Annotated in this window: 52 protein-coding genes (1 of these 52 running past the window's edge); 4 read left to right on the top strand and 48 right to left on the bottom strand. The window is 45.0% G+C overall.

The window, feature by feature from the left end:
* The 21 genes from MH144_RS20455 to MH144_RS20355 form a co-directional block, all read right to left on the bottom strand.
* Nucleotides 1-127: the 5' end (the start) of a VanZ family protein gene (locus tag MH144_RS20455; RefSeq protein WP_239303709.1), read on the bottom strand. 419 nt of this gene lie to the left of the window's left edge; only the first 127 of its 546 coding nucleotides appear in the window; the start codon lies at nucleotides 125-127; its stop codon lies beyond the left edge, outside the window.
* Between the two features lie 43 nt (nucleotides 128-170).
* A complete protein-coding gene (locus MH144_RS20450; protein ID WP_239303707.1) occupies nucleotides 171-1,259 on the bottom strand; it encodes an acyltransferase family protein in 1,089 nt (362 codons plus the stop codon).
* A gap of 16 nt (nucleotides 1,260-1,275) precedes the next feature.
* Nucleotides 1,276-2,202, bottom strand: coding sequence for an LCP family glycopolymer transferase (locus tag MH144_RS20445; protein ID WP_239303705.1), 927 nt, complete (start codon nucleotides 2,200-2,202; stop codon nucleotides 1,276-1,278).
* A 113-nt stretch (nucleotides 2,203-2,315) separates the two neighbouring features.
* Nucleotides 2,316-3,653 carry a UDP-glucose dehydrogenase family protein gene (locus tag MH144_RS20440; protein WP_239303703.1) on the bottom strand — a complete coding sequence of 446 codons (1,338 nt, stop codon included), beginning with the start codon at nucleotides 3,651-3,653 and terminating at the stop codon, nucleotides 2,316-2,318.
* A gap of 47 nt (nucleotides 3,654-3,700) precedes the next feature.
* Complete coding sequence (locus tag MH144_RS20435) at nucleotides 3,701-4,822, bottom strand: hypothetical protein (protein ID WP_239303701.1); 1,122 nt, start codon at nucleotides 4,820-4,822, stop codon at nucleotides 3,701-3,703.
* A 1-nt stretch (nucleotide 4,823) separates the two neighbouring features.
* Nucleotides 4,824-6,200 carry a sugar phosphate nucleotidyltransferase gene (locus MH144_RS20430; protein ID WP_239303699.1) on the bottom strand — a complete coding sequence of 459 codons (1,377 nt, stop codon included), beginning with the start codon at nucleotides 6,198-6,200 and terminating at the stop codon, nucleotides 4,824-4,826.
* Between the two features lie 35 nt (nucleotides 6,201-6,235).
* Entirely contained in the window at nucleotides 6,236-7,525 is a 1,290-nt protein-coding gene (locus tag MH144_RS20425) for a glycosyltransferase family 4 protein (protein WP_239303697.1), read from the bottom strand.
* 1 nt (nucleotide 7,526) lies between these two features.
* Nucleotides 7,527-8,135: a putative colanic acid biosynthesis acetyltransferase gene (locus MH144_RS20420; RefSeq protein ID WP_239303695.1), complete on the bottom strand. Its 609-nt coding sequence runs from the start codon at nucleotides 8,133-8,135 to the stop codon at nucleotides 7,527-7,529.
* A gap of 10 nt (nucleotides 8,136-8,145) precedes the next feature.
* Nucleotides 8,146-9,267 carry a glycosyltransferase family 4 protein gene (locus tag MH144_RS20415; RefSeq protein ID WP_239303693.1) on the bottom strand — a complete coding sequence of 374 codons (1,122 nt, stop codon included), beginning with the start codon at nucleotides 9,265-9,267 and terminating at the stop codon, nucleotides 8,146-8,148.
* Nucleotides 9,268-9,280: 13 nt separating this feature from the next.
* Nucleotides 9,281-10,474, bottom strand: a complete 1,194-nt coding sequence (locus MH144_RS20410; protein ID WP_239303691.1) for an O-antigen ligase family protein — start codon at nucleotides 10,472-10,474, stop codon at nucleotides 9,281-9,283.
* Between the two features lie 50 nt (nucleotides 10,475-10,524).
* Nucleotides 10,525-11,460: a glycosyltransferase family 8 protein gene (locus MH144_RS20405; protein WP_239303690.1), complete on the bottom strand. Its 936-nt coding sequence runs from the start codon at nucleotides 11,458-11,460 to the stop codon at nucleotides 10,525-10,527.
* A gap of 43 nt (nucleotides 11,461-11,503) precedes the next feature.
* On the bottom strand, nucleotides 11,504-12,928 hold the full coding sequence (locus MH144_RS20400; RefSeq protein ID WP_239303689.1) for an oligosaccharide flippase family protein: 1,425 nt from the start codon (nucleotides 12,926-12,928) through the stop codon (nucleotides 11,504-11,506).
* Between the two features lie 6 nt (nucleotides 12,929-12,934).
* The gene (gene gmd / locus MH144_RS20395) at nucleotides 12,935-13,915 is read right to left on the bottom strand and encodes a GDP-mannose 4,6-dehydratase (RefSeq protein ID WP_221807157.1); all 981 of its coding nucleotides are present in this window, start codon (nucleotides 13,913-13,915) and stop codon (nucleotides 12,935-12,937) included.
* 29 nt (nucleotides 13,916-13,944) lie between these two features.
* Nucleotides 13,945-14,883, bottom strand: a complete 939-nt coding sequence (locus MH144_RS20390; RefSeq protein WP_239303687.1) for a GDP-L-fucose synthase family protein — start codon at nucleotides 14,881-14,883, stop codon at nucleotides 13,945-13,947.
* Between the two features lie 11 nt (nucleotides 14,884-14,894).
* Nucleotides 14,895-15,863 (bottom strand): UDP-glucuronic acid decarboxylase family protein, encoded by a 969-nt coding sequence (locus tag MH144_RS20385; RefSeq protein ID WP_239303685.1) that lies wholly within the window; start codon nucleotides 15,861-15,863, stop codon nucleotides 14,895-14,897.
* A 32-nt stretch (nucleotides 15,864-15,895) separates the two neighbouring features.
* Nucleotides 15,896-16,564, bottom strand: coding sequence for a sugar transferase (locus MH144_RS20380; protein ID WP_239303683.1), 669 nt, complete (start codon nucleotides 16,562-16,564; stop codon nucleotides 15,896-15,898).
* Nucleotides 16,561-17,469 (bottom strand): UTP--glucose-1-phosphate uridylyltransferase GalU, encoded by a 909-nt coding sequence (gene galU, locus MH144_RS20375; protein ID WP_239303681.1) that lies wholly within the window; start codon nucleotides 17,467-17,469, stop codon nucleotides 16,561-16,563. Before galU ends, MH144_RS20380 begins: the two co-directional genes overlap by 4 nt.
* A 245-nt stretch (nucleotides 17,470-17,714) precedes the next feature.
* On the bottom strand, nucleotides 17,715-18,395 hold the full coding sequence (locus MH144_RS20370; RefSeq protein ID WP_239303679.1) for a CpsD/CapB family tyrosine-protein kinase: 681 nt from the start codon (nucleotides 18,393-18,395) through the stop codon (nucleotides 17,715-17,717).
* On the bottom strand, nucleotides 18,376-19,128 hold the full coding sequence (locus MH144_RS20365) for a YveK family protein (protein ID WP_239303677.1): 753 nt from the start codon (nucleotides 19,126-19,128) through the stop codon (nucleotides 18,376-18,378). Before MH144_RS20365 ends, MH144_RS20370 begins: the two co-directional genes overlap by 20 nt.
* A 57-nt stretch (nucleotides 19,129-19,185) precedes the next feature.
* Nucleotides 19,186-19,950, bottom strand: coding sequence for a tyrosine-protein phosphatase (locus MH144_RS20360; protein WP_239303675.1), 765 nt, complete (start codon nucleotides 19,948-19,950; stop codon nucleotides 19,186-19,188).
* A gap of 153 nt (nucleotides 19,951-20,103) precedes the next feature.
* Nucleotides 20,104-20,538 carry a hypothetical protein gene (locus MH144_RS20355; RefSeq protein ID WP_239303673.1) on the bottom strand — a complete coding sequence of 145 codons (435 nt, stop codon included), beginning with the start codon at nucleotides 20,536-20,538 and terminating at the stop codon, nucleotides 20,104-20,106.
* Nucleotides 20,539-20,870: 332 nt separating this feature from the next.
* Here MH144_RS20355 and MH144_RS20350 point away from each other — a divergent pair, with 332 nt between their 5' ends.
* Entirely contained in the window at nucleotides 20,871-21,239 is a 369-nt protein-coding gene (locus MH144_RS20350; protein WP_239303671.1) for a helix-turn-helix domain-containing protein, read from the top strand.
* Nucleotides 21,240-21,342: 103 nt separating this feature from the next.
* On the opposite strand, the gene MH144_RS20345 is transcribed toward MH144_RS20350, so the two are convergent.
* The 4 genes from MH144_RS20345 to MH144_RS20330 form a co-directional block, all read right to left on the bottom strand.
* Nucleotides 21,343-21,495, bottom strand: a complete 153-nt coding sequence (locus tag MH144_RS20345; protein ID WP_153977277.1) for a hypothetical protein — start codon at nucleotides 21,493-21,495, stop codon at nucleotides 21,343-21,345.
* Nucleotides 21,496-21,723: 228 nt separating this feature from the next.
* Entirely contained in the window at nucleotides 21,724-26,322 is a 4,599-nt protein-coding gene (gene gltB, locus MH144_RS20340; protein ID WP_239303669.1) for a glutamate synthase large subunit, read from the bottom strand.
* Between the two features lie 672 nt (nucleotides 26,323-26,994).
* The gene (locus MH144_RS20335) at nucleotides 26,995-29,286 is read right to left on the bottom strand and encodes a YhgE/Pip family protein (RefSeq protein WP_239303667.1); all 2,292 of its coding nucleotides are present in this window, start codon (nucleotides 29,284-29,286) and stop codon (nucleotides 26,995-26,997) included.
* 217 nt (nucleotides 29,287-29,503) lie between these two features.
* A complete protein-coding gene (locus tag MH144_RS20330) occupies nucleotides 29,504-30,085 on the bottom strand; it encodes a TetR/AcrR family transcriptional regulator (RefSeq protein ID WP_239303665.1) in 582 nt (193 codons plus the stop codon).
* A gap of 352 nt (nucleotides 30,086-30,437) precedes the next feature.
* Here MH144_RS20330 and MH144_RS20325 point away from each other — a divergent pair, with 352 nt between their 5' ends.
* Complete coding sequence (locus tag MH144_RS20325; RefSeq protein ID WP_239304083.1) at nucleotides 30,438-31,658, top strand: MGDG synthase family glycosyltransferase; 1,221 nt, start codon at nucleotides 30,438-30,440, stop codon at nucleotides 31,656-31,658.
* A 301-nt stretch (nucleotides 31,659-31,959) separates the two neighbouring features.
* Here the strand turns inward: MH144_RS20325 and MH144_RS20320 are convergent, their stop codons facing one another.
* Both MH144_RS20320 and thpR read right to left on the bottom strand, forming a co-directional pair.
* Entirely contained in the window at nucleotides 31,960-32,820 is an 861-nt protein-coding gene (locus MH144_RS20320; RefSeq protein ID WP_239303663.1) for a cell wall hydrolase, read from the bottom strand.
* Between the two features lie 131 nt (nucleotides 32,821-32,951).
* Complete coding sequence (gene thpR, locus MH144_RS20315) at nucleotides 32,952-33,554, bottom strand: RNA 2',3'-cyclic phosphodiesterase (RefSeq protein WP_239303661.1); 603 nt, start codon at nucleotides 33,552-33,554, stop codon at nucleotides 32,952-32,954.
* 190 nt (nucleotides 33,555-33,744) lie between these two features.
* Here thpR and MH144_RS20310 point away from each other — a divergent pair, with 190 nt between their 5' ends.
* Nucleotides 33,745-34,701: a D-2-hydroxyacid dehydrogenase gene (locus MH144_RS20310; RefSeq protein WP_239303659.1), complete on the top strand. Its 957-nt coding sequence runs from the start codon at nucleotides 33,745-33,747 to the stop codon at nucleotides 34,699-34,701.
* A gap of 126 nt (nucleotides 34,702-34,827) precedes the next feature.
* Here the strand turns inward: MH144_RS20310 and MH144_RS20305 are convergent, their stop codons facing one another.
* The 4 genes from MH144_RS20305 to MH144_RS20290 form a co-directional block, all read right to left on the bottom strand.
* Nucleotides 34,828-35,805 (bottom strand): TRM11 family SAM-dependent methyltransferase, encoded by a 978-nt coding sequence (locus MH144_RS20305; protein ID WP_481857383.1) that lies wholly within the window; start codon nucleotides 35,803-35,805, stop codon nucleotides 34,828-34,830.
* 53 nt (nucleotides 35,806-35,858) lie between these two features.
* The gene (locus MH144_RS20300) at nucleotides 35,859-37,571 is read right to left on the bottom strand and encodes a methyl-accepting chemotaxis protein (RefSeq protein WP_239303655.1); all 1,713 of its coding nucleotides are present in this window, start codon (nucleotides 37,569-37,571) and stop codon (nucleotides 35,859-35,861) included.
* A gap of 333 nt (nucleotides 37,572-37,904) precedes the next feature.
* Complete coding sequence (locus MH144_RS20295; RefSeq protein ID WP_239303653.1) at nucleotides 37,905-38,945, bottom strand: MsnO8 family LLM class oxidoreductase; 1,041 nt, start codon at nucleotides 38,943-38,945, stop codon at nucleotides 37,905-37,907.
* A gap of 17 nt (nucleotides 38,946-38,962) precedes the next feature.
* On the bottom strand, nucleotides 38,963-40,378 hold the full coding sequence (locus tag MH144_RS20290; RefSeq protein ID WP_239303651.1) for a deoxyguanosinetriphosphate triphosphohydrolase family protein: 1,416 nt from the start codon (nucleotides 40,376-40,378) through the stop codon (nucleotides 38,963-38,965).
* A gap of 234 nt (nucleotides 40,379-40,612) precedes the next feature.
* Here MH144_RS20290 and MH144_RS20285 point away from each other — a divergent pair, with 234 nt between their 5' ends.
* Nucleotides 40,613-40,795, top strand: coding sequence for a hypothetical protein (locus MH144_RS20285; protein WP_239303649.1), 183 nt, complete (start codon nucleotides 40,613-40,615; stop codon nucleotides 40,793-40,795).
* A 256-nt stretch (nucleotides 40,796-41,051) separates the two neighbouring features.
* On the opposite strand, the gene htpG is transcribed toward MH144_RS20285, so the two are convergent.
* From htpG to MH144_RS20200, 17 genes are all read right to left on the bottom strand, one after another.
* On the bottom strand, nucleotides 41,052-42,932 hold the full coding sequence (htpG, locus tag MH144_RS20280; protein ID WP_239303647.1) for a molecular chaperone HtpG: 1,881 nt from the start codon (nucleotides 42,930-42,932) through the stop codon (nucleotides 41,052-41,054).
* 575 nt (nucleotides 42,933-43,507) lie between these two features.
* Nucleotides 43,508-44,404, bottom strand: coding sequence for a nickel transporter permease (gene nikC / locus MH144_RS20275; protein ID WP_239303645.1), 897 nt, complete (start codon nucleotides 44,402-44,404; stop codon nucleotides 43,508-43,510).
* A 254-nt stretch (nucleotides 44,405-44,658) separates the two neighbouring features.
* A complete protein-coding gene (locus MH144_RS20270) occupies nucleotides 44,659-45,663 on the bottom strand; it encodes an ABC transporter permease (RefSeq protein WP_239303643.1) in 1,005 nt (334 codons plus the stop codon).
* Between the two features lie 173 nt (nucleotides 45,664-45,836).
* Nucleotides 45,837-47,483, bottom strand: a complete 1,647-nt coding sequence (locus tag MH144_RS20265) for an ABC transporter substrate-binding protein (RefSeq protein ID WP_239304082.1) — start codon at nucleotides 47,481-47,483, stop codon at nucleotides 45,837-45,839.
* Between the two features lie 846 nt (nucleotides 47,484-48,329).
* Complete coding sequence (locus MH144_RS20260) at nucleotides 48,330-49,259, bottom strand: glycoside hydrolase family 25 protein (RefSeq protein WP_239303641.1); 930 nt, start codon at nucleotides 49,257-49,259, stop codon at nucleotides 48,330-48,332.
* Between the two features lie 228 nt (nucleotides 49,260-49,487).
* A complete protein-coding gene (locus MH144_RS20255; RefSeq protein ID WP_239303639.1) occupies nucleotides 49,488-49,754 on the bottom strand; it encodes a hypothetical protein in 267 nt (88 codons plus the stop codon).
* On the bottom strand, nucleotides 49,741-50,238 hold the full coding sequence (locus tag MH144_RS20250) for a phage holin family protein (RefSeq protein WP_239303637.1): 498 nt from the start codon (nucleotides 50,236-50,238) through the stop codon (nucleotides 49,741-49,743). The genes MH144_RS20255 and MH144_RS20250 overlap by 14 nt, the downstream gene beginning before the upstream one ends.
* Nucleotides 50,239-50,484: 246 nt before the next feature.
* A complete protein-coding gene (locus tag MH144_RS20245) occupies nucleotides 50,485-50,892 on the bottom strand; it encodes a hypothetical protein (RefSeq protein WP_239303635.1) in 408 nt (135 codons plus the stop codon).
* A complete protein-coding gene (locus MH144_RS20240; protein WP_239303633.1) occupies nucleotides 50,885-51,517 on the bottom strand; it encodes a hypothetical protein in 633 nt (210 codons plus the stop codon). The genes MH144_RS20245 and MH144_RS20240 overlap by 8 nt, the downstream gene beginning before the upstream one ends.
* Entirely contained in the window at nucleotides 51,518-52,399 is an 882-nt protein-coding gene (locus tag MH144_RS20235; RefSeq protein WP_239303631.1) for a tail fiber protein, read from the bottom strand. It lies immediately after the preceding gene.
* On the bottom strand, nucleotides 52,399-52,992 hold the full coding sequence (locus MH144_RS20230; protein WP_239303629.1) for a YmfQ family protein: 594 nt from the start codon (nucleotides 52,990-52,992) through the stop codon (nucleotides 52,399-52,401). The genes MH144_RS20235 and MH144_RS20230 overlap by 1 nt, the downstream gene beginning before the upstream one ends.
* Nucleotides 52,985-54,124, bottom strand: coding sequence for a baseplate J/gp47 family protein (locus MH144_RS20225; protein ID WP_239303627.1), 1,140 nt, complete (start codon nucleotides 54,122-54,124; stop codon nucleotides 52,985-52,987). Before MH144_RS20225 ends, MH144_RS20230 begins: the two co-directional genes overlap by 8 nt.
* Nucleotides 54,125-54,128: 4 nt before the next feature.
* Nucleotides 54,129-54,584, bottom strand: a complete 456-nt coding sequence (locus MH144_RS20220; protein WP_239303625.1) for a DUF2634 domain-containing protein — start codon at nucleotides 54,582-54,584, stop codon at nucleotides 54,129-54,131.
* Nucleotides 54,577-54,987 (bottom strand): hypothetical protein, encoded by a 411-nt coding sequence (locus tag MH144_RS20215; protein ID WP_239303623.1) that lies wholly within the window; start codon nucleotides 54,985-54,987, stop codon nucleotides 54,577-54,579. The genes MH144_RS20220 and MH144_RS20215 overlap by 8 nt, the downstream gene beginning before the upstream one ends.
* Nucleotides 54,980-55,966 (bottom strand): XkdQ/YqbQ family protein, encoded by a 987-nt coding sequence (locus MH144_RS20210; protein WP_239303621.1) that lies wholly within the window; start codon nucleotides 55,964-55,966, stop codon nucleotides 54,980-54,982. The genes MH144_RS20215 and MH144_RS20210 overlap by 8 nt, the downstream gene beginning before the upstream one ends.
* Nucleotides 55,963-56,592 (bottom strand): LysM peptidoglycan-binding domain-containing protein, encoded by a 630-nt coding sequence (locus MH144_RS20205; RefSeq protein ID WP_239304081.1) that lies wholly within the window; start codon nucleotides 56,590-56,592, stop codon nucleotides 55,963-55,965. The genes MH144_RS20210 and MH144_RS20205 overlap by 4 nt, the downstream gene beginning before the upstream one ends.
* 54 nt (nucleotides 56,593-56,646) lie before the next feature.
* A partial coding sequence (locus MH144_RS20200; RefSeq protein WP_239303619.1) for a hypothetical protein occupies nucleotides 56,647-57,671 on the bottom strand: 1,025 nt, incomplete at its 5' end.

Below are 57,671 nucleotides of genomic sequence, written 5' to 3'. Positions count from 1 at the left end.
ACTGAGCTGACATTGACCATATTAGCAAAATCCATAAGGTAATGAATGCTATAGCACCTAGCAACAAAAGTGATCGGCGTATCCGCAATTTACTTTTTTTCTGAACATTTACAGAATTCCGCCGCATTTTTTAGCCTCCTCTTATATCAGTATTTTTGCGTACTTAATTACTATGTTTCTATGGCAGTTTTGGTTTGAATTGAAGGCATGGACTCTTTATTTTTGATCTCTTGAATACCCCCAACTACATATTTACCAAAGGGGATTCGATTAAACAGATATGCTACGATAACAGATCCGATTAAACTACCTATGAATAAAATAGCTACATAAGAGAACATGCCCATTTTGGGTATTGGGGGAATAAAAGTCATAATAAGTTTATGCAGCAAATAGATACTGAAAGAGTAGCTGCTTATATAATAGACCCAAGGTGGGACCTTATTTACTTTGTTGGAAACATAAAAAATCAGTCCAATGACACAGCAAGTGTATATGAGCATATCTGGTCGCTTAGACGTTGTTTTGCTAAAAATAAGATCATCAAGTAAAAAAACAAGCCCCAACGCTAATAAAGTTGAGCCGAATATCCAGAGTTGACGACGATGTATCCATTGAACAATATCATTGTAATTACGCCCAACATAATAACCAACTGTAAAATAAAATATCCAGCCTAGACATGGAATCCAATAACCACGTGCCCAAATGTAATCATGAAAAGGGATCACTGCTAGTGGCTGAGTAAGATTAAAGAATCCTAAGTACGCAATATTTATAACAAAGGAGATAACGAGTGCATTGAAAGGACGAATACGATTCAAAAATTTACTTAGAATCATATGAAGTATATAGAATTGAAATATGAGAAGGATGAACCAAGCTACAAAATCGCCCATAACAATATTTTTTACAGTTGCAACTATTAAAGAGCTCCAAGTAAAGGTATCTTTTGCTTCAATTACCGCGTAAGCCACCCCCATGAAACAATAAGGAATTAGAAGGTTTTTTACTCTTTTCATAAAGAAACCCGAGGGCACACCATCCTTATAGGCTTTCGCTAATAAAAATTCAGAAATAAATACATATGTTGGTGTGGCAAACAGCAAAAACAGGTGAAGAGTCTGAAGTGAGACTAATGCTGATCCTGATTGTGTTGAATAATAGTCAATTGAAGTTTCAATTGCATGAATTAACACAATAGCCAAGCATGATATACTTCGGAGCCAAAATATCTCGTTAACCAGCTTTTTATCCATATGCCATCTCCATACTTTATTTTTTAGCTACGTGTTGTTGTATTAAATCATGAGCTCTATCTCGTTCCTCCTGATCAATCAAGTAATAGTAAACTCCGTCGATTTTAGTACCCTTTCCTTCAAGCTCCACTGTTTCAATATGTTCCAGATCAGATCGGTAATCAAGAATAAGGCTTTTCATCTCATCAAACGTGAAATCGGTTTTTACATTATTACCAATCTCACTAATAATCGTTTGTATGTGTATAACATTTGATACTTGAAGAGTGGTCTTGATGAGACTTTCTAGCACCTGTCTTTGTCTGCTATTCCTCCCCAGATCTCCACGTGGGTCGTCGTAACGCATTCTTGTGTATCCAAGTGCTTCCCTACCATTCAACTTGATTAATCCTTCATCATAGTGATGGTCTTGATAGTCAAATGCGAATCGATTATTAACTTCCACACCGCCCATAATATCAACAAGCTGCTTAAAGCCCTCCATGTTTACCTTGATATAATAATCAATTGGTGAATCCAGGAATTTTTCCACAGTGTTTATGGCCATATTAACCCCACCGAAGGCATAAGCATGATTAATTTTATCCACTGTTCCATGACCTACGATTTCAGTCCTTGTATCTCGAGGAATATTAAACATAAGTACTGATTTTTTAGCAGGGTTAATGCTTAGGACAATGATTGTATCGGTACGGCCTGTGTCTGTGCTCCGCTCATCCACTCCCATCACCATAACTGTAAAAGGATCTTTAGCCTGGATATCAACTTCTTGTCCCCCCCTTGTATCCGTTACAATGTTTACTGGTTTAATTTTTGGATCAAGTGGTTCGTAAATGTTGTCTGCTGTTGATTTTACAGTGTAATATACAAAAGCACTGTAACCAACAATACCTACTATTACTAGAGATAATGCACTTAAAGTTAATTTGAGCCATAGCTTCATTACATATCCCCTTAGATATTTATGAGTAAAAAATTTCTGCTCGGAAATCACGAATACACCTTGTAATTACGTGATTTCCGAGCAGATTCATAGATTTTCAAACAATAAATGATTTAGTTAGCCAATGGAACTGTATCAGATACAATTTTAGTCAGATTTGGGCGTCCAACAGAGTAATACTCAAATGTAGAATTCATGATTTGCTCTGAACTGTACGAATTACGTCCATCAATCAATATAGATTGATTCATGACCCTCGCCAGATCGTTAAGATGAATTGACGAGAATTCTGACCACTCTGTTAAAAGGCATAAAGCATCGCATCCCACAGCTGCCTGCATTGCATTTTCAGCCCATTGAATCATTGATGCATCAGTAATTTCCCGTCTAAAGTTATCCATTGCAATCGGATCATATACCTGAACAGTTGCACCTAACTCAAGTAGCTTATTTATAATCTCAATGGCCGGAGAATCTCTTACGTCATCAGTATTGGGTTTAAAAGCAAGACCCCAGATTCCAATTCGACTCCCTTGTAAAGATCCTAGGGCTTCGTGCAACTTATCAATAATGTTCAAGCGCTGTTTCGTATTAACTTCGACAACCGATTGTAACAATTTAAAATCATACTCAACACTGTTGGCAATATGAATCAGTGCCTGTGTGTCTTTTGGAAAACAAGATCCGCCATAACCTATTCCAGCTTGTAAGAAAGAAGCACCTATGCGTTTGTCATATCCCATACCTTCAGCAACCCGGGTAACGTCAGCTCCAACCTTTTCACAAATATTAGCGATTTCATTAATAAAAGAAATCTTCGTGGATAAGAAGGCGTTTGATGCATATTTAATCATCTCTGCAGAACGAACATCCGTTAGAATAATATTCGATGTTAAGTCACTATGCAGTGCGGACAACTTCTCATAAGCATCTCTACTAGCAGAACCAATAACAATTCGGTCCGGGTTAAGAGTATCTTGAACGGCCGAGCCTTCTCTTAAAAATTCGGGCACTGAGGCTATAGCAAAAGGGAATTTGCTGTATCTGTTGACAATCTCACCCACCTGCTCGTTAGTTCCTACAGGTACTGTACTTTTGGTAACAATGATTTTGTAACCATTCATTGCAAGTGCAATGTCTTCAGCAGCTTGGTGGATGTATGCCAGATTTGCCTCACCAGCAGGAAGTGGAGGAGTACCAACTGCAATGATAATAATATCTGCTCGCTGCACCGCACTCGTTAAATCTGTTGTGAAGTGCAAACGTCCTGCAAGTTTATTTTTTGCAATAAGTTCTTCTAGCCCTGGCTCATAGATGGGGACTTCACCTTTGTTCAACATTTCAATTTTGCTTTCCAGTTTATCAACACAAACCACTTCATTCCCAAGTTCCGAGAAACAAACACCCGATACAAGTCCTACGTAACCTGTACCAATCACTGTTAATTTCATATTTCTCATCCTCCATCACCTTTTATTATTTATATAAAATATGTGAATCACGTTGTTATATGAAAAGATAAAAGATTTGTAACGAATTCAGAGATAACTTCCACTCCAGACTTCTTCATATCAAGAGGAAGGAAGTTACGCTGACGAGATTTGAGCATTCTATAATAAAATTTAGGGTCCTCCATATCTCTTAGCTCATTCCAAGAGATTGTGACCGTGTTCGTAACCAGCCTGGCAGCATCAATGGTTTTGCGATCCTCTGGCATTTTCTCTCTCTCGAGTAATATCAAAGGTTTGTGTGAAACAATCGCTTCACTAACGGTGCTCCATCCAGGTTTTGATAGTACAATGTCTGAGGCAGCAACAAAGTTTTGTGTCTCTGTATAGTCCCTATCAATATTGAAGATATTAGGTCCAGAAATACCCATGTTGGAGGAAACAATAAAAATAAAGTTCTCATTTTTCAGTAATTTCATATTGGGGAGGTCTGTAAGTTCGATACCCATACCCAGCCCAAAAAATACTATCGTTTTATTATGGAAAGGGTCGAGTTGTGCTCGAATACGCTTTTCTTCGATAGGATCTACACTACGGCAGTAAAAATCTACTGAGATTTCCCCACATCTTCCCCAAGCAGGCTCAGAATTCCCACCAGGTAACCTTACAAAGTAATCCATGCAACGATAGCAGCTCTCCAAAAAATGTATGAGTTCAGAGTTAAGCGCTTCTTCATATGCTGTGTACCAAGTAAAATTGGATATACCGACTGAAACTATTTTCAGTTGCGATGCAGCCAATAGTGGAGCGGGTGAGATATCGGATAATACCATATCAAATTGTTTGGAAACTAAAAAATCCCTTTCCCCAGAAACCATATCGGAAAAGGAACACTGAAGATATTCATATCTTTCTTGAAATAAATCTAAAGACAAATCCATACTTCCTGCTTCGTGAACATATCCCAAATCAAGAGAAAGTTCTCTGTAATCTATCCGATGATCACAAGGTAACGAATCTTGAATAAAAGTCAAAGCTTTTCCTGAACAGATTGTTAAGTGACCTATACCATACTTAGGCAGCATCAATTCCCTGATCAGAGCTATACTTCTTGTTGCATGACCATAACCATAATCAGAAATGTAAAAAATCAACTTTGGCTTGGATCTCATCCTAGATCTTCACACAATGTTGTTCAATTTCTTCCCAATCGGTATAAAGTTCAACTGAATCGTTCTCCATAATTACAGGCCCGGATTGAACAGCAATAAATTCAACATCAGTTATCGCTTTGAGTCCATGCATGGTCATGACTGGTATATGCATAACATTACCTGCCTTAATGCTCATTCGGTTACCATTGTGTATAAATTCAGCTGACCCTTTAACAATTGTCCATACTTCCTGACTACTACGATTAAGACAATAACTTAAGTTTTTTCCCGCAAGCACATGCAGTCGTTTGGTCACCACCTGATTACCATCTTCATATTGCTGTATGTCCAGCGTCTTGCACCAGCCCCAATGACGTTCTTCATATTTGGGAACATTATTAAAAGTAATCGTATCTTTTATTCTGGGGCTTGCACTTTTATCGGTTACTAAAATCCCGTCTGGGCTCGTTGCTACTACAAGATCCGAGACTCCTAAAACTACAACAGGAATATCCAATTCGTTAATCAAATGAGTATTTGTGCAGTCTTCACTAATAATGCCCTTTCCGATCTGTCCAGATCCCATCTCCTCTGTGAGTGTGTTCCAGGTGCCTAGATCCTTCCAATACCCCTCATATGGGACCACAATTATTTCACGTTCCTTCTCCAGTATCTCGTAATCAAAACTGATTTTAGGCAAGTTACCATATTGTTTGAGAAGTTCATCATATTGAATTGGCAGGCCGTTTTTTTGCAAATGATTGATAATATAGTCTAGTTTAAAAGCGAATACACCACAGTTCCAAAGTGCCCCATTGTTGATTAATAGATCTGCCTCATCCTCTGTAGGTTTTTCCTGGAAGCTTAGAACCTGCATCATATTCAATCCGCTTAGAGGTTGATTGGCTGTTTCAGGAATGATATAGCCATATTTCGAGGATGGATATGTAGGCTTCACACCAATAAGCCCAATATAAGCACCTGAAGAATTAATTGCCTCCTCCAACTGCTTTACTACTTCAAAGAAATGGTCCTCGACATAAGGATCAACAGGAAGAATAGCTACTACTTCATTGAGCCCTACACTCTGTACGGAATATAGGTAGGTTGCTGCAAGAGCAATAGCCGGAAATGTATCCCTTCGCTCTGGTTCCACTATCAAAGGTATATCTGTACCTACCTGGGTCTGCATCATTTCGATTTGGGATTTGCCTGTTGCAATATAGCTGTCAGCACCCAAACCATTTAATTCAAGTTGATGCCACACACGTTGGACCATTGACACCATTTGCATGTTATCATTTTGAAGTACTCGCAAAAACTGTTTTGAGCGCGCATCATTGGATAATGGCCAAAGCCGTTTACCAGATCCACCTGACAACAGCACAACCTTCATTTGCCATTCCCCCTTAGGTTTTATAACTTTGCAGTCTATTCAGATGCAGCATATTCTCTCTTCTCAACCATCCTGTGGTCTGTTGCTTTCGATGCAAGTCTGCTAAGTAATACCCTGTATTTCTCCATAGATACATCTCTTTTAAGATGTTTCTCTAGGTAAACCCTTCCTTCCATACCCATACTTTTAAGAACTTCACGATTTAACATGTACAGATCTTTCACATGCTTTACAAACATGTCATAGCTCTGTGGTTCCGTTAATCGCCCACACTTACTCTCCCCTATAATTCGGTAAGCCTCACTTCCTTGCTCAAGTACTCCCAAAACAGGTTTCCCGGCAGCCATTACACCATAAATTTTGCTGGGGACAGAAACACCCTTAATCCCTTTTTGGTTGACCACCAGATGAACATCTGCCGCGTTTAGGGAATACCTCAGGTTTTCCTTGGGCTGAAAAGGAAGAAAATATACTTGAGTAATGCCATGCTGTTCAACATAATCTTGCATTTGTCGCTTTACAGCACCCTCGCCTATAAATACAAAGGCAAGATCACGATAGCCGGCAAATCTTCCTGTCATTTTAATCAAATTTTCCAAGTCGTAATACAGTCCAAGATTTCCTGAATACATAATTATGAATTTACCTTCCAGATCATGTTCTTTCAAAAATGCCTCAACCTTTGGGTGGTCTTTGGAAAGTGGTATGATCTCTTGTTCGTCTGTCCAGTTATGAATCACTGAATTATCAGTTACTTTTCTGTAATGAAATCTACGTTCCAACGTTTCTCTCATATCTTCACCGACTGTCACTACATGATCTGCTAACTTACAACTGAGCGTATCAATCCATCTAGCTGTATTCGCTATCCATCTCTTTTTACTATATCCGACTGCTTCTGCTTGTTCAGGATTGAAGTCTTGTATATTGTAGATGTGCTTGGTCTTTTTTAATATTTTCCCTATTGTCCCAATGACACCACCTAATACAGGTGGCTGAGAGATCGTATATATGAGATCCACGTTTTTTTGTTTGAGCAATGCGATAGTAGCCCAGATGAAATAAGTCGAAATATACTTAATCCTGCTTATTTTATCCTCTTTATTTACTTCGGGAAGATTGATTTTTATAATTTTGATTTGCTCTAAATGATCTAAGACGAAACGACCTTGCTTCTCCAGAGCCCCCCCAGTATTCCCTTGTGCAGCAATTACTGTGATATCAAAATCATTTTGAAGGTATAAACATAACTCCGTCATAATCTGTCCTGTTGAAACTACATCTGGGTAAAAGTAATTGATGACAAATACTATTTTTGGCTTCATCTTATCTGATCATCTCACTTTCCAACCGATCAAACGGTATCGTAGTTACCCCCAAATGCTGAGAGAAACGTTGCTTTATAAACACTGCAGGATAGCCTGCATGTATTTCATTGGCGGGAATATCCTTTATTACAGTGCTTCTTGCACCTGCAATGGCCATTTCATTTATCGTTACACCAGGGTAAACAAAAACATCACTTGCAATCCAAGCGCCGTCTTTGATTACAATTGGTTTCGTAATTAAACCAAACGTGGGATCATTCAACTGGTGACTTCCAGTACAAAGATACGTATTCTGTGAAACCACACAGTGATTTCCTACTGTGACACTATCCAAACTATAGAACTCCACATTATCTCCAATCCAACTGTGATCTCCAATCTTCACTTTCCACGGGTAAGTAAACTTGGCAGACGATCTGATCTTGACTCCCTTCCCAAGTTCAGCTCCGAACAGAGTTAATAACCATTTGCGCCATCCATACATCTGATGAAGAGAAAAGCGAAATATAGAACCCTGTACTAGCCACCATAACAATACAATGACTCCATTTCTTCCGCGCGAATATCCCGTCTGATCATATAAATCCAGTCTAATTTTATTTTCCATGTCAATTTCCTCACAATGCAGCTTTTTTGATTGCTGTTTCAACCGAGCGTGCATAAGAGTTTGGATGTAATTTGCGCCATAAACTAAGATCCTGGGACCGTTGAGACTGGATGTAGTCCTTATGATTCATCACCCACTGAAATGCCTCAGTCATGTTTCGCTGATCCAACGGATCTATCACCAAACCATTTTTTTTATCAACGATAATGTCCTTTGTGGCACCAGCATACTTGGATGCTAACACAAAAGTATTTGTTGCTAACGCTTCATTAACAACAAGCCCCCATACCTCAATTAGTGAAGGGAAAATCAGACAATCTGCCTGTGCCAAATAGGAGCCAAGTTGATCCTTTTGCTTATAACCTTCAAATAAAACACGTTCGGATAACCCATACTCTTCCACTTTCTTCCTCAGAATGGATTCGTCCGTTCCGCTTCCTACAATTTTAAACACCCAGTTCTCGGAATCCACTTCACGTAAGGCCTCTAATACTTGAAGCAATCCTTTGCGTTCGATTAACTGCCCGATATATAGGAATTGCATTTTGCCGGCATTCCCAATCAGTTCATTTTTGCTGTTTTTGTAATATTGTCGGTAATACTTTACATCAACTGTGTTATAACCAATTATAATTTTTTCGGGATCCACCCCATAATGTTCCATGCACTTTGCGGATTCAGTTCCGTACGATACAAATGCATCAGCTTTGCCAAAAAAGAATCGCCTAATCGCGTTAAATATTTTATTTTGGACTCTGCTGCTGTGAAGCGTGCTGCCGTACCAAACAACGAATTTTTTTCGAAAAAGCTTTGCATATACCATACCAGTCCAATATCCAGGTGCTTCATACCCCGTTGTCATAACTACGTCAGGATTAAACCGAATCAATCTCCAAAATAACCCTGGATTCAGATGCACTCCCATATCAAGTTTTTGCAAAAAAATATGGAACCCGCGCAATTGTTCATAGGCGAATTCCATTTCGGAGTAATCTATATTCCATTCTCGGTTTGACTCCTTTTCCTGCAGAAACCATACAGTTAAATCAACGGAAGCACTCTGATTAACTTTGTTATAAACAGGAATTCGATAAGGTGCTATCTGATTAGTAATCAATAACGTCCTAAGCATGTATTCTCTCCTCTTAAAGAGTAGTTGTTCTCAACGCTTTCTCTGAGCTGATCAGCATTTGTATATCATTCTTGGGCTGAGCATAAAGAGAACCGTGCACCATAATAAGTGTTCCGAGACCCATATACAGATATTTCTGATCCACATAAGTCCAACTAACCATCAAACTTATAAATGACATTATCACAAGGGATAGCGAGAGTGAGTAATTAATGTCCACAGACTTGTTAAGCAAGAAGCCAACATAGGATTTGCACACCATTAATAAAACAATAATTAACATGAACCCTAACAGTATCCCGTTTTCGGCAACAACTTCCAAAAACAGATTATGAGGATACTCCCTAAGTGTACCCATCCCTGCACCCGTTAGAGGTTTTTCATAAAAAATTCTTTCAGCCTGATCATACAGATTCAACCGCACAGCCGAAGACTCTGATTCAGCAGTATTCGTGATGCGATCCGTTAAAAATTCCGTATATTTTTGTACCACACTCAGATTGAGCAGCGCAATAAGGATTCCGCCAAGTATAAGAACTAGCTTAAGATTGACCTTCTTAAGTCCCCTTACCATGAGAAACAAAGTGACTGCAATGGACAGAATAGGGCCTTTGGACGCACCAATAATTAAAATTGTTGCGCTTGTTAGTATTAAGATCAATGTTGCTGAGAACTTCATTTTTTTGGCTGAGAACAGCAAGATCACAATCAACAGCGTCGTAGCACCTAACATGGCTGTTGCAATAGGATGTACCCCGTGGTATTTGTACCTACCTACAGGAAATTTATTAGCTGCAAAATCAATAAGTATAAGCATTTGAACCACAAAACTGTTGAAAACAAAATATCTGTAGAATTTCGTAATATCATCTTTATTTTTTATAAAAGACCGAAGTATATATATCATGCCAATTCCCATGACAGTGAACTTCATAAACTTTACTAATCCCGCCATCGGTTCAGGAGTGTATAGAAGGCTAAAACTCATAACTACAAGAACCAGATAAACGATTACATCATATTTCATAAGATTTAGCTTCTCTTTTTTTATCAACATATTATAAGCAACCATTACGTACAGAATCACATATATTAAAAGTGTGATATCTAATATTCCGCCACCTTCGCCTTTTTTGTAGAAAAAACCTAGCGGAGCCATAGTGGCAACAAAGAGCTGTAAATTGATGTTTCTTAAGTAGGTGGGCATGCAAAATTCCCCTTTTGTTCAGTGTCTTTCATTGAACCAAGGATGGCTTATCATTTGGCAACATCATCGTATATCATTTTGTTTTTTCTTATTTGTAAATTCTTGCGAATACGTACTAACCAAGGCGTAGGAAGAGCCATAATGATCCACTTCTTGACTTGATTTTTGAAGGTCTTACCTTGAGGGACGAAATCATGCCATTCTGTCAACTTAAGATAACTGTAGTACTCTTCTTTAAACGGATGTATGTTCGTATACTGCCAGGGCTTCGATGAAGTTGTGTAATGGATAATTGCTGGATTCTTAATTGCCTCCTCCCATTCTTCTTGAATGAAAGATGATTCATCCAACTTCATACTAAAGAATTTGGTTTGTTGGTTCCACTTGGGAACTATCGGTAACCATTTATCGTAAAGTACAGAGTTAAATCCATCTTGGTCATGCAGTGCTGTTTTATGAGAGTTACTCAAAAGAAACTCCATGACTTTTTCCGAGATATTGTTTTCTCTCCAAGTTTTAAGATTTAGCAGCATTACACCCGAATTAAATGTTCGGGAACCTCTTGGGATACCAAGTTGATCGTATCGGTCAAATTCAGGGTTTTCCACGGCAGCAAGATAGAAATCAGATATATCGATGTTCCACAGATTAGAAATGTCTTCTTTTATCACAAGATCACAATCCAGGAAAATAACCTTATCCTCCGGAATAAGTTCAGGTATGGAAATTTTATAATATGCAGCATGACTCATGTGATTTTTGACAGACAAGTGCGCAAATTTTTTGGCGTCGATATCCAAAAAAATGCATTCTGATTGGTATTTCTCAAAAATCCGTTTCAGCTTCTTATGATTTTCCGGCTTTAGTCCGTTGCTGATCAGGTAAGTTTTTAACAGTTGATTTGATTTTTTATTCTCAAACATTGAAGTCAGTGTGACCCCCAGATGTTGAGCGTAATTATCATCTGTAACAATGACCGCGGTCATGTTATCCAATATCATCACTCCACTTCAGCTTGTTCCATTTATTCTAGCCATTCATTTTTTGCCTTAGTTTTCTTACTGTCGCCACGTTCAACAGTTCATTACGATAAGTCCTATTGAAAAGTAAGGACATAAACCAGAACGCTACACCCAGTGATAGCCCAACAAAGATATTACTTATATCCAATCCAAATTTTAATAATACAAGCATGACGAGCATAATAAATGAAGCAGCAATGTTGGGAAGGTATTGTATTTTAGGCATAGTGTAATTGAATACCTTCTTCAGGTAGTGCCTACATATCATAAAATCAATAATTGCACAAAGGGATGTTGATATTGCAGCACCTTCAATTCCGACCAAAGGTACCAGAGCGAGGTTGAAAACAATATTAGCAATGCCTGAGTAAGTAGAAGCAATAAAAGACAATCTGGCATGATCCATGGCAACCAGCACTTTACTATAAAGTTCCTGTATTGAGCGGAATATCGCACACACTGCCAATATGGCAAGCACCCACTTGCCTTCGGCAAATGTACTGTTAAATAATCTCATGATATCTTCAGAGTAGATCAAACTACCAAAGAATACGGGAATAGGAAATAACAAATACATATATACTTTTTTGTTTAAGTAATTTTTCAATTGGCCGAGTTTATTATTCGCTGCCCATTCACTGAAATAAGGAAAATACGCGGTTGCCAATGTTTTATTAACAATTAATATCCCGCTGGCAATCTGCCAAGCTAATTGATAGATTCCCACTAACTCTTTGGTAAGGAAGAAACCAATCATCCACACATCGATCCAGCTAAACGTTAAAGTGCGGACCTCCATAACAGCATTGTATTTCGTGAGAGAGTACAATTGACCAAATGCGTGCTTGGAAGGTCGTTCAAGCTTCACCTTTTTAAGAGCTATTAACGAATAAATGGATGCGACCGTTTCTCCCACAATAATTGCCGTAAATAATACACGAATATCTCCAATCCATATCAGAACGATCATTGAGAATACACGTGGCACAACTTCTTTAATAAACATGATCCTTGAATATGCAACAATATTTTTTTGGGCTTTAATCAAAATTGAAAGTAAATTACCAAAATTAGCAATGACGATGCAAAACATCAAGTAATATGCGGCATTCTCTACACCAATATAACTGTTCAGAAACGATCGAAATATAAATGTTGTCAATAACGAAATGATTAACAAACCCGCATTTATTAATATCGTGACTGTGATGATTTGACCTTCATCCTTGCGAATTTCACTAATTCTCTTCTCCATAGCGTAGAATAGTCCCAATTTGCAAGTGAATTGTCCAATACCATAGATAGAGAAAAACAATGTGTAGATACCTAAAAAATGTGCCCCATAATATTTAGCGATATAGAAAGAAAATAAAATAGCAACTATTTTAATGGAGACATTACTTCCAAATAAGTGTAGTACACCTTTGCCCATAAGCGCCTATATGCTAACCATCTCTTTATATTGGGACAATCGTTTCATATCAGCATCTACCATCATATGAACAAGCTGCTCGAAATCTACTTCCAGGTCCCAGCCGAGTACTTGCTTTGCTTTTGAACAATCACCCAGTAAGAGATCAACCTCAGCTGGCCTAACAAATTTCTCGTCGAGAACAACATAGTTCTTCCAATCTAAACCTACATATTCAAAAGCCACCTTAACCAGTTCCTCAACGGTATGTGTCTCTCCAGTCGAGATAACGAAGTCATCGGGCTGATCCTGCTGTAACATTAACCACATCGCCTTAACGTAGTCTCCTGCAAAACCCCAGTCACGCTTCGCGTCCAGATTTCCCAACCTTAATTCTGTAGCTAATCCTAGCTTAATACGCGCTACTCCATCTGTTACTTTCCTAGTAACAAACTCAATACCCCGACGAGGAGATTCATGATTAAACAATATCCCAGAACATGCGAACATATCATAACTTTCACGATAGTTAACGGTAATCCAATGCCCGTAAACTTTGGCTACGCCATAGGGACTACGTGGGTAAAATGGGGTTGTTTCCTTCTGCGGAGTCTCAACGACACGACCAAACATCTCACTACTTGAAGCCTGATAGAACTTAGCGGATGGTTTAACTAAACGTACTGCCTCAAGCATGTTGGTTACCGATAGAGCAGTAATCTGTCCCGTAGCCAACGGCTGTGGCCAAGATGCTGCAACAAAGGACTGTGCAGCCAGGTTATAGACCTCATCAGGGTCACTCAACCGAACGGCTTCAATTAAAGAGGCCAGGTCAGTCAGATCGCCAGACACCCACTCAATCTGATCCTTTATATGCTCTACATTCTCAAAGTTCGGTGTACTTGTTCTTCTGCGCATCCCATATACTTTGTAACCTTTGCTTAGTAACAGCTCGGCAAGATACGATCCATCCTGACCTGTAACCCCGGTAATTAAAGCTTTTTTCATCTAGAACTCCTCCACCCGTTTTAATAGTTTTATCTTTTTACAAGCGAGTCACTAACATATGCGTCGTAAATGGAACGAATACCCTCTTCTAAATCAACACGAGCGGACCAACCCAATCTTTTGATTTTAGTCACATCGACCAGTTTTCGCGGCGTGCCGTCTGGTTTGGATGTATCGAATACAATTTCCCCCTCGTAACCAACAATAGAGCGAATTAACAGGGCCAGATCTTTAATCGATATATCCTTACCTACACCAACATTAATGATTTCACTTTCTTCGTACTGATTCATTAAAAAGATGCAGGCATCTGCCAAATCATCCGCATGAAGAAATTCACGTAAAGGAGAACCGCTCCCCCAAACCTCAACTGTAGGTAAGGAATGGATTTTCGCCTCATGAAATTTCCGCAGTAAGGCGGGTAACACATGGGAAGTATTCAAGTCGAAATTGTCATTAGGGCCATACATATTCGTTGGCATCACAGAAATGAATCGTGTACCGTACTGCCGATTATAGGACTGGCACATTGTGATTCCGGCTATCTTTGCAACAGCGTAAGCTTTATTGGTTGGTTCAAGTTCTCCTGTTAGCAAGTATTCTTCCTTTAAAGGCTGAGGGGCCATCTTTGGATAAATACACGTAGATCCAAGAAAGAGTAATTTCTCAGCGCCATAACGATAAGAAGCATCAATTACATTTGTTTGAATTAGCAGGTTATCTCTAATAAAGTCAGCCGGGTAATCATTATTTGCAACTATTCCGCCAACTTTGGCAGCTGCTAGAAAAACAAAATCAGGCTGTTCTGATGCAAAAAACTCATCAACAGCCTGATGATCACGCAAATCCAACTCCGAACTTGTACGCGTTAATATGGCTGTATAGCCATGTTCACGCAGTACACGTTCGATTGCAGAACCGACAAGTCCTCTATGACCAGCAATATATATTTTTTTATGCTTCTCCATAAAATTACCTCTCATTCGAATTGTGTTTCGAGCAAACTTTCGCGATAGTTTTCTATCGTAAGCCTAAGTCCATGATCCAAATTAACCTCCGGCTCCCATCCAAGCAATTCTTTCGCCTTATCAATTACGGGTCGTCTTACTTTGGGATCATCTTCAGGTAGTGGGGAGAATGTTACGTTACTGTTGGATTGAGTTAAATCTTTAATCAGGTGTGCTAACTCCAAAATGGTATATTCTTTAGGATTTCCAATATTCACAATCTCACCGTTAGCTTTTTCTGAAGCCATAAGCAACTGCAGCCCTCTAATATTGTCATCGACATAACAAAAGGAACGCGTTTGAGATCCATCTCCATAAACTGTAATATCTTCTCCAGTCAGTGCCTGTGTAACAAAGTTGGAAATGACTCTTCCATCATCATTACGTAGGCCTGCAGAATATGTGTTGAATATGCGTGCGACCTTCACTTTAACTTGTTGTTTAGTGAAGTATTCGTAACATATTACTTCTCCTAGACGCTTGGCTTCATCATAACAAGCTCTCGGTCCCCAAGTATTTACGCTTCCCTTGTAGGTTTCAGGCTGGGGGTGTACTTCAGGATCACCATATGCCTCACTCGTACTAGCATATACGAGTTTAGCTCCCTTTTTACGAGCAAGTTCCAATAAATTATAAGTACCTTGCGTGTTTACCCAAATCGTTCCAAAAGCATCTGCCTGATAAAATTTTGGTGAAGCTGGCGACGCAAGATGATACACCTCATCCACAGTTTGCTGGTCCAAGACTTCTAATGAACTAGCCTGAGTTACATCGTCTTTATAGAATTGAAAAAGAGGGTTGTTTATTACCTCCCTCAAATTCTGAGAAACACCCGTAGATAAATTATCTATACCTGTTACCCGATGTCCTTGTTGAATGAGCGATTTAACCAAATGCGAGCCAAGAAAACCGGCTGCTCCTGTAACTACAATATGTTTCAATGAAATCACACTCCAAATGGATTTGAGGCTAGCTAAAATGTATTGCTTTTCACCATCACGGCAACTGTTTTAAGTAAAATTTTAATATCCATTAGGATTGAGACATTTGAAATATAGTGAAAATCATACTGTAAATTGTGATGTATAGGATCCTTTCTTACATCGCTAACTTGCCACAATCCAGTGATCCCCGGCTTAACCAAAAATCTTCTTCTTTCCAGGTCAGTATAACTCTCTTCTACAATCCTTTTTTGTTCAGGTCTTGGGCCCACGAAGCTCATATCACCTTTGATGATGTTAAGGAGCTGTGGTAATTCGTCCAAGCTTGTTTTACGCAAAATTCGACCTAATCTTGTAACTCGAGGGTCATTGTTCGTAGTTGGTGAGACACTGTACTTTGGCGCATCTACACGCATTGTTCTGAATTTGTAGATACAAAACTTGACTCCATCTTTCCCATAACGTTCTTGCTTAAATATGATAGGACCTTTAGAATCAAGTTTAATTAATAGTGCAACAATTATCATGACTGGTGAAGTAACCAGAAGTAACAGAGCAGCTACAAAATAATCGATAAATGGTTTTATAAATCCTGAGTAGCTGCTGACTTGTGGCGTATACGTATCCTCAACTAGAACAGCCGACCCCTCTTGGACTACAGCTTCATTGGTTCTGACGTATTCCGGCCCCGAAAGATTCACTGGCTATCCCCTCCTGCAACAAGCACTTGGTTCATTTTTTCCCGCATCAAGATTTCCTCAATCGCTGTTAATACTGGAGCACGAAGTTCTGCATTTTTCAAAGCAAAATCTAGAGTAGTCAAAATGTATCCAAGTTTCTCACCTACATCAAAACGTTCTCCCTCAAAATCATATGCATAGATTCCTTCATCACAGTTCAGCATTTGTAAAGCATCCGTCAGTTGTATTTCTCCACCAGCCCCCACACTTTGCTCTTCCAAGTACTCAAATACTTTAGGAGTCAAAATGTAACGACCCATGATTGCCAAATTGGAAGGTGCATAACCAAGTGGTGGTTTTTCCACTAAACTGTTCACGGAAGAAAAACGCCCTTCGGTATGCAATGGATCAATAATGCCATACCGATAAGTCTCGCTTGGACTCACGGTCTTCACACCAAGTACTGACTGATTCACCGCTTCGTATTGATCGATTAGCTGCTTGGTGCACGGAACATCAGACACAACAATATCGTCACCAAGCAATACAGCAAATGGCTCGTTGCCTATAAAGTTACGTGCACACCAAACTGCATGCCCTAAACCAAGCGCTTCCTTCTGCCTTATGTAATGAATATCAACGTTGGAAGATTTACGAACCTCCTCAAGTAAGCCAAGCTTCCCTTTTTCCAAAAGATTATGTTCCAATTCAAACGCACTATCAAAATGATCCTCAATAGCGCGTTTTCCTTTCCCTGTTACAATGATGATGTCTTCTATTCCGGAGGCAACTGCTTCCTCTACAATGTATTGAATGGTCGGCTTATCCACGATAGGGAGCATCTCTTTTGGCATTGCTTTTGTAGCGGGTAAAAATCGGGTCCCCAAACCTGCTGCGGGAATGATTGCTTTCCTCACTCTAGTCATAAATACCACCCTATCCTTAATATTTTTTTATGGATTAAAAGTATGAGTTGAACCACTTAAATCCATGAAACCTTGAAATAAATTGATGCAATTCTTACTTTCAATTTCATAAAGGGGCATTCAACCCAACCTCACGTCACACCCTTGACGATCAACGTCTAAGGTACACTACCCACAGTGTGACCGAGTGCCTACCTTGATAAAGGTATAGTAGACATGACCTCCAGACTGGTGTCCGGAAATTGTTAACTTTCTCCGTAATGCGCAGCTCTAATTTTGGATAATTGGAAGTTATTTAGGACTGCTCCTAAAATCCGTGCATTAACATGTTCAAGATGGGCTTTAGCTTTCTTAACCACATCCTTTTTCACTTTTCCTGAGTTCACAACCAAAATAACTCCATCACATAGGGAACTTATGATTAAGGCATCTGTAACTGACAAAACAGGTGGTGTATCAAATAAAATTACGTCATATTGTTCCTTTAACTCCTCTAATAACAAAGTCATTTTACGAGAACCGATCATTTCAGAAGGATTGGGAGGGATAGCACCGGAAGTTAGCACATGCAATCCTTCTATAAAGGTTTCCCTCAGCACTTCACTCACAGAGTACTGATTAGACAACACGCTTGTAAGACCTACATGATTTGGAACGTTAAACATACGATGTACAGCTGGCTTACGCAGGTCAGTATCCATGAGTAGAACTTTTTTCCCCTCTTGAGCGTAAGTTACAGCCAAATTGCCAATTGTAGTAGTCTTTCCTTCTCCAGAAACAGCGGAAGCAATCATAATGGTTTGGATTTGACTATCAATTGATGAGAATTGGATGTTAGTTCGTAGCTTGCGATAAGATTCAGAGTTTGGTGATTTGGGATTTACCATTGTGACTAGATTCATCTTCTCATTGGTTAACCGTGGCATATTGATTGTCACCTACCTGTTGTTGGGATATTATTGTTTGTTTGGAGGAGCGGGCGTCTTCTTTTTTCAACTTGGATATTACAGCTAAGGCCGGTATTCCAAGTTCTTTTTCGATCTCGTCTTCTGTTTTGAGAGTGTCATCTAAATACTCCAATAGGAAAACAAATCCGATTGCCAAGAGTAAACCTACAATTAAACTAATTAACACGTTCATCATCGGGTTATAATTAACTGGTTTTGTATTTTCATTAGGGTTGGCTTCACTAAGAATGGTGATATTGTCTACTTTCATTATTACGGGGATTTGTGATTTAAATATTTTAGATACAGCATTGACCGTCTTAGCTGCTTTTTCAGGAGATACACCAATCGCGGTTAGATTCATAACTTGAGACTCATTTGCAGTTGTTACTTTTAATCTTTCGCCTAGCTCTTTACCCGTTAGCCCTAAGTCAGGATATGTAGCGGCAACTTTGTCGAGGATTGCTGATGACTTAATGATTTCCATGTACGAATTGATTACTTTGATATTAGTTTGAATAGAAGCATAATCAAGATTAGGGACACCTTGGGCATTATATGCTTGGTTGACAATCATTTTGGAACTAGCCTCATAGACAGGTACGGTAAAAAAATAATTTTTGACACCTGCTCCAATGCAAGCAACTGCAACAAAGGCTACGATGATCCAAATTCGCTTGCGTAAAATTTGCATGTACTCTTTCAGTTCCACCTTGTATTCCTCCCATTCAATTCGGCGATTATGATGACATTCTATCGATCTGACTGCTTACCAGAACAACAACCTGCGTTTGAGGACCTTTGGTTTTTCTTGCTCTATGTCTATACTTTGGTTGTTCCATAACGACCAAGCATTATTTTTCAAGCGTGCAACCAGTTCTTTGCCAAACCTGCGGCTCAGCTGCTCATATGCCGCATTCATAGCAAATGAACGAATTTGGATGTCATGAGCATCGGATGAAATGAAATGAAACGGGTTTTCTTTGCAAAAATGAAAACACCATTTCTGAACTTTTCGTCCGAAAAGTCCTATGATAGATTGGGCAGTGAGCTGAATCAGCGCGCCCTGATGAATGTATTCAACCAATAATCCAGGATTATTCTGGATTGGGTGATTCCTTTCGGGATGAGCAATGATAGGTACGATACCGGCTACTTTAAGTTCATGAAGTATTCCGGTGAACTGCGAGGGAATATAGCCAAAGGGCAATTCCAGCAACATGTAGCGACTCCCGGCAAGTGTGCAGCATTTGCCTGCGTGTAAGTCTCGTATCAGAGCTTCATGAACCCTGATCTCCTGTCCGGGGCGGATCTCCAAGCGAATGTTGCGTTTGCGAAGCTCTGCACGAAGCAGTTCCACTGCCTGATTGACCACAATCGGTTCATTATTGTAATGCCCGTTCAGGTGATGCGGAGTTGCAATGATCGAGGTAACTCCCGAGGCTGCCGCCTTCTCGGCCATGTCGATGGACTGTTCCATGTGAACCGGACCATCATCAAGACCTGATAAAATGTGGCAGTGTATTTCAACCATATCCAAACTTCCTCAATGTATGATCCCCCTCGCCCTTTTATTCATCGCGCAAAATGCTTTTGGTGTTAAAGAACTAATGCATAACGCTATGAAATATAGTAAAATGGCGTTAAGTACATGCTTGTTCAGAAAATGTTTAGAATTTGTCAGGCTTCATATGGTAAAATCGATGTAATGATAGGTTTTCTGCAGGTCCGGTTGTTCCGCCGCCTTTTCATAGGCAAATCGGGATACCGTAGGAAACTGCACTTCTCGAAGCATCTGATTTAACTGTCCAGTTATATATAGTGTCTGCTCTTGCTGAATATGCAGGCTTGAATGATACAATGTGAGCTCGCCGAAGGGCTGTTTCCATTGCAAGCTTGCCTGAAGCCTTAAACATACTTGGCGATCTTCTACATCCAAACCGATCAACATCGTTGACGATACAGGTAAAGTCAGGTCACTCAGGAAAGTAATCGCTTTTGTATCCATCCCAAGCAAGAGAACGGGACGTCGTTTGCGGTCTACTGTCTTACCCTGAAACTCCTGAATGTACATATGGACATTTAAATCTAGATCGGCCCATTCCTGAATTATTGAATTCATTGTTTCATTCCTTTAGAATGGATTAGCCTCCAAGTGTTGCCATTATTCCTTCTCACGGGTATATTGCATAGACAACTTGGAGACACTTAAATTATTCCAAATGATACATTTTGTAACTTCCATACGTCCAATTTACGATACAAATTGTATCATGTCAAGCAGTATTTGGACATGGTTCTTTTGATTTACGACAATATGAGATGTCCTTAGACAGACCTATTTCGGATATAGGTCTGTCCAGGCGTCATCATTTTGCAGGAAAGCTGCCCTGATCAAAAAATAGCTCAGGATTGTTTAATATATTTGACATGGCGTTCAGGGGGAAAAAGCGTATGAACTACGGAAATCGCATTGCTGAATTAAGGGAACAGCGGGGACTTACTCAAGAAGAACTTGCGAGCTCCATTCATATTACCAGGGCCGCTCTCTCCCATTATGAGAAGAATCGACGCAAACCGGATTTTGAAGTATTAACCAGGCTTGCTGACATTTTTAATGTATCCATTGATTATCTCATAGGGCGTACGAAGCAGAGCGATGCGGTTATGGATGAGGATGTTCGGGAATTTGTGGACTCGCTTGAATTATCGGATAAGGAAGTGTTGGATCGCTTCGACCTGATGATTGATGGTAAACCCTTAACAGAAGAAGAGGCACGTCGTTTTATTGCTTTTGTCCGAATGGAACGCAGCATGGATTAACTCCAACAAAGGAAGACCCAGTCCCGAGTAGTCAACTCTTCGGTTCCTGGGTTTTTTTGCGTCTTAACTCCCTCCACTACATATTTGTGTATGATTCTGGTTATTAATGCTCATTGTTGACGGAGGATATGAACTCGTTCCAACGCTCCGGGTCGATTCCGCATTGCAGTAAAACCTTCATGATGTCCATCTCGGTTGCTTCCACTTGTTTACCTGTCGGCTTAAGTTCGCCCCTGTTTGGATTCTTCATATTCATTCCGCTAACCTCTCTTATCTATATATACTTTCCCTGCACTCCAAAACTAGCCTTATTATACTTGAGAATGTTCCTCAATGTTGTCGTCTCATGGCGATAGCGTTTTTGGTCCGGGTTCTAATTTTGTCGAAACACAAATAGGAGCCTTACAGCGCCTCGTTGGCAGCCATAAAGCTCCTAATTATTCTTCATACAACCTATTCACGCAATCCTGTTCAAAGGAGGGACTTAACCTCCCGCACGCGCAAGCTCACGCATATTGGCTTCAAATGCAGCCAGCAAAGCTTCCTCTCCCGTCAAGCCTGTCGCCTGAACACGTTCGATCTGCTCTGTCATCCGTTTGAAGTCTTTCGGAATAACCCGAACGAATTGGCCTACGGAATCCTGCCAGTTATCCAGAATACGTTCACCTGCAGCACTGCCTGTATAAGCCACATGACGTTGAATCATGCCGCGCAGGTCAGCACTTTCGGATACATCTTCAATCCGCTCCAAAAGAACCATTTCCAGGTTACAACGCTGCAGGAATGTGCCTTCCGGATCATATACGTAAGCAATACCTCCGGACATCCCGGCTGCAAAGTTACGACCTGTATCGCCCAGAACGACGACACGTCCGCCGGTCATATATTCACAACCGTGGTCACCCACACCCTCGACAACGACTTTTGCACCCGAATTCCGTACGGCAAACCGCTCACCTGCAATACCTCGGATATAAGCTTCACCACTGGTTGCTCCATACAGAGCCGTGTTACCAATAATGATATTATCCTCAGCATCAAACGTCGCTTTCGGAGAAGGCATAACAATCAGTTTACCCCCGGATAATCCTTTACCAACGTAGTCATTGGAGTCCCCTTCAACCGTCAAGGTCATACCTTTAGGTACAAAGGCCCCGAAGCTTTGTCCGGCAGAGCCGACAAACTTGAATTGCACCGTGTCTTCAGGCAGTCCTGCAAGACCATATTTTCGTGTGATTTCACTACCCAGAATCGTACCTACCGCACGGTTAACGTTGGTAATCGGAAGAACAGCCTCAACCGGTTGGCCAGATTCGATCGCAGGCTGAGCCAGCGTCAGCAGTTGCTGCATATCAAGCGTCTCTTCCAATTGATGATTCTGATGCTGTGTACGATAACGTGCAGAACCTTCCGGCATCTCAGGTACATGCAGCAGCACAGACAGATCCACACCTTTTTTCTTCCAATGATCTACTGCCTGAACCGTTTCAAGACAGTCTGTACGTCCAACCATTTCCTGAATGGTACGGAAACCAAGATCAGCCATAATTTCGCGTACATCTTCTGCGACAAAACGCATGAAGTTCACCACGTGAGCCGGATCACCCATGTAATTTTTCCGCAGCTCCGGATTTTGCGTTGCTACACCTACCGGACATGTGTCCATCTGACAAACACGCATCATGATACATCCCAGTGCCACGAGTGGTGCTGTGGAGAAACCATACTCCTCCGCTCCAAGCAACGCAGCAATCGCAAGGTCACGACCATTCAGCATTTTACCGTCTGTTTCCAGAACAACACGGTCACGCAGATTGTTCAGCATCAGCGTTTGGTGTGTTTCAGCAAGACCAAGCTCCCACGGCATACCCGCGTGACGGATCGAACCTTGTGGAGATGCCCCCGTACCGCCGTCGTATCCACTTACGAGGATAATATCGGCACGTCCTTTGGCTACACCTGCAGCAATGGTACCTACACCGACTTCGGAAACCAGCTTCACGTTGATTTCCGCACGCGGATTCGCGTTTTTCAGGTCATAGATCAACTCAGCCAAATCTTCGATGGAGTAAATGTCGTGATGCGGCGGCGGCGAGATCAGACCCACGCCAGGCGTTGAACCACGAACTTCAGCAACCCAAGGATATACTTTACGTCCTGGCAGCTGTCCACCTTCACCCGGTTTCGCACCTTGTGCCATTTTGATCTGGATCTCGTCAGCATTCACGAGATAGTTAGACGTAACACCGAAACGTCCGGATGCAACCTGTTTAATGGCACTGCGCCGTGAATCACCGTTGCTATCTTTAATGAAGCGAGCCGGATCCTCCCCGCCTTCACCTGTGTTCGATTTACCACCGACACGGTTCATGGCAATCGCCAAATCTTCGTGTGCTTCCTTGCTGATTGAACCGAAGGACATCGCACCTGTTTTGAAGCGGCGCATAATACTTTCAACGGATTCCACTTCCTCCAGCGGAACTGCCGGCCCTGCCGGTTTCAGTTTCAGCATGGAACGAATCGTCAGCAACTGATCATTTTCACCCTGCACCAGTTTGGCATACTTTTTGTACAGGTTGTAATCACCTGTGCGAACGGCATGCTGTAACGTATGAATCGTTTGCGGGTTGAACAGATGTTCCTCCCCGTCATTACGCCACTGATATTCACCGCCAGAATCCAGCACTTTGTCATTGCCGTCTTTGTCCGTAAAGGCACGATTATGGTGAGTGAGCACCTCTGCTGCCACTTCTTCCAGACCAATACCACCGATCCGGGATGGCGTCCAAGTAAAGTAACGATCAACGAAATCAGACTTCAGGCCAACCGCTTCAAAAATTTGAGCGCCCCGATAGGACTGAATTGTCGAGATTCCCATTTTGGACAATATTTTAATAACGCCTTTGGTTGCGGCTTTAATGTAGTTTTTGACAGCTTTCTCATGCGAGATGCCGCGCAGCAGCCCTTGCTGAATCATGTCATCCAGTGTTTCGAATGCCAGATAAGGGTTCACGGCACTTACGCCGTAGCCCAGCAGCAATGCATAGTGATGAATATCACGAGGCTCTGCCGATTCCAGCAAGATGCTGACTTTGGTTCTTGTACCCTGACGGATCAGATGGTGATGCAAACCTGCCACTGCAAGCAGTGCCGGAATAGCCGCATTCTCCGCATCCACACCGCGGTCAGACAGGATCAAGATGTTATGACCTTTGTCGATTACACGGTCAGCTGCTTCGAAGAGCAGATCCATCGCTTTGCGAAGTCCTTCCGCACCTTCCGCAGCCGTGAAGAAAATCGGGATGGTCATTGAACGGAACCCTGGACGGCGCACGTGACGAATTTTTGCGAAATCTTCATTGGACAATACCGGTGTATCCAAACGAATCTGGCGACAGCTCTCCGGTTCAGGATTGAGCAAGTTGCGTTCTGGACCAATCGTTGTTGCCGTTGACGTGACAATCTCTTCACGGATGGCATCAATCGGCGGATTGGTTACCTGTGCAAACATCTGTTTGAAGTAGTTATACAAACGCTGCGGACGATCCGACAGCACTGCCAGTGGGGCATCATATCCCATGGAACCCGTAGCTTCCATCCCTGTGGACGCCATTGGCTCCAGCACTTTGCGCAGTTCTTCAAATGTATATCCATAGGCCAGCTGAAGCTGGGTTACGTTATCGTGTTTTGGATCTGGGAGTTCCGGCGCTTCCGGCAATTCATTCAGATCCATCAAGTGCTCATCGAGCCAATCCTGATACGGATTCTCAGCTGCGATTAGAGCCTTTACTTCCTCATCCGCGATGATGCGTCCTTCTTTTGTATCCACGAGCAGCATCCGACCTGGACGCAAACGATCCTTATACAGAATGTCTTCCGGAGCAATATCAAGGACCCCAACTTCAGAGGACAAAATGATACGATCGTCTTTCGTTACATAATAACGTGCAGGACGCAGACCGTTACGGTCAAGTGTTGCACCAATCTGCAGACCATCCGTAAAGGCCATTGCTGCCGGCCCGTCCCAAGGCTCCATCATTGTGCTGTGATACTCATAAAATGCTTTTTTGGCCGGATCCATTCCCTCATCCGTGCTCCACGGTTCAGGAACCATCATCATTGCCACGTGTGGCAAGGAGCGTCCGCTCAAATACAAGAACTCCAGTGTGTTATCAAACATCGCCGTATCCGAACCGTCCGGATTGATGATCGGCTTCACTTTGGAGATATCGTTACCAAACACTTCGCTCTCAAACAGCGATTGACGTGCGTGCATCCAGTTCACGTTACCACGCATCGTATTGATCTCACCGTTGTGGATCATGAAGCGATACGGGTGGGCACGCTCCCAGCTTGGGAATGTATTGGTACTGAAACGGGAGTGCACTAATGCAATCGCAGATTCAACCAGATCTTCCTGCAAATCCAGATAGAACTGTCCAACCTGCTCGGTAGTCAGCATGCCTTTGTAGACAATTTTGCGACAGGACAAGCTTGGCAGGTAGAATGAACCGCCTTCTTTCTCATCAGCCGAATAACGGATCGCCAGCTCAGCACGTCTGCGAATCACATACAGCTTGCGCTCGAACGCGAGCTCATCGTTGATATCGGCAGATCTTCCAATGAACACCTGACGCACATAAGGCTTCGCAGCCAGTGCGGAGCGACCCAGCATCTCATCAAAGGTCGGCACATCCCGGAAACCCAGGAATGTCTGTCCTTCTTCTTCAATGATTTTCTTCAGGCTCTCCTCGTGAGCATGACGAATCTCAGGATCCTGAGAAAGGAACAGCATACCTACGCCGTATGCTCCCTGCTCTGGCAGCGCAAAGCCGAGGCGCTCCGCTTCCTGTGCAAAGTAACGATGTGGAATCTGAATCAAAATACCGGCTCCGTCACCGGAATTCGGCTCACTGCCCTGTCCCCCGCGGTGCTCCATATTACTGAGCATGGTCAGTGCCTGACTAACGATATCGTGTGAAGGTACTCCTTTGATGTTGGCAACAAAACCCATTCCGCATGCATCTTTTTCGAACTGTGGGTCATACAAACCCTGTTTAGGAGGTAATCCGATGTGTCTCATGGAACGCAACCTTTCTATAATGAAGTATTTCGGAAAGATCAAGAACATAGGCAACAAGCAACAATGAAACGGGAGGAGCGGGCCTACAGGTTGAGAACCCTGCTGAATAATCGAGGTGACCTTAATCGGGTCATTGGATTTAGAGTACTTCTGCTGCTGGAGGAGAAGTCATTCTTTAGAAGTGCTTCCGGATGGGCCGGTAAAGAGCACAAATATAATTACTCGCAGTCGCTGGCACGACCACTGATATGGAGCGACGTTTTTTTGATATAGTTCTATTATTTTAACACCGACCTAACATCAGCGCAATTTAAACTTTTTAATACCTCTGATAAGAAATGTTTTGCAGTACAGCTTTAGTGTGATGACGTTTAAATTCATCTCTTTTTCGAATAATTATACACATTTTAAGACAGAGTACAACTGATTTTATCTGCTGACAAAAGAAAAACATTCCATATGCAGCCTGTGTTTCTGCTTAATATCACCAAATTCCCATTCCGTTTTCGAGCAAAATGCAGCCCGAACATGCATTTGTATACAAAAAGAGCCTGCGGCCCATTTTGGGGTCACAAGCTCTTTGCACTTTTTGACTACTATGTTGCATAATTTTGATACTGGTTAACAAACTTTATTTTTCCATCCAAGCCATTACTCTGCATTACTTCAGACTTATGCTGTCACAACTTGACCCGATTCGGCCGATTCAGTCATTTCAGCTTCTTTTTTCGGACGACGGCCACTCCAGAGGAAGTACGCCAGCGTCAACAGAACGGATACCCCTGCATAGATTGCCAGGATTCCAGCCTGATGCCACATCACATCAAAGTTCCCACTGGATACGACTGCTTTGAAGCCCATAATGCTATGCGTCATCGGTAACCATGGGCTAAATGCCTGGAGCCAGGACGGAATCAGTTCTACCGGGAAGGTTCCTGCACTCGCCGCAAGCTGGAATACCAGCAGCAGAATGACCACATAGCGTCCAGGCAGATCAAGCCAGGTAACAAGCGCCTGAACAATCAACATGAACGTCAGCCCCGTAATAATCGTGAACAGATAGAACAGTCCTACACTGTGCGTTTCCAGACCAAGACCATACAGCATAAAGCTGGCAACGATAACCGATTGGAAAATACTCATGGAACCAAATACGAGTGTACGACTTACAAAACGGCTCCAGCCGGATGCACCCGGTACAGACGTATCACGCATTTTCAAAATAATGGTCGAGATAAGGGAGCCGACAAACAATCCAATGGACAGGAAGAACGGCGTCAATCCTGTACCGTAATTGGACACGGATTCTGCTTCATTCTCAGCCGAGTTAATCGGTTCAGCAAACATGTTGACCACATCATCGGTCTTCTTCACTTCAGACGTTTTCTGAGCAGCATCATTCAGCTTGGTCGCCAGCTCACTTGAGCCGTCTTTGAGCTCAGACAAACCATTAGCCAATTCGCCTGCACCATCACCAAGCTGTTTGGAACCGTCTGTCAGCGAACTTACACCCCCGCTCAGCTTGCCAACGCCGGTTTGCAAGGCACTTGTGCCTGTGCCAAGTTGTTTGGCTCCATTCACCAGCTGAGTACCGCCGCTTGCAGCTTCACCCAACTTGCCGCTAAACTGCTTCAGGCCGTCAGAGAGCTTCGCTCCTCCTTCGCTGAGCTGACTGGCTCCAGCCAGCAGCTGCTGCTGTCCAACAACCAGCTGGTCGGCTCCAGCCAGCAACTGCTGTTGTCCACCGTGAAGCTCAGTCGCTCCTGCTGCAAGCTGCTGGTTGCCCTCGTGAAGCTGATTCGCACCTTGCGCCAGTTTTTGTTCGCTCTCGTGCAGCTGTGCGCTGCCTTCTGCCACAGCCTCACTGGCTGCCAGCAGCTTCTGAACATCCTCACTTGCAGCCAGCTCCGGATTAGATGCTGCCAGCTGTTTCAAACCGTCCGCCACACCTTGGGCACCGTCCGCAACTTTACTGCTTCCATCAACGGCAGACTGTAAGCCTGTCGCCAGAGTTCCACTACCCTGCACTGCACTTTGCAGACCTTCAGACAGCTTCGCACTGCCTTGTTCGGATGATTGAAGACCTGCCTGCAGCTTACCTGTACCATCAAGTGATGATTGAAGACCTGCCTGCAGCTTGTCACTGCCATCCTTTAACTGGTCTGCTCCGCTTTGAAGCTGATCCGAGGCTGCAGTCTGCAGCTGCTGAAGACCGGATACAAGACTGGTTGTTCCGCTTTCCAGCTTGGTAGCCCCGGTATGCAGAGCATCAACGCCATCGCTCAATGGAGATAGTCCATCCTGAAGCTCCAGCGTTCCGGATGCCAGTTTGGCCAAATTGTCTTTCAGCTTGACTGCACCATCATCCAGTTTTCCTGCCCCCGTATTCAGTTCACCCGCACCATCGCCTGCTTCTGCCAGTCCGTCAGATACTTCGGAGAACTTGTCGAGCAGCGTTTCGGCATAGGCCTCTGTCACCTTGGCAGATACCTTCGCTTTAAGATCCTTGATTGCCGTCTTGCCGATCTGTGCACCTACGAAGCTGTAATTGCCGTTCGGTTCGTAGATCAGTTCAGCTGGCTGTGGTTGATCATCCAGCAGCGTGGTGGCCTGGGAAGAGAAATTTTCAGGAATCGTAATTTGCATATAGTACTTGTCGTTCTGCATGCCCTCTTTGGCTTGAGATGCATTAACGAATTCCCATTCAAAATCCCCATTTTTCTTCAGCTCATCCACCAGATCGTCGCCCACCTGCAAGGATTTGCCTTCGAGTTCCGCACCCTTGTCGAGGTTAACTACGGCTACTGGCATCTGGTCTACATGGCCATATGGGTCCCAATACGCAGCCAGATAGATACCGCTATACAGGATCGGAATAAACATTACTGCAATGACGGGGATCAACACCTTCGGGTTTCTCACGGCCGATCCCACATCCTTGAAAAACACGGATAAAGATTTCATGTCATTTTCTCCCCTAACTCTCTGCTTCAATGAGCAGGAACTAACTTGATGTAAACATTTGAATAAATTCAGCAATTTGCTGAAATACGAACTGACCACTTTCCCCAAACGGTCAATTCAGGACAAAAAAAACAAACCTGCCTCTCGGCAAGCCTCACTGCCTTCACGCAAAAGACACTCCATATTCTCCCTATATTATAGTAGAGAAATTTGGAAACTACATGACGGCAGCAATTCCTTCCATTAAGAAAAGACGAAAGTAATTTTTGATTTCCTCTTTGCTGAGCGGTTCGTGCTGTTTATTCCAATCCGAGGTGAGCGCAATGTACAGACGGATCATCATAAAGGCCACCACTTGCGGATCACAATCCCGAATCTCACCGCTGTCTCTGGCTTTCTCCAGCTCCTTGGACAAGAAATCGGAAATGACCTTCTCCACCTTGTCCAGACCCTCCTTGGCCTGAAGTGTTCCAAAATCCTTAAGTTCCTGAGATAGCTTCACCAATAAATCATGATCACGTCGGAATTCCAGCAATGAATCCAGCACACGAAACAGGTTATCAAAAAAGGCACTTTCCTGATGCACTTCACGATGGGCAATATTTTTCATTTCCTGGATCACTTCCACCAGAATCTGATCAAATAGTTGCTCCTTGTTCGTAAAAAAAGTGTAAATTGTCCCTTTACCGACATTCGCTATCTTGGCTACCTGATCCATCGTGGTAGCTTTGTATCCAAACATGGCGAACGACTGAGCTGCTGCATGAATGACCTGCTGCCTCCGGTCAATCGGAGCCATCATATCCCCTCCTTTACTGTACTTCACTTATAAAATGACTAAAAATACAATTTGGTCACTTGGTCAAAACTAAGATTATCACCATCAACAACAGATTGCAACCCTAACATTTTAAATTTGTGTTAATTTATTTTAACCGAAATGCAGTGGAAAGTGATTCATTCGTCGTCTATAGTGTATGATGGTTCCAATAATACGGATTAAACGAAGATGGACTGTCTCAGAACATCAACTTTCGTGTAAATATTTATGGAATGAACATGATTTTCCGTTTCGCTGTATATTCATGTATTGAAGGGTACGGCATAACGGTGAATTTATCAAATTTAAACTTATGAATAAAGGTGAACTCATGCGAAAACCAAGAGTGCTCTTATTATCCGAAGGTTTCGGCACCGGTCACACCCAGGCCGCACATGCGCTGGCAAGCGGCATCAAAAAGGTCAGTCCACACGTCCATAGCCGCGTTATCGAACTCGGCAAATTTTTGAACCCGACGGTGGCTCCGCTTATTTTTTCCGCCTATCGAAAAACATTATCCGTCCAGCCCAAACTGGTGAGCATGCTGTATCGGACACAATATAATAAATCGTTGAACGGATTTACCAAACTCGCCTTGCATCGGATTTTCTATACTCAGACGGCACAGGTCGTATCCCAGTTGAAGCCGGATGCGGTAATCTGCACTCATCCATTTCCGAATGCGGTCATTTCAAGGCTGAAACGACAGGGACTAAACATACCGCTGTATACGGTCATTACCGATTACGATGTGCACGGTACTTGGATCAATCCTGAAGTAAACCAGTATCTTGTCTCTACCCCACAGGTTAAGGCATTACTTGAAATTCGGGGAGTTGACCCCTCTCGAATTCAGGTTACGGGAATTCCGGTGCATCCTGATTTTTGGGAAGCAGGTGACAAAGTGCGGCTGCGTCAGGAAATGGGGCTTCAGGATATGCCAACTGCACTGCTTATGGGCGGTGGATGGGGGCTTTCCTTTGATGAAGAACATATGAAACTATTAACCTCCTGGGCTGATCGGGTACAGCTTGTATTTTGCCTTGGAAGCAACGAGAAGATGATCTCGAAGATGAAAGAGATGGCTTGCTTCCAGCATCCAAACATCCGTATTCTCGGTTACACCAGGGAAGTCAGCAAGCTGATGGACGTATCGGACGTCCTTATTACCAAGCCGGGCGGCATGACTTGCACGGAGGCTCTGGCCAAAGGGCTGCCGATGTTGTTTATCCCACCGCTTCCAGGCCAGGAAGAAGAGAATTGTGAGTATTTTGTACAAGCCGGATACGGCCAGGTGATACATTCAGCAGACGTCATTACCACAAGGTTCAGAGAGCTGTGCGACCGGACAAACGCACCGAGTGAAGCTGAAAGCCAGCTGAACGTTGTACGCAAGCCGTGGAACAGACCGTCCTACGATCCAACGTCTTGTGCACAGGTTGTTCACGAATTATTATTTCCGGCTACAGCCGAGTACTCTTCCACGACCAAGGAACGCTTCAAGGCCGGAATTCCTGCCACGACGCTGTCAGGTACCAGAATTCCATTCTAAGGCCTCTAAGGGCCCCTGGAGCTCTCCTAGGAGGGTGTTGAATGTAGATAGACGTGTCCTATGATAAATATCAGCTCAATTTGAAACGAAATGTATACAAAAAAAGGTTCCCTTCTCATTTTGGAAGGGAACCTTCTTCAATTTCATTTAAAACCACGTATGTTTTACCAGAAAAAAGGGTAATTTAAATGAAAGAGATCCATTTAAATACCGAAATAAAACTCTGATTCAGGTATTTTTAAAGGTTCGTGTAATGTAAATACATTAACTACCCTGCCTGTTTGCAGAATTTTTAGATCAATTACTTGTAAAAAGTATGATGGCCGATCGTTTTTACTTTTTTCTTCGAATGAGCAACCGTCAGATCATCGGCAAGCGTCAATGATAAGAAATAATACGTATCATCAGCGACTTCCTTCTGCCCATTCAGTGCAGCATTAACTGCCTTCACGCTGTCCTCATTGGGAACTACACGCTTCAGACGTCCGTTGGCTACCGGGCTGAATTGAGACTTCTGATAGATTACCTTGTAAATAGTATCGGGAAAATTGGCTGACCGCAGCCGGTTTAAGACAACATTGGCAACTGCCACTTTGCCTTCGTACGGTTCACCTTCCGCCTCTGCCATGACTATTTTTTGCAGCAGAAGCAGCTCTTTATCGGACACACTGTATGACCAGGTTGCAAGTTTCGAGTCCTCCTGGTTCAAAAGTTCGGTCCGCGTAAAGTAAAGTTTTTGGGGGGGAGTTGTTACAGCAGCCGCCGCTTTGGCCTTCTCTATTTTGGCCAATTTCAGGGCAGCTTCTTTTTTGGCTTTGGCCGCCGCAGCAGCTCTGGCCTTATGCTTGGCCTTGGCTTCCTTCAGTTCTTGTTCTTCCTGAGCAGCCGTAAGCCAGTCCTTGGCTGGCAATGAAGCCGTCCAGTTTGCCGTATGAATCGATGAATCAGCAGACAGACTTGTCCCGTCTGCCATCATTCGCCTGTCCCCAGCAGAAGAAGATGATGCGCTATTTTGCACAGAAGCCGCCAGATCGGTCATCTGTTTACTATCACTTGCCTCGTTCCATTTCCCAGTTGCCTGGACTACATTAACCCCCACTATACATACAAGCAGCACAGATAACATCGGTGCTACCCAACGATTCTTGCTTATAATATCCATTCGAAAGATTCCTCCTGTCGCAACAATTCCCTTAACTAAGTAACCCAAAAAAAAGAATTTGAATAACGATGGCTAATATTACATAGGGATAAACGTAATGTCAATGTGATTTTATGTCATAAAAACGAGTTTCAGGAAAATGAAAACGTATCCACAACCTCATACATTGGCGATTGTCCCAGCCTGGTCACATAAAGTACAAAGTCCTCCACAATCCATGATTTAGCACCCAAGGAATGTTCCGGAAGCACCCCATAAATACCTTTATCTTCATTTCCTGGGGCTAAACCCAGAAATTTGCGTGCAATTGTAATGTGCGGAGAATAGGGTCTCAGCTCTGCTTCATATCCAAGTGTGGATGTCGCCTCCACGATCCGTTTGTGAAGAAAATTCAATGACTCCAGTTCGCCGTCCACACCCTTCCACAATACCTTTGGAGCATCTTTCAAACCAAAAGTTCCCCATCCAGAAGTTTGCAGTTCAAACGGCTCGATTCCAGTACTCGCCATACGCAGCGCTTTCCGCAGATGCCCGATATCACTCACCAGTGTATCTCCCAGAAATTGCAGCGTTATATGATAATCCCGATGGTCTGTCCATTTGCGAAAATCGAGTCTGTTCTTCACCATTCCTGCATCGAGTTGAAGAGATTCCTGAATAGCTGCCGGAAGACGTATCGCCGTAAATAATCTTTCCCGCCGTGATGGTAGATCCGTATATGAATAGTTATTCATCATCGTATACACCTCTCTAAAGTTCGTTCTATTATTTCATAATCATATGCCCTGTTTCAAGCTGGGTAATTATAGATTGACACAAGTATCAGCACTTGCACATGAGGCTGCACTCCTGCCTTTCTGCAACATTTCCTCAAATCTGCTACACTTATCTTACAACTCAATTGAATTCAGGAGGTTACACACTATGGGTAAAATTGTATGTTTTCCATCTTTATCTGCGGATCAGCAGCAGCGCATTTTAGACGCCGCTCCAGGCTATACGCTGACCGTTAGCAAAGCCAAGGAGATTGACCCCGCAGCGTTAACAGAAGCCGAAATCATTGTTGGCTGGTCTCCACTCGTCACAGAACATGCCCTGAAGAAGGACAGCCTCCTGAAGTGGGTACAAGTCTGGTCCGCAGGTGTGGATAACCTTCCATTCTCGGATTTGGAGCAAAAAAACATTCAGGTGACCAGTGCAAATGGCGTACATGCCATCCCGATCACTGAAATTATTGTAGGCATGATGTTATCGCACAGCCGCTGGCTGAGACAAGCCATGCTTCATCAACAGCAAGCCGAGTGGAAAAATCCCGGAAAACCACTGCCAGAACTGCACGGCAAAACGGCTGTCATTGTTGGTGTAGGAGAGATCGGCACCGAAGCTGCCCGTATTCTCAAGGCGTTTGGCATGAATGTCATCGGGGTTCGCCGGTCCGGCAAAGACGTTCCTAATGTCGATCACATGTACGATATGTCCGGACTGCATGAAGCTTTGGGCAAAGGTGATTATGTCATTAACATTTTGCCCCTCACAGACGAAACCCATCATTTGTATGATCAAACCGCATTTGAACATTTCAAGACAGGCTCCTGCTTCGTCAATGTAGGACGAGGTCCAAGTGTAGACACAGAAGCGCTGATTCGTGCACTGGATAGCGGTCAGGTCGCCTATGCTGCGCTGGATGTTTTTGAAGAAGAACCCCTTCCTGCAGAGCATCCGTTATGGAAAAAGGACAATGTGTTAATCACTCCCCATATCGCAGGAAGTACAGAGCAATATACAGATCGTGCACTTGATATTTTTGTGGAAAATCTGGAAGCTTACCTGGCGGGCAAGAAGCTGCCGCTCAACCTGGTCGACTATAGTCATAAATACTAATTAGCCCTCTATTTTCCATGCATAATTGTACAAATGCCTTACCATTATTTCTAAAAATGGATATAAAAAAACCTCCACACCCGGAAATCATTTCTTCCGAGTTGGAGGTTTTCTTCTACTATATAACTATGTGCATAACCAAACGTGACGTATAAACGTTCCTTTACGCACAGCACAATACTGATTCACTTCCCACCCCGCAGCAAGCAAATGCTCTTCCACCCATTCCGTGGATACAACTACAGCCCGTTTCGCCAGCCTTCGAAGACTTGTCAACATGAGGCGTTGTTCTTCATCCGGGAGGACGGAACACAGATTGTAGGGCATATCCAAAATCGCTGCGTCGTAAGATCCGTCTAATTCATTCATGTCACCCAGCGTAAGGCAAGCCGGATCATAACCAAAGTGCGGCAGATTAATGCGCGCTCCTTGAATGGCCAGCGGATTCAGGTCGTTCCCTCTGGTCTCAATCCCCATGGAGAGTGCTTCAATGACTACCGTACCCATGCCGCAGCATGGATCGAGCAGCCGCTGGTTCAGGATGTTCGGTACGGCAATGTTAACGAGAGACCTGGCCAGTGTAACTCCGAAACCAGTGGAGTAATTTTGCGGCTTCTGCTGATGACTGTGCCACGATCGATCCGCTTCTGTCCACTGACCCAAGATCCATTTTCTACCTGTTTGTATTAGTCCAAAGGTCACTTTTGGATGCTTCATCTGTGCCTTGCCCTTGATGCGCATCCCCACTTCTCTTTCCAGATGACGGGAATGTTCATAATCAGGCATATGGTCCCCTTCTTTCAGGCATACCACTTTGAACGTTTCCTCCGGAAGCAGTTCGATCTTCGCTGCAGCCGGAAGCATATCATTCACGCTATCCGCTTCCGATAACACGTCCAGCCTTCCGTGGATAAATGGGCTTCTGCCTGGCGGTATGCATATGCTGGACCGCATATATGAGCGTAAATTCGAATTCATTTCCAGTGTGGAACCAAACAATGTATGGAGCTCAAGCGAGCATAATTCACGTTCATTCTCATGGCAGGCAAACGTATAGAGGTAATCTTTGGTGGTTAAACTCCCTGTTAATTCGATCGAATTGATTTCAGTCAAAATTGCAGCCGTCCTTCATGTTTCTTCTATTATAAGAAGAAGGTTTATATTTTTAATTTTTCGATGGAAGTAAGCAGGTCATCCGACAATTCCTTCAAGGATTGAATGCTGCCGCTAATCGTTTCCATGGAGCTCACCTGTTCTTCAGCTGAAGCCGAAACTTCCTCTACGCTTGCCGCAGATTGTTCCGATACTGCTGAAATCTGTTGGCTGAAATCATTCATGCGTCCACTCGCATCCTGCATGCCTTCTAACCCAGCCGTCATGGTGCCAATCACGTGAACCATTTCCTCTACGGATTCATTAATATTCCGGAACAGATTACCCGAAGTTCGCACATGCTCTTGCCCCAGTTCAGTCTCCCGGACACCTGTACGCAATTCAGCAACCACTCCTTGGGAATCCTGCTGGATATCTTCCGTAATCACTGTAATTTCCTCCACTGAAGTCTGCACCGCTTCCGATAACTTCCGCACCTCGGCTGCGACCACGGCAAACCCGCGACCACTTTCTCCAGCACGGGCTGCCTCAATGGAAGCATTCAATGCCAGCAGGTTGGTCTGACGAGCAATATCACGAATCACCTGAACCAACTTGGAAATATCCTCGTTTTTACGGTTTAACTGCTCCATCCGGTCCATCGAAGCCGAGACAGCACCGGAGATTTGCTGCATTTGCTGCACGGATTGCTCCATGGCCTTGCGTCCATTCAATCCCTGCTCCAGCACACGTTCTGACATCGCACTAAGCTTGCTCCCTTGATTGGCATGCTGCTGAATGTGATCGTTCAATCCCTCAACTGTACGTGCTGATTCGACTGCCGTTACGGCCTGACTCTCCGCAGCCTTGGCCGACTCTTCCATCGTAATGGCAATCTGCTGACTTCCAATTTTGACTTCTTCCGATGAAATGGCCAGTTCGTTGCTCTGGCGATTCACCGCTTGGGCAACCCTTCTGACATTCAACACCATGGAAGTCAGATTGCCTTTCATCGTGTTTACCGCCTTGGCCAAGAGCCCTACTTCATCTTCGTGCTTGGTATGTATATCCTGCACATTCAGTTGGCCTTCTGCAATCAGCTTCACTGCACTAATGACCCGGAGCAGCGGCTTCACGACCTGTGAACGGATAATTGGAATCGCGATCGCTGTGATGGCAATCATGATCAGCACTCCTATAATAATGATCATTCGTCCATTCTGCACAGACCTGATGGTTTCTGCTGCCGAGAGATCTGACTGATTCTGATTGTACTCTACCAGATATTCCAGATCGACCTGCATGGCATCAAAAGAATCAGCACCTTTTTCCGATACTTCCTTCGCCAGTTGGGATTGTCCTTGATCGCTCAAATTGATCGCTTGGGTATTCAGCTTAAGGTAAGCTGCCCACTTCGTCTTGAATGCATCCCAGTGTTCCTGTTCGTCAGCCGCCTTTTCCTGCTGATCGTATATTTTAATTGTCTGTACCGTTTCACGAATATAATTGGTACGCTCTTCAGCGAGTTCAGCCTTGTCTCCATCCTGAGCATCAAAGTGGCGGTAACTCAATGACAAAATATGTTCGGTAGTATAGTTCAACCTATTGATTTGCTGAATCGAAGGCATCCAGTTCCCCGTAATCTCATTGGTGTTGGCCTCCATGGAGTTCAACCGGGTTACAATGGTGACGCTAAGGAGAATTAAACAGAGGATTAACAAATAGAACGCGATGCTGATACGCAGACCGATACTCCTAATCTTGAATCTGCTGAACATGTGGTTTCCCCCTTATACCGGATTCGGCCTATCTCCGAATTTTCGGTTCTTTAGTCTTGGTTTTACCCTTCTTTTGGCATCTTGTAAAATACTCTTTTATCATATCTTTATAGGTAAACTGACGTAAAGTATTATAACATTATTTTGTTTAAGACATGCTTCGTTTTGTAAAATCTTGTGCCTCGTATATACAATGAGTTAATGAGAAAACATCAGAATGCATGCCAGGGAATAAAATGGAAAAGAGCTGCAGCATGCGGAGAATTCCGATCTGCAACCCTTCAGACGTATTAGATTGTGGGGATAAGCCTATGAAAACTGGAAAAGCACCACTTACTTCACCACGTTTTTACCAAACTCGGCAAGTAACCGATAAGACGCAAGTCTGCGTTCGTAATCAGGGCCGGCTGTAACCACCAGAAATTGAATCGTCCCCAGTCGTTTGCTTACCTGCCCGAATTGTTCCCAAATCTGCGGCGCTGTTCCCGCAAAATGTTTATGTGCTTCGCCCTCATCCTTCCCCTCTTCAATGCTGGTCTGACCATTCGTACCAGGGCCGGATTCCTTCCCTGCAGAATGCCGTGCTGGTGCATCTTGTCCGCTCTGCCTGCGCCGGGCTGCCATTTCGCGGCTCCAGTCCTGAGCTTCCTCCACGGTCTCTGCACACATTGCACTGATCGCCACCATAACTTGCGGTTCTTCCATGGTTTTACCGGGGATAAAATCCTCCCGATACCGCTTTACCGCTTCCGTACCATCGGCATCACTCATAAACTGACCAAATACATATCCCATGCCAAACCGCGCAGCAAACTCGGCACTCTTGACGTTGGTGCCCAGCATCCACAGGGAGATGGGAAGCTCAGGGATAGGACGTGCCGTTACCGGATGCTCCTCATAGCTGTAACGATCCTCGAGCAATTCAGTGAGTGCCGCGAGTGATTCAGGCAATTTGGACACATGCTGCAAATAATTGCCGCTTAGCGCCATGGTGGCATGCGGCCCACCTCCAGGCGCCCGTCCTAATCCCAGCTCAATTCGCCCTGGATAAAGTGCAGCCAGCAGCCGAAACGACTCGGCCACCTTCAGCGGACTGTAGTGCGGCAGCAGCACCGCACCTGACCCCAGCTGAATGGTTGCTGTCCTGGCACCAATATGCGAGAGCAGAACTTCAGGCGATGCAGATGCAAGTTCTTCCATATCATGATGCTCGGACGTCCAGTACCGGGTATATCCCCAGTCTTCGGCATGTTGAGCCAAAGATACGGACTGCTGCAATGCCTCTTCCGCTGTAGCTCCATTCAACCTTGGCACAAGGTCGAGCACGCCAAGACTGAACCGCTCGCTTGAGCCTGTGCCGATATTTGTATCCAAGCTTCTCACTCCTTATTCTAGTCCAGATCGTAGATGGAGCCTACCTTCAGACCATACAATTCATTGTATATTTTCTCGGCAAACGCATCCGTCATGCCTGCAATATAATCAATCACCATGTGCTCCCATGTCCAGATTGGATGAGCCTTCGCCTGATCCTTCTCATAGCGCTGCAGCCAGTCGGATGGAATAATGGATTTGGACGTTTCCGGGTCGAGGAATGCATCCCACAGACGCTTAATCATCCATTCACTGCGTTTTTGCAGACGCTGCACGCGCAGATCACGAATCATGGTCACCCAGGCAAAGCTCTTGAGAACACTCACCGTGCGCAGCATATCAAGATCCTCTGTCCCTTCGCGGACAAACGTCACCTTTTTCCAATCCCCGTCGTCAATTACGCCCAGGCTACCCACAAAGAGGCTTACCCAGTATGCCTTGACCTCGCGGCGGGTACGTGAGTAGTCATGCTCGCAGAATGGCATCTTCTCATTCCAGACACGCAGGAACGAAGCGAGCACTTCTTCTACCTTTTGCCCAATCGCCTCTCTCGTCCATCCATTCCAGAACAGATCCTCGAGTGTAGTAATCTTATCCACAATCAGGCGATGAATGTGCGGGTCCTGTAGGAAATGCTCATGCACTTCGATCTTGCCTGCCTTAATCCCATCCTCCAGATCGTGTGCGGAGTACGCAATATCGTCACAGAGGTCCATGAGCTGTGCTTCAAGCGTCTTCTTGCCGGCCGGCATGTTCCAGCGATTACGAATCTCGTGGATATATTGCCACTCATGGTGGTACATGCCCTTCTTGCTCTCCGTACCTGGATAAGGATATTTGTTGATTCCAAGCAGCACGGCATCGGACAGATTCAGTCCATCGATATCTTCACGTTTCTCCAGGAACATGATGAGACGGAAGTTATGTGCATTGCCTTCAAAATGCTCATATTTCCGCTTCAGCTCCGCACGAACCTCCGGCTCCTGTAGGGGGGATTTCGCACTGCGGCTCTTCTTCATGATCTTCTTGACCTCGGTGTTGATCAGGTCATCCAATATTCCGTCCAGCACTTCTTCCCCTTTATGTCCAAACGGCGGATGTCCGAAATCATGTGCGATTGCGGCACATTCCACCACTTCCGAATCAATAATAAGCCCCGGGCTGTCCGCCTGACTCCAGTCCACTTGTGGATAACGACGAAGCAGGCTTCTCGCCGCCTCTCGCGCAATCTGCGCAACCTCAAGGGAGTGGGTTAACCGGGTGCGATAATAATCGCCTGTTCCGGCACCAAACACCTGGGATTTGCCCTGCAACCGGCGGAAGGTCGGTGAATGAATTAGTCTGGAATAGTCCCGCTCATATGCTGCGCGAGCTCCATCCAGTTTGGTAAGTTCAGGATATTGTCTATGTTCTCTCAAATCGTTCCATTGCATGTGATCACTCCTAGCCGACTGTCTCTATTTTGAGTGATTATACACAACATCCGTCGTTTCGAAAAGCAAAACCTGTCTGTGATTGTCATCTCTTCTCACATCAACTTGCGATGTACAGTCTTCTTCTTTTATTATACCCCGACAGACTATCATCCGTGCACCTAAATGAAAATGATATTCATTAAAATATGAAACCACTTAGAGAATCTAAAAATTAGGAAGAATTACGAACTTATGAGCATCGTTGGCCGTTCCGGTTACGGATCGTTCTTCCGATCGCTGTTGTCTCCAGGTTTTCTGAATTTCCCTTGGCAAGGGAAAAACCCGGAGACAAACGCGACCGCTCCGCTTCTTCAGAATCGATTCCGTCCCCTCCACTATTTCGCTGCTGATCGCTATGATTTCAATAAAAAATAGTATATTCGTAGAATCTAAAGTAATTAGGAAGTTACATGAGACATACTCATTCTCAATTCAAGTGCGCCACTTTCATGATCCTCTGTCTCCTATTTGTTTCCATTGAGAGGGGGAGAAAATAAAAAACCGACAGGGACGGAATTGCCCTGTCGGGTGGAGATGGTCAGGCGCTGCACTTCTGCTGGCCCATTACTTATAGGAAATGCTGATAGCGTGAAACTACACGCTCATTACAAGGCCCAGCTCGGTGATGCGATTACACCATCACTTTGCAGATATCGTTTGTGAACTCTACCGGATCCTGGATCGGCAAGCCCTCGATCAGCAATGCCTGGTGGTACAGCAAGCTAGTGTACAGGCTCAATTTTTCCTTATCCTGTGCGTAGGCATCTTTCAGGGATTTGAAGACATCATGATTGACGTTGATCTCCAGCACCTTATCTGCCTGTACATTTTCGCTGTTCGGCATGGCTTTCAGGATTTTCTCCATCTCGATGGTCAGTTCACCTTCGGTGGACAAACATACTGGATGGCTTCTCAGGCGTTTGGAAGCTTTGACGGCTTTTACTTTGCCTGCCAGCTGTGCTTGCATCGCTTCGAACAACTCTTTGTTGTCGTTGTCTTCTGCTTCGTTTTTCTCTTTGTCCTCGCTGTCTTCGATACCCAGGTCACCGCTGGAGATGGATTTGAACTCTTTCTCCTTGTAGTTCATGATCATTTTGATCGCGAATTCATCGATGTCCTCCGTGAAGTACAGTACTTCATATCCTTTATCCAATACGCCCTCAATCTGAGGCAGCTTCTCGATCCGTTCAATGGACTCACCCGATGCGTAGTAGATATACTTCTGATCTTCCGGCATTCTGGAAACGTACTCGTCCAGGCTGACCAGCTTCTTCTCTTTGGAAGAAGAGAACAGCAGCAGATCCTGCAGTGTATCCTTATTTGCGCCATAGTCGCTGTATACGCCATATTTCAACTGACGTCCAAACGCTTGATAGAACTTCTCGTAGCTTTCACGATCGTCCTTCAGCAGGCTTTGCAGTTGGCTCTTGATTTTGTTTTTGATATTTTTCGCGATCAGGCTCAGCTGACGGTCATGCTGCAGCATTTCACGGGAGATGTTCAGGGACAGGTCTTCCGAATCAACCATACCTTTGACAAATCCGAAGTAATCCGGCAGCAGATCGCCGCATTTATCCATGATCAGGACACCGTTGGAGTACAATTCCAGGCCTTTTTCGTACTCTTTGGTATAGTAATCAAACGGCGTGCTCTCTGGAATAAACAGAATGGCATTGTATACCACAGCGCCATCCGCGCTGATGTGCAGGTGTTTGAGCGGTTTGTCAAAACCGTACCGTTTTTCCATATAGAAGTTGTTGTAATCTTCTTCAGTCAGCTCGCTTTTGTTTTTGCGCCAGATCGGCACCATGCTGTTCACGGTTTGCTCTTCTTTGTACTCCTCAAACTCGTTCTCCGTACCTTCCTTCGGACGCTGACTTGTCACATCCATCTTGATCGGGTAACGAATGAAGTCGGAATATTTCTTGATGATGGATCTCAGGCGATACTCTTCCAAAAACTCATCGTACGAATCTTCTTCGGTATTTGCTTTAATCGTCAGGACGATTTCCGTACCTACGGAATCTTTCTCCGCTGGAGTGATCGTGTATCCATCTGCACCTTCGGACTCCCATTTCCAGGCTTCGTCGCTCCCCAGCGTTTTACTTGTTACGGTCAGCTTGTCCGCCACCATGAACGCAGAGTAGAAACCAACCCCGAACTGTCCGATGATGTTATGGCCGTCTTTGGCTTCGTTTTCCTTTTTGAACGCCAGCGAGCCGCTCTTCGCGATAACCCCGAGATTGTTCTCCAGCTCTTCCTGGCTCATCCCGATTCCGGTATCAGTCAACGTGAGTGTACGGTTCTCTTTGTCAATGGTCAGCTTGATGTAGTAATCCTCTTTGTTGAAGACGAGCGTATCGTCGGTAAGGGCTTTGTAATATATTTTGTCAATGGCGTCACTGGAGTTGGAGATCAATTCTCTCAAGAAGATTTCTCTTTGGGTATAGATGGAGTTGATCATCATATCCAGCAAACGTTTGGATTCTGCCTGGAACTGTTTCTTGGCCATGAATGGGTGTTCTCCTTTCAATTTGGGATATAGAATGATTGATTTGCAGTTATAGAACAAACTATTTACCTTTACACGAAGCCACTTCGCTAATCAGAACCATTTTCCGATCGCTGTTATCCCCAGATTTTTTTTGATTCCATTATTATAAGTGGAAAATCCGGTGATAAAGGCGAACGCTCCGCTTCTCCAAATTGGTTCTGAACGCTTCGTTCCCGTGTAGTTTCCAAGTTCGTTCTATGAAACAAAATTAATTATTCCATATGTAGTCGCTGTAGTATAAAGGATCATGTGTTAGCACTCAGGTGACCGGAGTGCTAAACCCTTTCTTTTATATAACATATGGCAAAATTGGGTGTCAATACGCCGGGCGTTATTTTAACAAAATGGTAGATTAACACTTCATTTATACACGCATATTTGATTTTAACGTAATCCATCAGACAATACAAAAAGCCAGCTCGAATCATCGTTCGAACCGGCTTTTCTCTGATTGGTATAGCTGAAATGGTCAGCCTGGCTAATAAGCTGGTTAAAAAAGCGGGTCAATGAAAGAATGGAGCGCATCCCTTCATTTACTTCACCATCTTCGGATCAAGGGTATCACGCAATCCATCCCCGAGCAGGTTGAAGCCCAGCACTGTCAGCATGATGGAAAGTCCTGGGAAAATGAGTGTCCACGGGGCCTTTTGTAGAAACTGACGGGAATCCGAGAGCATTTTGCCCCATTCCGGGTCAGGCGGTTGTGCACCCATGCCGAGGAACCCCAGTGCGGCTGCCTCAATAATCGCTGTGCCGATGCCCAGCGTCCCCTGAACAATCAGCGGGGTAAGGCTGTTCGGCAGAATATGACGGAACAGAATTCGCATATTATTCGCGCCCAGTGTGCGGGCAGATGTAATGAATTCCTCCTGTCTCAAGCTAAGTACACGCGAACGCACCAATCTTCCGTAGGTCGGAATGTTGACGATGGCTATGGCGAGTAATGCATTTTGCAGCGAGGGACCAAGGATTGCCACAATGGCAATTGCGAGTAGGATGCCCGGAAAGGCCAGCAGAATATCGAATAGACGCGAGATGAGCATGTCTGCCCATTTTCCATAGTATCCTGCAACCAGACCAAGCAATGCTCCCGCAATAATGGAGCCGATCACCGAGAAGAACCCCACCCACAATGAGATACGCGCTCCGTGAAGCACTCGGGAAAATACGTCACGCCCCAGATCGTCGGTACCAAACCAATGCTCTGCCGAAGGAGCCTGAAGGCGATCTGTCAGCACTTGTTCCTTGTAATCATAAGGAGAAATGTATGGAGCCAGGAAGGCCAGCAGGATGAAAAACACAATAATGATCAGTCCGGCGAGCGCCAGCCGATTGCGGCGAAATGTTCTCCAGGCTTCCCGCCATGGACCGGATGCACGTGCCGATACTGCTTCTATGGATTGTCCAGTGTTGGTTGATAATTTGGCCATGCGGCGTCTCCCTTCTTTGGCTATGAATGAAAGATAAGAAGAATGATTCTAATAACACTTCAGACTACCATTGCTGAACCATCTTCCGATCGCTGTTATCCCCAGATTTTTTTGATTCCATGAATATAAATGGAAAATCCGGTGATAAAGGCGAACGCTTCGCTTCTACAGATTGGTTCTGCACTCTTCGTATCGTGTAATTTCTGATATCTATCTTATTTGAAATTCATTCATCAAAACAAATGATGGAGTTCCTACTTATAGCTAATCCGGGGATCAAACACAGCATAGAGCAGGTCGACAATCAGGTTGATCAATACGAAAAAGAAGGCAACAATCAGAATGCCACTCTGAATGACCGGATAATCCCGCGAACTAATCGCTTCATATATATAGCGCCCTACACCAGGCCAAGCGAAGATCGTTTCGGTCAGGACCGCGCCGCCGAGCAAAGAGCCGGTTTGGATGCCGATAACGGTCAGGACCGGAATAAAGGCATTTTTGAGTGCATGTCCATACACGACAAAAAACGGACCGAGTCCCTTCGCCTTTGCGGTGCGGATATAATCCGAACTCATGACCTCAAGCATGCTGGAGCGAGTCATCCGGGCAATAACGGCCATCGGAATGGTTCCAAGCGCAACACTTGGCAGGATGAGATGTTTGGTAACGGTCCACAGCTGGTCCCAACGACCGGCAATCATCGTATCCAGAACATAGAGACCGGTGATGGCATCGACGGGATCGCGTGCGTTCATTCTTCCAATAGAGGGCAGCCAGTGCAGCTTGTTGGCAAACAGCCACTGTTCCATCAGACCCAGCCAAAAGATTGGCATCGACACACCAACCAAGGCAATAACCATACAACAGTAATCGAACCAGGAGTTATGTTTCCATGCGCTGACGATTCCCGCATTAACGCCAATAATGACGGCAAATAGCATACTCGCCATCGTCAGTTCGAGCGTCGCTGTCAGGTAAGGTACGATTTCCTGGGCAATAGGCACCTTGGTACGGATGGATGTGCCCAAGTCTCCTTGGAACAAATCGCCAAGATAAGCGAAATACTGCTGGAACCACGGTTTATCAAGTCCGAGCTGGTCCCGAAGGGCTTGCTTGGACTGTTCGGTTGCCTTTTGCCCAAGAATCGTCTCCGCCGGGTCGCCCGGGATGGCATGAATGATGGAAAAGACGATCAGGGTCATGCCGAGCAGTACGGGCAGCAGCACGAGTATGCGTTTGACAATATAACTGTTCAATCCCTATTCACCTGCCTTTGACGTATCATGCAACATGCATTATAAAAGCGCTGGTAGACAAGAATGCTTTAGATTGTTATGACCAGATGTGGATTCTGTCAAGCATTGCGTGTTTACCAGCGCCTTGAAAGATGAAACGAAAAATGATGATGATTTCAGCTCACATATATCCGTTATTCAAAATAAGCATTTGCATAGGATTCGCTGCCGAGTGGGGACGGCACAAAACCTTTCAGGTTTGCTTTGCCTGCCAGAATAGGTGTCGTGTGCACAAGTGGAATCCACGGTGCATCTTCCTTGATAATGACTTGAGCCTGTTTGTACAGCTCGGCGCGTTTGTCCTGATCCGTTTCTTTCTGCGCATCCGTCAGCAGCACATGCAATTCTTCGTTTACATAGAAGCTGCGGTTGTTGCCCGGGATTGCGTCTTTATCCAGCAGCGTGTACAGGAAGTTATCCGGGTCGCCGTTGTCTCCGGTCCAGCCGAGCATGTAGATATCGTCCTTTTCTCCGGCTTTTGCATCATCGAGATAAGTCGCCCACTCCGGCGATTCGATGTTGACGGTCACTCCGATTTTCTCAAAATCAGCCTGAATGGCTTCGGCCACCTTCTTGCCGTCAGGCATGTAAGGACGGGACACCGGCATGGCATAGAACGTCACCGGGTCTGGCAATCCGTCCGGGAAGCCGGCTTCGGCCAGCAATGCTTTTGCTTTTTCCAGATCATACGGGTAGTCCTCAATGGCATCGTTGTAACCCCACAGGGTTGGCGGCATCGGGTTCACCGCAGGCTGAGCCTGTCCGGCAAAGAACGCATCGATAATGCCCTGCTTGTTCACCGCATGGTTAAGGGCTTGTCTTACTTTTACATCGTCAAAAGGTTTCTTCTTAAAGTTAAAGCCGATATACGCCACGTTGAACGGTGGACGCTCAATCTTCTGCAGCTCACTGTTGCCTTCGAGAATGGACAGATCATCCGGATTCAGATCCTCCATGACATCAATCTCGCCATTTTGCAGGGCATTGAAGCGTGCCGTGTTGTCCGGAATCGAACGAACAATGACTTTGTTCAGCTTCGGTAAGCCCTCTTTCCAGTAATTCGGATTTTTCTCCAGGGTGATGGAGTCATTCCGCTTCCACTCTACGAATACAAATGGACCTGTGCCCACGGGTTCGCTTTTGAAATTCTCTTTTTTCTCCTGAATGGCTGTTGGACTGGCAATGCCGAATGGGGTCATCGCGATATTTTGTAGGAAAGGCGCCTGCGGCTGGTTCAGCGTGAACTCCACAGTCGTCTCGTCAATCGCCTTCACTTCCTTGATGACACGGCCATCCTCTGGCCCAAACATGGAATCGTAATAGTCGAAGGAATCCCCTTCAAATTTATATTCACTCGCCGGATCACTCCAACGGTTGAAGTTAAACACAACGGCTTCGGCATTAAAATCTGTTCCATCGTGGAACTTCACGCCGGACTTCAGCTTAAACGTGTACTTCAGGCCATCCGCTGAAATCTCCCAGCTCTCTGCCAGACCAGGAACGACCTCCGTCTCGCCTTCCTTGTAATCCAGCAATGAGTCGAACACCTGGTGCCCAATCTTCAGCGACTCCCCATCTGTTACAATCGCAGGGTCCAATGCCACCGAGTCCCCACCGCGGCCCATAATCATCGTATCCTGAGCTGCAGTTTCTGTTGGGGGATCGGCACCTTCTGCCGGAGCAGGTGAATTGCCTGTTTCTTCATTGCTGGAGCAGCCGGACAACACCAAGACGGTGCTCAAAGCCAAAGTCACAAAACCGGACATCCATTTCTTTCTCATTCGCATACGTACAACACCCTTCCCTGTCTCATAATGTGTGTAATGCTGGCGTGAAAAAACTTCAATGATAGCCATTGGTTCGGTGCTTGCTTGTATCAATAAAAGGCTTTAGGTGCCTGTGATACCTGTAATTATGATCGTATTAGGATAAGGTGGATTTACCATTCGTTTTTTTAAGATTTTGCGGACCGGGCACAGATTATAAGATTATGTGGATTCAATAGATTACCTTTTAGTAAAAAGGTTAGTTCGGCTCAGTTGCGCAATAATTGAACTTAGGTCAATTAGCAACAGCATTTTACTATTTGGATGGAAGTGAAAATTGAGTTAGAAGACAAAAAAGACAAGAGAATTGCATCACGACATGGTAGTAAAACATCGCTCGTTTTAGATACATATTTTTTGTTTGCTCATGAAGTTTGGCATTGACCATTGGAAGGGTTAGGCAGCATCTAACAATTGTTAAAAGCTAAATGGATGTAGTACGTCGTAGTTCTCAGAAAGTAGTTGTATGAAGCTGGCGTGTATGAGTGTGTGTGTTCGAAGATGTAGGGATTAGACAACAGGGAGACATTACGATAACTTGTCATGTTAAGGCTCTGTCATGGTGAGGAGATTTATGTAAATAAACAGTGGTTGAAAACAATTTCGTGTAACTTACTTTACATCACATTCATCAATTAGACAAGAGTTTTGCGGACATAAGTCTCCAACTTTATTCACGCGTTAATTTTAGTTACATAAAACACAAAAAAGGAACACTATTCGACATGGAAATGCCTATGTGTCCCCTCTTAATCCCGCTCTGGTAACGTTCATCATGGCTATTATTATATCTGTGTTAACTCACTTCTTGAACAAACCTCTGCGATACATGACCGTAATAAAACGGTAAAAATCATAACTTGCTCCATTATCGATGCTGAACAGCGGATTTTTGGTGTCATACGCCAGTGCCGCATCCACGGCTGCTTTCGCCCACACCGGAACTTCCATCTGTTGACGCGCCTGCAGTTTGTCTACCTGAGCTTTCAGCGCATCAAACGCTGCTTTCTCTTCGGCTGTCATCGGTTCGCCCCCTTTCGGTGGTTCGATCGGTTTCACAGGCTCGGATGATTCAGGCGGCTTCGGCGTGGCTGCTGCATATCTGGCCCGCAGCTCCGCTGCCGATCCTTCGAACTCATTCATGTCCACGTTGCCGCTAATTCCATTCACTTTGCCTGAGTCCGTATACTGCCAGAATGTCCAACGTTTCCAGGCAGGCTGGTCATCCGGCACACGTGTGCTGCTGTACCTCGCAACCCACAGATCATACGTGCCCAGCGAAGGTTCAAAATTGCTGGCAAATGAATTGCCCGTATATATGATTGGTTTTACACCCGTTAGACGCTGCAGTTCAGTTAAAAAGGCTTTGGCTACCGTGTTGATCTGTGCTTTGCTCAGATTGCCCGGGTTGTTCTCGTAATCCATAACCGGTGGCAGCTGCAGTGCCTTCGCGCCTCCGACCTTATTTAGCGTACTCGCATAATGCGCCGCTTCGGCCTTGGCCCCATCCGTGGAGGTAGCGCGGAAGAAGTGGTACGTTCCGACCAGCATGCCTGCCGCCAGTGCGCCGCTTACATTTTTCTGAAAGTTCGGATCGGTATACGTCTGCCCCTCGGTTGCCTTGATGAACACAAACGTCATGCCGCTTGCCTTCACTTTGGCCCAGTCGATATTGCCCTGGTAGCGAGAGACGTCAATTCCCTGCGTGTTGCCTGAGGTTCTGGTTTGCATGTTTCTCACACCCTTTATGCGGCAATTGCCGTTTGTATATAGTTAATGCTAAGAGGCTTGGGATTGCTTGTGTGCGTGTCCCTTGTTGATGGTAAAAGCGAATTTTCGGATTGCTCGGGGTTATTTCGTTGTCGCTATTGAAATAAAGTTAGTTAGTGCTTAAGTCAGCCTACATCGTATTCTATATTGGTGCTATATAAACTTCTATTAATGTCACTTCGGTATCTATCACACACTAAGGAAACCATGCCGGGGCGGTACGTGACCGTTCCAGATCCAGATCGTTCTTCCGATCGCTGTTGTCTCCAAATTTTCTTGATTTATTTTCTTAAAGGTTTGAAATTCGGAGACAAAGGCGACCGCTATCGCTTCTTCAGAATCGATTCCGTCTCTTTCACTACTTGTAGCTAATGGCACATACTTTTGACTCAGTAGCGCTCTGTCTGTTGTTACAGAGTACATTGGAATGAATGTTGAATCCTTACTTCGTGTCATCCCTAATCTGTTCATCAACATCCTTATGATCTGATGATGCAGTAGATTCTCTGGTATGAGGAGTATAGTTACCGGGAATCCCCCCGTCCCCTCCCTTGCCCTTGAGCACTTCAATGGCCTGCCGGATCGCAGGTGGAATCGGTGCTCCCAGTTTGCCCCCATTTTCAATAATGGATAACAGCTCATTCGCGATATAAAAAAAGGCGACCGCATCCCTGAACAAATGTCCGTCTCCCAGAACACCGTCCACCAGATGAGCCACCGATACCATTGCAAATATAAATACCTTTCGCGCGATGCCAAACATCCCGACATTGCTTTCGAGCTTGCCACTCGCCCCCGCTGCCGCGATACCCGTTAGGTAGTCCATGATGACGAATACGAGCAGTACCCCAAGCACGCCTGACCAGCCGCCGAAGAAGTAGGTTGCTGAGCTGCTTAGCAGAGCGATAAAAGACTTCCATAGGGTGTCCCATTTTTCCATGGTTTCACCTCCTTAAGCAGGGTTTACGAGCATTCGTTCAATTCATAAGAAACACCTATTCCGATCATTCTACGTCTGTATATGTTGATAATACGTGGGATGAACATAATGATTAGTTCGACAACACGGTATTTGCCCACAACGCCCCCTTCTCTCTATTGATCCCTTTTGATTATACAAAGTGTTAAGAATTACAACACGTCCGCTGTAACCCTCTGTATATATCTCTGTTGTATGTTGTCATCGTTATGCGTAAGCTTCCCAAGTGTACGTCCCGCCTTGAATCGCAACGGGTAACGAAAAGGAATCTTTCGATACCGGAAAATTACCAATTGCAGCCATAGCGGGATAACCAGAAGACATGATTAATATGAGTGACGACCCATTAAAATTTTTCACGTCCCGAAAAAAACTGGTTTCGATGTAGCCTGTAGTACCTCTCTTTAACAAAATCACTTTCGGTATCATCCCAAACGATCTACTGACCGAAACTGGGAAATTCGAGTTGTACGACCCTTCCGTTTCAAATTTAGTCATGAACACCGATGTCGCTGCACTAGTTGCCGTACCAGATGCAATAAGTTCAAGTGGTTTGTCATTTGAAGGCCCATCCAACAAGTAACTATCTAACGAGTAATTATCGATTCTAGGCATTATTGACCACCTCAATTCCGGTAACGTATGGAACGATGGCACCTTCTACCCCGGCCCACGCTTGCACATAATCACCTTTTATTAAAAGTTGGTCCAGAAATGGAATGGTCAACGTATCATATCGGTTAATCATTTTTGCGGAAATAATACCGAAACCACCCATATAAAAACTCACCGCAACTGGACTTGCAGTTATATTGCAAAGCGAAACAGATTTAATCAGCACGTCGTTTGAAGTGTTTCTATACTGCGTGCCTGTTGCCGATGTGGTTAATGCTGTACTTCTTAGAATCACTATAGGAGATAATAATATGGATGTATCGATAACTTCCCCTGTAACCCTGATATAAAGCGATGATGAATTACCAACGCTTAACGTTTCGTTTGATAACAAAACAAAACCAGAAGCGGGAAGAATTATAGTGTCATTCGGTTTTATGACATGGTTATAAACTATGCTGTAACCTGCCATCCGAATGGTGAAAGACTGATCGGTAGATGAATTATTGTTGATCGTTATTGATTTTATGATTGTTTTTTTTCCAACGGGCGAAGTGTACACATTTGTCGGAAAAACATGAGTGTTCATGCTTGGTGCACCTGCATATAAAACTGCAATTGGCAATTACAACGCCCCCCACATATTTTGTCTTGTGGCGTACTCATACAACGCCAGATCGTCAGCTTCTGAGGTATATGGAACGTCTGCTGAACCAACTGAAAACTTTATTCTTCCAATACCCTTAGTGGTTGCGGGAACATTAACCCCGCCAGTAGATACAACCAACCTAATAACCACCGATGAAACCCCCGCAGGGATGGTAATCGATTTTGACTTTCTATGCCATGTAGAATTCAGTGTGGCAGGAAGGCTACTTATTGTTTCATCATTTTCAGGATTTTTAATTTCGATAAACAAAGCTCCTACATTCATTCCGGTTGTATAAAAAACGGCCTGAAGGTTGTATGTTCCGTTTGTTACAACAATGCTTTTTGAATCGAGAATAGCATAGGTATTAGCAGCAACGGTATCCGTCATTCCAAAGTATTTAATCAGTCTGTAATTTTCACCAGAAACAGCCGAAAAAAGAGAGGCTGAGGCCCCTCTATTAGTCCACCCATAAAGACCTAACATACCTGATGAATTTGGGATCAGATTGGCTGAGTCTGCTCCGGTAATAGGCGCTACCGCCGCATTAGCTTTTGTTGTCGCATCTGTAGACGCTGCATTGATCGCCGCAACCCTCGCATCCCTTACCGCCTTCTCCGTCGCTGCCACTGTCTCAGACGTGCCATCCGTCTTACTCGACAACTGCACCTTCCCTTTTTGCGTCAAAGACGCATCAGGAATATCCATCTTACTCACCGCTTCACGAAGCGTATCCAAATCGGCCTGTGTCGCGACACCTGCATCAATCTTCTCGAAAATCCCATTAATACTCTCCCGGGTTACGTTCTCGTTCCCCAAGGGGAGAGGCAATTTCAGTCGATCCGTTTCTTGTGGCATTACGCCCACACCTCCAGTTCATTCCACGTCAGGGACGCAGCATCCAGTTCATCCCAGGTCATCTGTTTGTTGTCCAGATCGTCCCAGATCAGATAGCGATACTCATATTCCACGGCCATGTGGGCCGGTTTTAGTTCATCAATCGCACGTTTGAGATCGTCGATATTGGGCGGAATGCCCATCGTATCCACAAAGCTCACCGTAAAGCTCCACGCCTCCGGTTGAAACGTGACATCCACCTTGCCTCCGGCATACGCCTCAGCTACATTCGCCACCAGTCTTCCGGAAAATGTCCCTGCACCGCGCAGCTTTGACTCCACCACGGCACGTCGTTGCTCCACGGGTTTGAGTCGATCCGTCTCAAGGCCAAGTTCCTGCTCCCAGAAATCCAATCCCCACGTCGCCGTACGCACAAAAAACTGATCCAATGTCTCATCCAACGCCTGATACAGCAGATCCATCTCAGTGCCTTTGGACTGCATATCCGCCTGCATAACGAGCGAAGTCTCATAATAGCTCGGCAAATACGAGAACATTTCTTTCCCCTTCGGGCTTGTCATTGTAGAAGCCACAACCCACGGCAGACTACTCATGGACATCCACCGTCCCCAGCACCGCCACCTGACTCGCAGTCATCTCGATATTTTGGTCGCTCACACCGTTTACGGTCAGCTCCGAATAGTCGATAATCGGCGGAATGTCCAGCAAAATCGCAGCAATACGGGTGTAGCGCACGAGCGGATCAGCAAATGCCAACTGTTTCAGATATGCAGTTACCCCGCGTTCGATCAATGCTCGGACATCCGCCAGTGTCGCATCACTCGCCAGCGTCAGCTTTACCTCAATATTCATGGGCACTTCCTCGGCTGGCATGACCGATACCACCGGACCTGCCGGTGCAACGCCTTCACCTTGACCATCCTGCGTCGGGTCCACGTACTTCTGCACGGCCGCCACCAGATCGCTGCCTGCCGCACGTTTGTCCGTATCCAGCAGATACAGTCCTACCGTGCCCGGCCCCTTCCATAACGGAATTACACGTGTCGCGCCAACACCTGGCACTTCACTGGCCCATTGCACATACTGTGCCTTGTTGCCGCTTGTCCCCTGGTTGCGGACTTTGGCATAAAAGCGTTCCAGCAGCGCCGTATCCGCCTCGATATCCGCACCGCCTTTGATAACGTCCGTGTTCACCACAGACGTCACGCCACTTACCGGTGTAGACAGCACGGTCACAGTGCCAGTCGGCACATTACTTTCTTTTCCGGCAACGAGCGCCCGCACACCAACCATACCGAATCCATCTTCTCCAAGCTCTACGCTCCCAACGGTCTCGTATTCCAGCGAAGCTTCACCAGATACTTCATCCGCGAGCGTAGCTACAACTGTACCCGCCGGCACCGCTTTCCCCGGTGTACCCGTGAACCTCACCGTGCCTTGTGCCGCCACCGCGGCCCGCCGCGTAATACCATGCTCTCCCGCCCGCAGATCCAGCTCTTCCGAACGAAAATTCGGGTCACTGCTCGCAGCCGTACTGGCAAACCCTCTCCGAAGCAGCTCCTGCGCCCACAGCGCCGCCTCAGACAGCATAAACGCAACCGGAGCCTCCGCATCCCACAGAAACGATCCCTCCGACTTATCCAGATCCGCGGGTAGACGATCCAGCATGCGCTGCATAATCTGTTCCTCCGTCTGGTCCTCCAAATAACGCGGAATCTCAGCCATCCCGTCAGATCACCTCACTTTCTAGAATAAACATCTCTTCCTGTACACTCGCCACCCGGCACGTGAACATGCACTGCTCTAGGTTCCAATCGAACGTGAACTGGTCTACCGAATCCGTGCGTGGATCTGCCAGCAGCGTCTCTGTTACCATCCGGGTAATCTCACTTTCCATCACACCCCGGCTGTCACCCTGACCCACCAGCTCTTCCAGCTCCGAGCCATAGTTCCGGGAGTAAATCACATGTCTGTACCGCGGCGTTTTCACCGCCTTGATGCACCATTGCACCCAGGCTTCCTGCGGATCTGCCGCAGCCACTTTGCCACTTGGGGTCAGCACAAAATCCCCCGCATCGTAATCGAATCGCCAGCCCCGTCCAAAGCGTACCTCTTCCGAAGTCGCACCCGACAGATCCTCTTCATCTCCCCAGACCACACCCGTTGCCGGGAACAAACTAGGCATTCGCACTCACCACCTTACACAGCACCACAATGTCGTTACCGCCATTTACCCGCATCGCCAGCACACGGTCCCCAGCCTTCAAGCCTTTCCCCAGAGACCACACCGCTTCCTCCACTTCCTCTTCTTGCAAAAGAAACCTTCCCGTGCCCGTCGTTCCGCCATTCGCCACGTCAGGTATCCCGGAGATCGCGCCAACAGCCTCGCGCTCCGGCAATCCAAGCGTGCCCGGCAGCTCGGCCACGAGATAATCCTGCATTTCGTGCTTGAAATCATCCAGCTTCACGCCGGACGACGTCATTGTACCCAGCACCGCGCCCATGCCGCTCACGGCCTGACGGGTATGCGTACTCATTGCGCCCCGCATGACTTCGGCAAAATGCCCATACGGATCTTCCTTATTCAAGGTAATACCTCCTTTTCACCAGCTCCGCCGTGCCCAGCTCCAGCGTCATCGTCCCAGGCCCGGCCGATAGGTCTCGGCTGACAGACATGACGATCAGCTTCAGGCCTTTGAGCAGCACCTCATCGCCGGCGCGAATCGTGTTCACATCTGGCGCAGAGACGGTAAAGGTCTCCTGGATGCCTGTCAGACGACTCTTCGCAAGCTTCTTGGCAGCAGTGGCCGTTTTGACCTGATCGTCCTCGATCAGCTTTTGCAAAGTGCCCAGCTCCTCCACACCATCCTGCTCAATCGCGAGCACTTTCGATGGAACTTCCTTGCCGCTGCTGGATTCCGATGCAGCCATAACTTTAACTTTGGTAACTGCACCCTCTAGCGTACGCATCTGGGTCAGATCGATCAGCCGATCCAGCTCGTACACCTTCGCATTGCTGCCTACCTTGAACAGCTGCAGCCCGCCAGGTGTCATCCGGGGATGATACATCTCTCCGCCAGACTTCGCCGTTTCCTTCAGATCGGCAAACATCATCGAAAAGATCGTCTGCGACCGATATACCGCTTTGCCCAGCTTTGTTTTGGTATCTGGCAGTGTTCCGTATGGAATCTTCCACTCTTTGGCGTACGTTTTGAGCCGCTGCGTGGCGGTTTGATCTTTGGGCAGAAGAAACTCATCTTCCGATTTTTCCAGATAGATCATCCGGTCGTACACCGTGAGAGACAGCCGCTTGGTGCCGCTGTTGGAGCTTTCCACCTCCCAGATGACCGCAGGATGCAGTAGATGGACCATGGATTTTTCGCCAAAAGGAACCCCACTGATTCGTACTGCCATCCCCGGTGATATCGCAGGCAACCCGGAAGAGGCAGACACCGCCAGCCGCATGTTCGCCTGATAGGCAATCTGATCGAGCGAGTCCTTCAGCGTAATCGTCTCCACTAGTTTGGTAATGTCATATTTGTCGTCCACAATAACCTTGTAGGTCATGGCATCACCAGCTTTTGTCCGGGCTTGATCCGGTTCGGATCACTGCCAATGGTTTTCACATTGAGCTTGTAAATCTCGTTCCATTTGGAACTGCTGCCCAGCTCAAGCTTTGCAATTTTGGACAGAGAATCGCCAGATTTGACGGTGTACGTCTTGCTGCTCTTTTTCAGATCGGTACGAGAACCCGACTTGCTTCCTGATGTTGCCGCGCCGATCTTCTCCACTTTGGAATCCCGCCAGGTGCGCAGTGTAATGTCAAAATAAATGTCCCCACTCTCGCCGCCCCGGAAGGTCGTATTGTGCGAGATCAGATACACCGGCACGTTCACCCCTGTGTTGGAAATGATGAAACGAAGTGGTTTTTTGGATATGAGAAACGTATTCAGGATATTCATCGCCACTCGCGGGTCGGGTACAGGCTCGTACATGCAGTAGGACGCGTCATATTCTTTTGGGAAAAAAGAAGAGAAAGTGATCTCCTTCACCTTCTCTCCCTGTGCAAAATCAAACTCGCCATACTCCAGCATATTGATCGTTTCATACCCTTTGGACCTTGATATTGTCAGCTCCTCCGGCTTCACCGGGAATCTGAACGATGTTGTTCCATCCTTCAGGGTAAATTCCATTCGTATTCCTTCCACGTTGTCTTTAATTACACTCATAGCAGGCCTCCTTTCTGCTTAGGCCATAATCGTTTTTCGGTTTTCCATGGCACGACGTAATTCTTTAACAAACTGATTACTAATTTGATTTGCTAGATCACTATAATCCAACTTATGATTATTATTGGATATTTGGATTGCGCCATTAGGTAAATTCACATTAATTTGCTTGGTTTTTTTTGTTGAGGAAGATAATATATTATTTGCCCTACTTTTATCTAACCCTATGTTTTTTGTAGGCTTTATACTGCTAGTGTTAACCTTTTTTAAAGGCCACCAACTTTTAGGCCAAATACTGGTAAGAGCCTTACCGCCCCATTCTCCTAATTTCTCTCCCCACTTATCACCAAAGAATGCCCCAGTACCAGCAAGGATTGGGATAGCTGGTTGCGCACCTGGAATGATTCCACCCAAAGCACCCAATCCAGTTCCTAGAACTATTGATCCTACTTTCGCTCCAATAATCTTACTTACTTCAATCATTTTTTCTTCTGGTGTAGAAGCATGTACAACCTTATTTATATTTCCTACAATATCAAGAAATTTAAAAGCGCCATTCCCTACCTTTCTCACACGTTTAGTCCATGGATGATCCCACATATCTTGCATTTTGTAGCTTAATCCGTAACCGAAATTTTTAAAAGTCTCCAGTATTTTTTGACCGCCCTCTTTACCTTTGTTAATCCAGTCAGAGACTTCAAAAAACTTTTTGATTTCTTCTTTAGAATTCTCATACCAATCTTTAATGCCAACACTCTTGTTGCCAAGCCAAGAGAATGTAGTATCTTTAACCGATACCCCCTTCTTCCACAGCCACTTTGCATTGTTGCCTATCCCGGAGAATGCAGCATCTTTAACCGATACCCCCTTCTTCCACAGCCACTTTGCATTGTTGCCTATCCCGGAGAATGCAGCATCCTTTACCGATACCCCCTTCTTCCACAGCCACTTTGCATTGTTGCCTATCCCGGAGAATGCAGCATCCTTTACCGATACCCCCTTCTTCCACAGCCACTTTGCATTGTTGCCTATCCCGGAGAATG

Origin of the sequence: Paenibacillus sp. ACRRY (assembly GCF_022346995.1) — a bacterium.
In the GTDB taxonomy this organism is placed as follows: domain Bacteria; phylum Bacillota; class Bacilli; order Paenibacillales; family Paenibacillaceae; genus Paenibacillus.
The sequence above is the reverse complement of the archived record's forward strand: the minus strand, read 5'-3'. Positions and strand labels throughout refer to the sequence as shown.

Coding starts and splice junctions, on each gene's coding strand:
- MH144_RS20450 (WP_239303707.1), bottom strand. CDS start 1,259: ATGGATAAAAAGCTGGTTAACGAGATATTTTGGCTCCGAAGTATATCA.
- MH144_RS20445 (WP_239303705.1), bottom strand. CDS start 2,202: ATGAAGCTATGGCTCAAATTAACTTTAAGTGCATTATCTCTAGTAATA.
- MH144_RS20440 (WP_239303703.1), bottom strand. CDS start 3,653: ATGAAATTAACAGTGATTGGTACAGGTTACGTAGGACTTGTATCGGGT.
- MH144_RS20435 (WP_239303701.1), bottom strand. CDS start 4,822: ATGAGATCCAAGCCAAAGTTGATTTTTTACATTTCTGATTATGGTTAT.
- MH144_RS20430 (WP_239303699.1), bottom strand. CDS start 6,200: ATGAAGGTTGTGCTGTTGTCAGGTGGATCTGGTAAACGGCTTTGGCCA.
- MH144_RS20425 (WP_239303697.1), bottom strand. CDS start 7,525: ATGAAGCCAAAAATAGTATTTGTCATCAATTACTTTTACCCAGATGTA.
- MH144_RS20420 (WP_239303695.1), bottom strand. CDS start 8,135: ATGGAAAATAAAATTAGACTGGATTTATATGATCAGACGGGATATTCG.
- MH144_RS20415 (WP_239303693.1), bottom strand. CDS start 9,267: ATGCTTAGGACGTTATTGATTACTAATCAGATAGCACCTTATCGAATT.
- MH144_RS20410 (WP_239303691.1), bottom strand. CDS start 10,474: ATGCCCACCTACTTAAGAAACATCAATTTACAGCTCTTTGTTGCCACT.
- MH144_RS20405 (WP_239303690.1), bottom strand. CDS start 11,460: ATGACCGCGGTCATTGTTACAGATGATAATTACGCTCAACATCTGGGG.
- MH144_RS20400 (WP_239303689.1), bottom strand. CDS start 12,928: ATGGGCAAAGGTGTACTACACTTATTTGGAAGTAATGTCTCCATTAAA.
- gmd (WP_221807157.1), bottom strand. CDS start 13,915: ATGAAAAAAGCTTTAATTACCGGGGTTACAGGTCAGGATGGATCGTAT.
- MH144_RS20390 (WP_239303687.1), bottom strand. CDS start 14,883: ATGGAGAAGCATAAAAAAATATATATTGCTGGTCATAGAGGACTTGTC.
- galU (WP_239303681.1), bottom strand. CDS start 17,469: ATGACTAGAGTGAGGAAAGCAATCATTCCCGCAGCAGGTTTGGGGACC.
- MH144_RS20370 (WP_239303679.1), bottom strand. CDS start 18,395: ATGCCACGGTTAACCAATGAGAAGATGAATCTAGTCACAATGGTAAAT.
- MH144_RS20360 (WP_239303675.1), bottom strand. CDS start 19,950: ATGGTTGAAATACACTGCCACATTTTATCAGGTCTTGATGATGGTCCG.
- MH144_RS20355 (WP_239303673.1), bottom strand. CDS start 20,538: ATGAATTCAATAATTCAGGAATGGGCCGATCTAGATTTAAATGTCCAT.
- MH144_RS20350 (WP_239303671.1), top strand. CDS start 20,871: ATGAACTACGGAAATCGCATTGCTGAATTAAGGGAACAGCGGGGACTT.
- MH144_RS20345 (WP_153977277.1), bottom strand. CDS start 21,495: ATGAATATGAAGAATCCAAACAGGGGCGAACTTAAGCCGACAGGTAAA.
- gltB (WP_239303669.1), bottom strand. CDS start 26,322: ATGAGACACATCGGATTACCTCCTAAACAGGGTTTGTATGACCCACAG.
- MH144_RS20335 (WP_239303667.1), bottom strand. CDS start 29,286: ATGAAATCTTTATCCGTGTTTTTCAAGGATGTGGGATCGGCCGTGAGA.
- MH144_RS20330 (WP_239303665.1), bottom strand. CDS start 30,085: ATGGCTCCGATTGACCGGAGGCAGCAGGTCATTCATGCAGCAGCTCAG.
- MH144_RS20325 (WP_239304083.1), top strand. CDS start 30,438: ATGCGAAAACCAAGAGTGCTCTTATTATCCGAAGGTTTCGGCACCGGT.
- MH144_RS20320 (WP_239303663.1), bottom strand. CDS start 32,820: ATGGATATTATAAGCAAGAATCGTTGGGTAGCACCGATGTTATCTGTG.
- thpR (WP_239303661.1), bottom strand. CDS start 33,554: ATGAATAACTATTCATATACGGATCTACCATCACGGCGGGAAAGATTA.
- MH144_RS20310 (WP_239303659.1), top strand. CDS start 33,745: ATGGGTAAAATTGTATGTTTTCCATCTTTATCTGCGGATCAGCAGCAG.
- MH144_RS20300 (WP_239303655.1), bottom strand. CDS start 37,571: ATGTTCAGCAGATTCAAGATTAGGAGTATCGGTCTGCGTATCAGCATC.
- MH144_RS20290 (WP_239303651.1), bottom strand. CDS start 40,378: ATGCAATGGAACGATTTGAGAGAACATAGACAATATCCTGAACTTACC.
- MH144_RS20285 (WP_239303649.1), top strand. CDS start 40,613: ATGAGCATCGTTGGCCGTTCCGGTTACGGATCGTTCTTCCGATCGCTG.
- htpG (WP_239303647.1), bottom strand. CDS start 42,932: ATGGCCAAGAAACAGTTCCAGGCAGAATCCAAACGTTTGCTGGATATG.
- nikC (WP_239303645.1), bottom strand. CDS start 44,404: ATGGCCAAATTATCAACCAACACTGGACAATCCATAGAAGCAGTATCG.
- MH144_RS20265 (WP_239304082.1), bottom strand. CDS start 47,483: ATGAGAAAGAAATGGATGTCCGGTTTTGTGACTTTGGCTTTGAGCACC.
- MH144_RS20260 (WP_239303641.1), bottom strand. CDS start 49,259: ATGCAAACCAGAACCTCAGGCAACACGCAGGGAATTGACGTCTCTCGC.
- MH144_RS20255 (WP_239303639.1), bottom strand. CDS start 49,754: ATGACACGAAGTAAGGATTCAACATTCATTCCAATGTACTCTGTAACA.
- MH144_RS20250 (WP_239303637.1), bottom strand. CDS start 50,238: ATGGAAAAATGGGACACCCTATGGAAGTCTTTTATCGCTCTGCTAAGC.
- MH144_RS20245 (WP_239303635.1), bottom strand. CDS start 50,892: ATGCCTAGAATCGATAATTACTCGTTAGATAGTTACTTGTTGGATGGG.
- MH144_RS20235 (WP_239303631.1), bottom strand. CDS start 52,399: ATGCCACAAGAAACGGATCGACTGAAATTGCCTCTCCCCTTGGGGAAC.
- MH144_RS20230 (WP_239303629.1), bottom strand. CDS start 52,992: ATGAGTAGTCTGCCGTGGGTTGTGGCTTCTACAATGACAAGCCCGAAG.
- MH144_RS20225 (WP_239303627.1), bottom strand. CDS start 54,124: ATGGCTGAGATTCCGCGTTATTTGGAGGACCAGACGGAGGAACAGATT.
- MH144_RS20220 (WP_239303625.1), bottom strand. CDS start 54,584: ATGCCTAGTTTGTTCCCGGCAACGGGTGTGGTCTGGGGAGATGAAGAG.
- MH144_RS20210 (WP_239303621.1), bottom strand. CDS start 55,966: ATGACCTACAAGGTTATTGTGGACGACAAATATGACATTACCAAACTA.
- MH144_RS20205 (WP_239304081.1), bottom strand. CDS start 56,592: ATGGAATTTACCCTGAAGGATGGAACAACATCGTTCAGATTCCCGGTG.